Origin of the sequence: Apilactobacillus micheneri (assembly GCF_002993975.1) — a bacterium.
Lineage (GTDB): Bacteria > Bacillota > Bacilli > Lactobacillales > Lactobacillaceae > Apilactobacillus > Apilactobacillus micheneri.
In genome coordinates this window covers 173015-220554 of record NZ_POSO01000004.1, presented here as the reverse complement: position 1 = coordinate 220554, position 47540 = coordinate 173015, and the positions used below count along the sequence as shown (strand labels likewise).

Below are 47540 nucleotides of genomic sequence, written 5' to 3'. Positions count from 1 at the left end.
TGTATGGTTGAGATAAACGCTRRAAGCATCTAAGTGTGAAACCCACCTCAAGATGAAATTTCCCATTCCTTTATGGAAGTAAGACCCCTAAGAGATGATTAGGTAGATAGGCTAGAAGTGGAAGTGCAGCAATGTATGGAGCGGACTAGTACTAATTGGTCGAGGACTTAACCAAGTAAGGTTGTTCTCTAAAGAAATAATAATATCTAGTTTTGAAAGAACGAAGTTCTTTCAGATAAATAGTGTGGTGGCGATAGCTAGAAGGATACACCTGTTCCCATGCCGAACACAGCAGTTAAGCTTCTAAACGCCGAGAGTAGTTAGAGGATCGCCTCTTGCAAGGGTAGGAAGTTGCCGCGCTTATTATTCCGAATTAGCTCAGTTGGTAGAGCACCTGACTGTTAATCAGGTTGTCGTCAGTTCGAGTCTGACATTCGGAGTATATTAGAAAGTGCTAACTTTTGTTAGCACTTTTATAGTATCTAATTAATTTTGCCGGCTTAGCTCAGTTGGTAGAGCATCGGTATCGTAAACCGGCGGTCACAGGTTCAAGTCCTGCAGCCGGCATAAAAAAGCCAAATTGTTTAAAAACTATTTGGCTTTTTTATATTTTTAAAATTAAAAATAATTATGTTAAAAGGGAGTGATTATTACTTGAAAAAAAGTAATGATATTTCTAATAATCAACCGCAAGGATTATCTTCACTTATAACTACGGAAACTTTTGAAAGATTTACATATTATGGTACAAGATCGACATTACTATTTTATATGTATTATTCAATAAGCAGTGGTGGCCTAAATTTATCAACTTCTACTGCTGCTTCTATTTTTTCGATTTTTGGATCGATGGTTTATCTTATTTCTGTATTTGGAGGATATATAAGTGATCGTTTTTTAGGTAATCAATCTACGGTATCTTTAGGTGCTATATTAATTATATTTGGACAAATATTTCTTTCTATTCCATTTTTTAATTTATATTTATTAATTCTTTCATTGATCTTTTTGACATTTGGAACTGGTTTATTAAAACCGACAATATCTTCAATGATAGGTAACTTATATGGTAAAAATGATAAAAGACAGGACTCTGGATTTACATATTTAATGTCTGGCATTAATTTAGGCGCTTTACTTTCACCAATTATTATTGGATTCATAGGAACACATATTAATTTTCATTTGGGTTTCCTATTTGGGGCTATTTCTATGATAGTTGGTTTGCTGATATATCAAAAAGGTAAATTCAAATATATTAATGATGATAATATTTATCCATCTAACCCGATTGAACCTTATGATATCAAGAATATATTAATTAAATCATCAATATGTTTAATTGGAGTATTTTTAATCTCATTATTAATGTTTGAACTTGGTTCTTTTAATATTAATAATCTAATAACTTTTATAAGTATATTAATAATTATTATTCCATTTTTATATTTCTTATTTATATTCTTTAGTAATAAAATTAACGCAAAAGAAAAACATAATTTGTGGATATATTTATTTCTCTTTATATCGGCAACTATGTTTTGGATTATTGAAGAACAAGGATCTACAGTATTTGCTATGATGGCTAATTTTAATACAAATAATAATTTTCATGTTAATTTTTATATATTAGAATTGATATTATTTTTAATATTTTCAATATTTATTTTTAAAAATAAATTGAATATTAAAATGTTATCAACTTGTTTATCTATTTTTGTATTTATTTCTATATGTATGTATATCTTTTTTAATAACTTATACATACATATTCCTTCTTCTTGGTTTCAATCCATTAATCCATTATTTATATTAATTTATACGCCTTTATTTGCTATGATGTGGAAAAAATTTCATTTTTCATCTATTATTAAATTCTCTATGGGAATTGGGTTTGCAGGACTAGGATGTCTATTCATGTTAATACCACTTATCTTTTTGAATAGTATTAGTAATCCTATATGGATATTAATTTCTATAGGAATTGTAAGTATTGGAGAAATGTTAATATCGCCAATTGGGTTATCTGTAACTAACAAATTAGCTCCTAAATACTTTAAATCACAAATGATGGGAATGTCATATTTATCATATGCAAGTGCCCAAGCAATTAATTCTCAAATAATAAAATATTACTATTTAAGTCCGGCAACTTATTTTACAATTCTAGGTATTTTTGGATTATCTATAGGGATATTATTAATTTGTATATATTTTTTTATAAAAAAATAAATTATTTTGTAAAAAGTATTGACTATTTATGTATAATTAGATATTATATTAATTGTTGGTTATGAGAGACCAACGCAATAACTTGATTAATTAATATTAAAAAAAGTTATTGACAAATATTAATTATAAATGTTATTATTAATATTGTTGATTAATTTAATATCTTTCGGAGGGGTAGCGAAGTCTGGCTAAACGCGGCGGACTGTAAATCCGCTCCTTCGGGTTCGGTGGTTCGAATCCACTCCCCTCCATATTATTGGGCTATAGCCAAGCGGTAAGGCATCGGGTTTTGATCCCGTGATGCGCTGGTTCGAATCCAGCTAGCCCAATCTTTGATGACTAACTTGTAAAAGTTAGTCATTTTTTATGTTATAATTATGATATTATCAAATTCGGAGGGAATATATCATGAAAATAGGATTTATTGGTATTGGTTCAATGGCAAAAGCTATGATTAAAGGATTTGTAAATTCAAAAAATATTAATTCTAATGATATTTTGATTCATAGTAAGCATGCGGATAATTACATTAATTTTGCTAAAGAATATGGATTAACAGCCATGAACAGTAATGAAGAGTTAGTTAAAAATAGTGATTGTATTGTTTTGGCTGTAAACCCCAACCAAGTGATAGATGTTTTAAAAGACATCAGAGATCTATTATCAGTAGGTAATAAAATATTATTATCTATTGTATGGAATTATAGCTTAAATCGACTAGAAGAACTAACTGACTATGATTTGCCTATTTTTAGAACGGTTCCTAATGTAAACGTTGAAGTTAATGCTGGTAGTCTGTTATATGCATATAATGAAAATGTTAGTGAAGAAACCTTAAATGATATTTTATCCAATTTTAAACTATTAGGAGAAATGATTAATTTAACGGAAAATAAATTAAATACAGCAGGTGCACTTGTTGGATGTACACCAGCGTATGCTTACTTATTTGCTGATACTTTTAGCAGAATTGCTGTGAAGTACGGCTTAAGTAAGAGTGAATCAAATAAAATGATTGCACAATCCATTAAAGGTTCTATGGATATGATTAGTAAAAGTGATTCTAATCCAACCGACTTAATGGATGAAGTATGTTCACCAGGTGGTAGTACGATTAAGGGACTACTTGCATTGAAAGAAAATGGCTTTGAAAATGCTATTGATAAATGTTTTGATGCCACTCAAGATAATTAACTTGTGAGGAGGCTTAAATATGGCTTTACCAATTTATATCCAAATTCATAATGAAATTAGAAAAAATATTGAAAATGGTACTTGGAAGTTGGGGATTAGAATTCCTTCCGAAAGAGAATTATCTGCACAATTTAATGTTAGTAGAATGACTCTACGTCAAGCAATTCAAACTTTAGTTGATGAAGGAATTTTAGAACAACGTGTAGGTTCTGGGACTTTTGTTGCTAATGAGAAAGTGCAAGAAAAAATGTCTGGGGTTACTAGTTTTACAGATATTATGTTAGCTCAAGGAAAAGAACCTTCTAGTAAAACAATTTCTTACCATTCATTAGAACCATCTTTGAGTGAAATTGAAAAGCTAAAAATAAACCAAAGTGATAAAGTTGTTCGAATGGAAAGAATTAGATATGGTGATGGATTGCCTATATGTTTTGAAATTGCTACGGTTCCAGAAAAAATAGTTCAAAATTTAAGTAAAAATGATGTGACTAATTCATTTTATGCTTCTTTAAAGCATAAACTAGGTTTGATTCCTAAAGTTTCAAAACAAACCGTTTCTGCAACCTTAGCATCTGAAAAAATTGCTGATTATTTGGATATTAAAAAAGGGGACGCAATTTTGTTACTGCGTCAGACCACTTCGTTACAAAATGGTGAACCTTTTGAATATGTTAGAACTCAATATGTTGGCGAACGTTTTGAATTCTATTTAGATAGTAAAAAGAGTACTCTTGAATAAATCTATTCATGAGTACTCTTTTTGTTTTGTTTTTTAACTAAGTAGATGAATTTTGGTAATGCTAGCATTCGCTTAAATCGAGATGGTTGTTTGATTAATCGATATAGCCATTCAATATTATGTTTGATCCAAAACTGTGGTGCTCTATCTGTATGTCCAGATAAAACATCAAAACTGCCACCTAATCCGATCCACAGACTATTTAATTTATTCTTATATTTAAATATAAAATCTTCTTGTTTAGGAAAACCTAATGCTACAAATACCATATCAGGTTTTTTGTTAATAATATCTTTAGCTATTATCTCATCATTTTTAAAATATCCATCTTGTAGACCTTTTATTTCTAAATTTGAATATTTATCCATTAATATTTTTTCTAGGTCTTTAATTACTTCTGGTTTGGCTCCTAAAAAATATGCCGATTTATTATTTTTATTACCCCAAGCTAGTAAGTCTAATAGGACATCATAGCCAGTGATTCTTTCAGGCATATTATCACCTAAAATTTTTGCGCCTTTTAGGATACCAATACCATCAGGTACTAAGTAATTAGCAGCTTTTACTTTTTTACTGTATTCTGGATGATCTAAAGCATAAGTTATAATTTCTGGATTAGCTGTTACTACAAATGTATTTTCTTTATTATTAATTCGATCTTTTATGTTATTTAGGAAATCTTTAAAAGTTGTATTTAAAAAATTAAATCCTAAAATATTAGTTTTGTTATTTTTCATTTTTTTCCTTTCAAAGTGAATTATATATGAATATTTCTTTAATTAATGATAAAATAAAAGACAATAAAAAGCGATAATATTAGGAGGATTTAGTGAAATATGGCAGTTAATTTTGATAATTTAACATTGCACACGGATGCATATGAACTTAGCATGATGCAAACATATTTTCAACAAGGCTTACAAAATCGTCATAGTGTATTTGAAGTTTATTTTAGAAAAATGCCATTTGAAAATGGATTTGCAATTTTTGCAGGTCTAGAACATGTTATTAACTATATTAATAATATCAAATTTACAGATGATGATATTGATTTTTTGAGAAAAGATGGTAATTATAGTGAAGAATTTTTATCATATTTGAAAAATTTTCATTTTACAGGAACCATTCGTTCTGCTGTTGAAGGTGATTTAGTATTTAATAATGAACCTATTATGCAAGTTGAAGGTAATGTTTGTGAATGTCAATTAGTTGAAACTGCAATTTTAAATATTGTTAATTATCAAACATTAATTGCTACAAAAGCTGCTAGAATTAGATTAGCATGTGGTGATGATTCACTTATGGAATTTGGTAGCCGTCGTGCTCAGGAAACTTCTGCTGCATTTTGGGGAGCTCGTGCTACTTATATTGGGGGATTTGATGCTACTTCAAATGTACTTGCAGGTAAGGCATTTGATATTCCTGTTAATGGTACACATGCACACTCATTAGTAGAATTCTTTCAAGATGATTATTTGGCATTTAAAGCGTATGCTGAAAGTCATTATAATTGTGTTTTCTTAGTAGATACTTTTGATACACTTAAGAGTGGAGTTCCTAACGCTATTAAAGTAGCTAAAGAAATGGGTAACAAAATCAACTTTGCCGGAGTTAGAATTGATTCTGGTGATATGGCTTATTTATCCAAAAGAGTTCGTGAAATGTTAGATGAAGCTGGTTTTCCTAATGCTAAGATTGTCGCATCAAACGATTTAGATGAAAAAACTATTACCAGTTTAAAAATGCAAGATGCCAAAATTGATGTATGGGGAATTGGAACTAAATTAATTACAGCTTTTGATCAACCGGCTTTGGGTGCCGTTTATAAGATGGTATCTGTAGAAAACGATGAAGGTAAGATGATTGATACTATCAAATTATCTAATAATGCTGAAAAAGTTTCTACGCCTGGTAAAAAACAAGTTTGGCGTATTACTGAAAAGAAAGATGGAAAATCTGAGGGAGATTATATTACATTTAGTGATGAAGATCCTAGAAAACAAGATAGTTTGTATATGTTCCATCCTCAATTTACTTATATTAATAAAACTCTAAATGATTTTGATGCTAAACCATTATTACAAACCATTTTTAAAGATGGAAAGCTAGTATATAATCAACCTAGTTTGTCAGAAATAAAAGATTTCTCTACTAAGGCTTTATCTTCATTATGGCCTGAATATAAACGTGAATTGAATCCACAAGAATATCCAGTTGATTTATCTTTAAATTGTTGGAATAATAAGATGAATATTATTAAAAATGTACATGAAAAAATTAAGAATAGAAAAGGTGAATTTTAATGCGTTCAATGCAAAAGCAAATTATTGACGACTTAAAAGTAAAGCCATCAATTGATCCAAAACAAGAAATTAGAAATAGAATAGACTTTCTAAAAAATTACATGAAGAAGTTTTCATTTTTAAAATCATTAGTCTTAGGTATTTCTGGTGGTCAAGATTCAACACTAACTGGTAAAATTGCTCAATTGGCTATTAGTGAACTTAGAGAAGAAACTGGGAACAATGACTATAAATTTATTGCGGTTAGATTGCCTTATGGTAAACAAGCTGATGAATCAGATGCTATGGATGCAATTAAATTTATGAATGCTGATAGTGTAATTAGAGTTGATATTAAATCAATGGCTGATTCTGCCGTTGCTGCGGTTGAAGAAGATGGTCCTGAAATTTCAGACTTTAATAAAGGTAACATCAAAGCCCGTGAAAGAATGATTGCGCAATATGCAATTGCAGGACAAGAATCTGGTGCTGTACTTGGCACTGATCATGCTGCGGAAGCCATTTCAGGTTTTTATACTAAATTTGGAGATGGAGCTGCTGATATTACACCAATTTTTGGTTTAAATAAACGTCAAGGCAAGGAGCTTTTAAAACTATTAAACGCCCCTGAACATCTATATGAAAAAGTGCCTACTGCTGATTTAGAAGATAATCGTCCTGCATTACCTGATGAAGTGGCTTTAGGTGTTCGCTATGATGATATTGACGATTATTTAGAAGGTAAGGATGTTTCTGATAAAGTTGCTGCAATCATTGAGAATCGTTACAAAAATACGGCTCATAAGCGTCACTTACCTATTAATATTTATGATGATTTTTGGAAATAGAGAGGAATTTTAATAATGAAAAAAACAAAATGCCAATGTATGCTTCACTATTATCAGACTTGATTTCTGGTACTAATGAAACTGGAGAAAAAATGAGTAAAGATTATGAACCACTTGAAGCAGCAATGAATAAAAATGATTTAAGTAATATTGATTTAAAGTCTACTAAAGATACCTTTCAAAATGGTACTGATACTTATCAAACTTATTTAGATCAATTAAATGATGCTGACGTTCCTGCTAAGGCATTAGGAATGCATTCTAACTTAAAATCTGCATATGCTAACTATGTAAAGGGATGCCAAGACATGGTAGATAGCATCAAAGATGATTCAATTGATGATGATGCTTTTAAAGCCGCTGGTGATTTACAACAAGCAAGTATTGAAAAAGTATTTAAGTATGCACAAAAGATTATGATGACTGCTTAATTTATAATTAAAAGTAGTTGGCAATTTTTTATTGCCAACTACTTTTTTTGATAAAAAATTCAATGATATAATATTCATAGTTAATTTAATTAAAGGGGATTATTCATTTTGAATTCAGAAATTACAAAAGTAGTTGCTAAAAATTTAAATAATTTTACAATAAAACAAATTAATGCAGTTTTATCTATGCTAACTTCTGGTAATACGGTTCCCTTTATTGCTAGGTATCGTAAAGAACGAACTGGAAATTTAGATGAAGTACAAATTCGTTCAATTGAAGACGAAAATACAAGAGTTACTAATTTGTTTAATCGCAAGGACGAAGTAGTCAAGTTAATTAATGAACAAAATAAATTAACTGATCGTTTATATAATGACATTATTAATGCAGAGACTTTACAACAAGTCGAGGATTTATATCTGCCTTATAAAAAGAAACGTATGACTAAAGCTGATATTGCTAAACAACAGGGATTAGAACCTTTAGCTCAAAAGATATTATCATATGATGATTCTTTTGATCAGCAAGCAACATTTTTTATTGATATAAACAAAAAATTAAATAGTAGAGAAGATGTTTTGTCAGGAGTTCATGAAATATTGGCAGAATATTTTGGTAATGTTGCTAAATATCGTGATTGGATTCGTCAATACACTAATAGTACCGGTCTTTTAACTAGTAAAATTAAAAATAATGCTAAAAATAAAGATGATGATCAAGTATATAAAAATTATTATGAATTTGAAATCCCCATTAAAAAAGCTAAAAGTTATCAAATTTTAGCAATCAATCGTGGTGAAAAAGAAAAAATACTAACAGTAAAAATAGATGTTAATAAAGACAAAGTTTTTAAATATCTATCTAACCAAATTAATGGTAATATGCATGGCAAAGCAGCTAATTTTATTGAAAATAGTTATCAAGATGCTTATGATCGATTTATCAAGACCGCAATCAACCGAGAAATTAGGAACCAATTGACAGAATCCGCTGATGAACATGCGATTCAAATCTTTGGTAAAAATTTATATAACTTATTAATGCAATCTCCATTAAAAGGCAAGATAGTCATGGGTTTTGATCCTGCTTATAGAACTGGATGTAAATTAGCAGTTATTGATGGGAATGGGAAATTTTTAGATAAGCTAGTCATTTATCCCCATGCACCAGCTAGTAAAAATGAACGCGAACATGCCTTAAAACAATTCATTGATTTTATCAAAAAAATCATGTTGAAATGATTGCGATTGGAAATGGTACTGCTAGTCGTGAATCAGAACAATTTGTAATCAAAGCCATAAAAAAAATAAGCTGGCCAATTTATTACGTAATTGTAAATGAAGCTGGAGCTTCCGTTTATTCTGCTAGTCAAAACGCTCGTGACGAATTTCCTAATTTTCATGTTGAAGAACGCTCAGCAGTAAGTATCGGGAGAAGACTTCAAGATCCGTTAGCTGAATTAATTAAGATTGATCCTAAATCAGTAGGTATTGGTCAATATCAACATGATCTGCCGGAAAAGCAATTAGATAATAAGCTTGATCGCATCGTTGAAACAGCTGTAAATAAAGTAGGGGTTAATGTTAATACTGCTAGTGTAGAACTTTTAACACATATTTCTGGGATGAATAAAAATGTTGCAAATAAATTAGTGGCTTATCGTAATGAAAATGGTGAATTTAATAATAGAAAATCCTTGGCAAAAGTTCCTAGATTAGGTAAGAAAACTTATGAGCAAGCAATTGGTTTTTTAAGAGTTATTGATGGTGATAATCCTTTAGATAATACTGATATTCATCCTGAAAGTTATTCAATTGCTAAAAAATAATTAATATGACTAATATGGATTTAAATATGATGGGAACAAATCAAATGAAAGAAAAATTAAATTCTATTGATATTGCCCAATTTATTAATGATAATCATTTAGGTTATGAAACGGTAAATGATATTTATCAAGGACTAATTCAACCAGGTAGAGATTTTCGTGATAACATGCCTAAACCAATATTAAAACAGGATGTATTGACAATTGATGATCTATATAAAGGCTTAAAATTACAAGGAACAGTTCGTAATGTTGTTGATTTTGGAGCTTTTGTTGATATTGGTGTAAAGCAGGATGGATTGGTTCATATTTCTAATATGAGTAATAAATTTATTTCAGATCCCAATTCAATTGTTTCAGTTGGTGATATTGTTACAGTTTGGATTAAAGATATTGATATTGATCGCAGTCGAATTCAGTTAACGATGATCAATCCCACACAAAATGGATAAATTATGACAGATAAAGAATTGCAATTATTAGTCGAAAAAATTTCTTTAAGTTATTTTGCTAAAAAATTTAATCATAAGGCTTATTTTAATAATAGATTGAAAACCACTGGTGGTAGATACCACATTCAATCTCATAATATTGATATTAATCCTAAAATTTTAGAAGAACATTCATATCAAACATTATTAGGGGTAGTAAAACATGAGCTGTGTCATTATCATTTGCATTTAGCAGGTTATTCTGGTAAACATAATACAGTTGCATTTAAACAAATGTTAAATGCAGTGGGTGGTTCTAGATATGCACCTGCTCCTAAAAATAAGAATGTATTGAAATATGTATGTAGTAATTGTGGACAAATTTATTTAAGAAAAAGAAGAATTAATACGAATCGCTATGTATGTAGTAAATGTCATGGAAAATTAATTAAACGGGGATGATTTATTTGGATAAGAAGTTAATTGTTAGAGTTCCAGCCACTTCATCTAATTTAGGTGCTGGTTTTAATTCTTTAGGAATTGCTTTTCATTTATACTATACAGTAATTGTTGAAGAAGAAATGGATGAATGGCAAGTTAATCATGCATTGGGTAAAAAGATTCCACATGACGAAAATAATCTAATCGTCAAGACAATTTTGTCAATTGATCCTAATATTCATCCACATCAATTGACCGTTATGTCAGACGTTCCGATGGAAAGAGGAATGGGTTCTAGTACGACTGCATTAGTAGCTGGTATTAAAATTGCTAATGCTTTAGGGCACCTAAATTTATCTCTAGATGAACAAATTGACATAGGGGCAAAATTAGAAGGACATCCTGAAAATGTTACTTCTGCAATTTTAGGTGATTTAACCATTTCAACTTTTGATGGTGATAGATGTACTACTGTAAAAGCATCAATGCCTAAAAATATTTCTGTTTTAATGTTTATTAATAAACATTCTGTAGTATCTAAACAAGATTTACCAAAAACAATTAATTTTGATGATGCTATTCAATCAAGTAGCTTTGCTAATGTATTCGTTGCTTCCGTTATGAGTGGTGAGTGGAGTAAAGCAGCAGAAATGATTGAAAAAGATAAATTTCATGAACATTATCGTGAAAAAGATGTGCCAGAGTTAAGTACAATTAGAAAATATGCACATGATATTGGAATTCGTGGTACTTATATTAGTGGGGATGGTCCTACTATTGCTACATTTGGAACTGAAAATGAGTTATATCAATTAAGGGATATTTTAAATAGTCATCATTTAGATGGCGATTTAAGAGTACTAAAAATTGATTATAACGGAGCTTCAGTTAGAGGAGAATAACTGATGTTTGCTACAAATAAATTTGTCAAATTAATATAAATTGACTATAATATTATTTGTAGTTGATTAAGCGGCCATGGCGGAATTGGCAGACGCGCAAGATTAAGGATCTTGTCGGGAATTATCTCGGTGGAAGTTCGAATCTTCTTGGCCGCATAAATAAAAAAGGTACCTTCGATAACTTCGAAGGTACCTTTTTTATTTATTAATATGATGTAGCAGCAGTATTATTAGTATTATCGCTAGTTGAATTTGCACTATTATCACTAGTAGTATCTTGAGTATTATTTAAAACACTAGAAGTACTTAATCCTAATGTTTTTCTAATATCATTTGAAACATTTAATAACTCTTGTTGTGTTGGTACTTCATAGTCAACACCATTAACCATTGCAGATTCACCTTGAAGAGTTTGTGATTTAATGTGATGAGTTGCATCGCCATATCTTTCACGTAATGCAACCATATCATCAAACTTCATATCGGTTTTAAGTTTACCTGAAATTGAGTTTAATATTTCTTTATATCTTGGTAATGAAGAAATATTCATTCCTTTAATTACTAATTTTTGTAGAACTTGTCTTTGTCTAGTTTGACGACCATAGTCACCTGCAGGATCTTGATGACGCATTCTTGAATAGTCAAGAGCCTGAGCACCATTAAGAGTTACGGTTTGACCCTTAACAACGTTAGCATTTCCATATTTGAAAGTTAAAGGAGGAGTAACAGTAACACCACCAACAGCATTTACCATTTGTTCTAGTCCACCCATGTTAACAATTGCGAAGAAGTCGATTGGAACATTTAATAAGTTTTGAACAGTTTGAACAGCACTGGATGCACCACCAATTGAATATGCAGCATTAATTTTTTCATAAGGCTGTGAGTCACCAGGAACAGTTACTTTAGTATCACGAGGAATACTTGTTAAATGAATGGTTTCTGATTTGGGATTAACTGTTGCTAAAATCATAGTATCAGTTCTTCCTGTATCATTACGTCCTAATGCACCAGTATCAGTTCCCAAAAGTAAAATTGAGACTGGCTTATTTTGAGCAATAACATTAGAAACATTTCTTTCTTTATGTTCAACACCAGGTTCATATGCTTTGTTAGCAGCTGATTTCATATTTGTATAAACATTATAAGCACCAATTAATCCTAGTACCAATACTATTAGGAATATAAAGAATGCAATCCAAGCACCACGATGCTTCTTTTTCTTAAAATGATGTTGATTATTTTGTGTTCTAGAGTATGCTTTATTTTTATCATTATTGTTTTGCATGTTTTAGTCATTACTCCTTTTATTTAAATGTGATCAAAATACTAATAATTTATATTATAAACGCATTTTATCAAAAAAAAATAAATTTCTCGATATTTTTTAGATATATAAAGGTTATGATATAATTTTATCGTTTGATTGATAAACGATTTTTCTAATAAATGCACTTAAGTACGTAGTTTATCAATTTTTATATAATTTGTAAATTTATAAGGAGCGAGATTTGTTTTGAAAAAAACTTTTTTGTATGTTTTGATATCTACATTTATGTTTAGTTCAATGGAAATTGCACTAAAAAGTGTAGGTAATGCTTTTAGTCCTATTCAATTAAATTTAATTCGTTTTTTTGTTGGAGGATTAGTTTTACTACCAATTGTTTTAAAAAATAAAAATACTGTTAATAACAGTAAATGGAAAAGTCTAGGGATATTTGCCCTGACTGGTTTTTTATGTGTTGTATTTAGTATGACGCTATATCAATTGGCAATTGTTTATGATCAGGCTGCAACGGTAGCAGTTTTATTTAGTTGTAATCCAGTTTTTGCAATATTATTTGCTTTTATTATTTTACGAGAAAAAATTAATCGATTAGGTTTAATATCATTAGTTATTTCGATAATTGGTTTATTGATTATTGTTAATCCAGCCAATCTAACTAATCCTTTAGGTTTAACTTTAGCTTTAGGTTCAGCTTTGACTTTTGGTCTATATAGTATTGTATCTCGTTGGGGCTCATTTGTGAGCGGATATGGTGGATTAGCTTTAACTTGTTATACTTTTTTGGCAGGATCTATAGAACTATTTGTGTTGATTTTAATTACCCACATTCCATTTGTTGCTAATTTTATGAATTCAGTTTCATGGTTGAAGTCATTTGCTAATACACCAGTACTACAAAATGTTAACCTTCACTATTTTTGGATGTTATTATTCATTTGTGTATGTGTTACTGGTGGTGGATTTGCCTTTTACTTTTTAGCAATGGATCGAGCAGGGGTTTCAATTGCCTCATTAGTGTTCTTTATTAAACCTGGGCTAGCACCTATACTTGCAATGATGTTAATCGGTGAGAAAATTAGTTTAAACACTTGGATTGGAATTATTGTAATTTTAATTGGTTCTGTAATAACATTTATTGGTAGTCAGCTTGAACAAAAGGAATCTGACTTAAAAGAATAAATAAAAGAGATGATAATATGTCATATTTAGTAATTATGCGACATGGTGAAAGTGAGGCCAATCGAGATAAAATATTTACTGGCTGGAATGATGTTCCTTTAACTGCAAAGGGAATTGAACAAGCACATTATGCTGGTAAATTAATTGAAGAATTGAATATTGATTTCGATGATGTTCACACATCATTTTTAATGCGTGCAATCGATACTGCACATATTGTCTTAAAAGAGATTCATCAAGAATATATTAATGAACATAAAACATGGCGACTTAATGAACGTCATTATGGTGCTTTGAGAGGTAAGAAAAAAAGTTATATTAAAGAAAAATATGGTGAAAAACAATTTAAGTTATGGCGCCGTAGTTTTTCAGCAGTACCTCCACTACTTAAAAAGTCAGATAACGAATTACGTTATGCAAAAATTGGTATCAAAGAACCACGTGGTGAAAGTTTAAAAATGGCTTATAAAAGAATATTAAGCTATTGGATCGATGGTATTGCACCAAAACTATTAGATAATCATAATCAATTAATTGTTGCTCATGGATCTACTTTAAGGGCTTTAATTAAATACCTAGATAAAATATCAGATAAAGATATTGATAAAGTAGAAGTACCTAATGGTAAACCAATTGTTTATGAATTTGATAGTCGTTTAAATATAATTAGTAAAAAAATGATGAAATAAAAAAGCAATGATAAAGATCATTGCTTTTTTATTTCATCATTTTTATTTTTCATAGAAGGCAAGTGTACCCATTGGATCCCATGGATCTAGTACAACTGGGTCTTTTGCTTGAGCATCTTTTAATTCATCTGATAAGTATTTCTTATTAATAACAACTTGGTATGCAAAACGTCTGAACCATGATTCGCTCATTACAAAGTAACCTTTTGTACCAACTTTGTTACCCCATGAGTTTTCAACTTTCCATTTAGTAGGTTGACCATCAACAATATCAACACCAGTTAATACCATTGCATGATCCATAACACTTTCTTTGTAGTCTAATTGTTCAGCTTTTGAAAGTGATAAGTCAGTATCAAATAATTCATCTTTTGAGTATAATCCATCATCCATAATACCCATTTTTCTATCTGAATTTTGAACAACATCACTACCAAACCAAACACTTTCACCATTTTGAATTTGTTTAATTGCTAATTTTTCAAAAGTATCAATATCAATATTCAAATGTTTAACTTGGCGGCCACCAACAACATTACCTAACATATCAATTGTGTATGTTTTATTATATGGCTTATCGTCAGTAGGGGAATTAATGAATGATACGTAATCTTCTAAGTTTAGGTTTACATATTTATCAAAGAATTTATTTGGTGTTAAATTCTTATCAATATGATAATTTTTATCATGATCACGATATTCAAAATTAAATTCTTTAGTAGGTTCACCTAATGTGTAAACTAAAATGCGGTAAATATCATTTAACATTTCATCCTTAGCGCTTTCAACATCTGAACCATCTTGAGCTAGTTTACGTAGTTTAATAGCATCTTTTCTTAACTTAAGATTTAAAACTGAATTTAAGTCAGTAGTATCATTACTATTAAATGTTTCAGGCATTGCTGATTGAGGAACAACTCCGTATTTTTCAATAACAGCACATAGCATGTCCCATTGACCACCATCTTGTTGAGGAGTTTCAAGTAACCATGCTACCCTTCTTGAAGTTAGTGGTTGATCTGCGGTTTTAATAATATTTTCTAAGAACCAATTTGATTTTTCAAATTTATCCCAGAAAGTAGTGTAAATTTGAGATAATTCAAAATCACCATTTAAATTAAAGTTTTTAGCTAAATTATGTCTCATAGTGTTTAATGCAGCGAAAATCCAGCAACGACCACTATGTTTTTGATTAGCAACTTCACCAGTATCTAATTCTAATGAAAATACAGGATCCATTTTACTTACAGAACTATAATTAGAAGATGTTTTGGCAACACCGTCGTGACTTATAGCACGTTGTAAGATTTTTGCTTCTTTACGATTATCTAAATCTTTTTGGTACTTTTTAACATTGTCTAAACTAATACTCTTTCCCATGATAATTCCTCCTTATATACTTTAATATTATAGACCTTTTTTCTAATTTTATAAATGCAATTTCCAATAAAAAGACCCAATTACTTTTTTGTAATTGGGTCTTTTTATTAAAATTAAATTAGAAACTATCTTGCTTGATAAGTTTTAGAACCATTTTCGTTACCAACAATAACAGTATTTACCATGTCTAAAAATAATCCATGTTCTACAATTCCAGTTAAATTATTTAAAATTTGTTCTAGTTCATGTGGGTGTTCTATTGAATGCATTTTTAAATCAATAATATAATTGTCGGCATGAGTAAGAACGTGTCCACCTTTAGCATTAGTGCGAAATTGTGGTTGGTATCCCATGTCATCTAATCTTTTGAATAGATGGGTACTTCCATAGGGTGTAACTTCAAGTGGCAAAGGAAATGATCCCAAGTTTTTGGCCATTTTAGTTTTATCAACAATCCAAATATTCTTCTTAGAATTGATGGCAACAATTTTTTCTCTTAAGTGCGCAACACCGCCACCTTTAATTCCTTGAAAATTTTCATCAATTTGATCAGCTCCGTCAACTGTCAAATCAATATGATCAACATCATCGATGCTTTTTACATCAATACCTAAGTCACGAGCTCTTTTGGCGGATCGATTAGAAGTAGGGACACCAATTATGCGAAGTCCTTCTTTAGCAACTCTTTTTCCTAATGCATCTAAAAGATATTTAACTGTAGAACCAGTTCCTAGTCCAACTGTCATACCATCTTTAATATACTTAACAGCTTCTTGACCAGCTACTTGTTTCATTAATTCTTTATCCATAATCTTTGCCCCTCTAAAATATTGGTAAATGAATGTGGGATAAGATAATACATTATCCAATTTAATTTTCGATTTAAGACTAATTTAACCTAATATGATTAAACTATTAGTTACTATAATTTTCTATTTTAATAGCATGTTTGTCAAATAAAATATTATGTTTATTATACTTAATATTTGCTATAAAATAGGTACTATAATTATAATATAAATAATAGGATGTGTATGTATGAAACGTGGATTTCAAGTTATATCAAAATATAAAAATGATGATATTCATTTACCATATCGTGCCACTAAACAAGCTGCAGGTTATGATATTGAAAGTGCATGTGATTTTAAACTACCCTCAATTTGGAAAATAGGTTTTCTAAAGGTCTTGTGGGCAATTAAACATGAAAAGTCTGTATCAGAAAAAGACATGCAAAAAGCTAAAGAAATTTTGAAACCATATTTAGTACCTACTGGGATTAAAGTTTATATGCAAAGCAATGAAGTTTTTATTATTGCTAATCGTTCTAGTGGCCCATTAAAGCGCAATATGGTATTGCCTAATGGAATTGGCGTGATTGATGCTGATTACTATAACAATGATAATAATGAAGGTGAATTATTCGTTCAATTAACTAATTTTGGTCTTACTGATCGTAAGATTAAAAAAGGTGAAAGAATTGGACAAGGAATCTTTATGCCATTTTTAACTGTTGATAATGAAGAAAACACAGGTGAAACTAGAACTGGTGGTTTTGGTTCATCTGGTAAATGATTTTTTAATGAAAGGTAATTATATTGGCTAAACCAAAAACTCAATTTGTTTGTCAAGAATGTGGATATATTTCACCTAAATATTTGGGGCATTGTCCTAATTGTGGCAAATGGAATACATTTGAAGAACAAACAGCGCAAAAAGAAAATAATAGCTTGAAGTCCACTCGTAGAATGGATTTTAATGGGAAACAAGCTAAACCAGAATTAATTAGTGAGGTTTCTTATGATAAAGAAAATCGTTTTGAAACTGATTCTGATGAATTCAATCGTGTCTTAGGTGGTGGAGTAGTTCCAGGTTCATTAATATTAATTGGTGGAGATCCTGGAATTGGTAAATCTACATTACTTTTACAAATTTCTGGTCAATTAGGTAAAAAAGACCAAACCATTTTATATGTTTCTGGAGAAGAAAGTGCCAGTCAAATTAAAATTAGAGCTGAGCGATTAGGTGTTGAAGGTAAAAACCTTTATTTATATCCAGAAACAGATATGGGAGCTATTAAAAGTGCAATCGATGAATTAAAACCTGATGCAGTAGTAGTTGATTCAGTTCAAACCATTTCTGAACCGGAAGTGGATTCAAGCATTGGCTCAGTTTCACAAGTACGTGCAATTACTTCTGATTTAATGTCGATTGCAAAAACTAATGGCATTACAATCTTCTTAGTTGGTCATGTGACTAAGGGTGGAGCAATTGCCGGCCCTAAGACTTTGGAACATATGGTTGATACAGTTCTTTATTTTGAAGGTGACATGCATCATTCATATCGAATCTTACGAGCAGTGAAAAATCGTTTTGGATCAACTGATGAGTTGGGAATCTTTGATATGCAAGAATCTGGATTAGAAGAAGTTGCTAATCCATCAGAAGTATTTTTAGAAGAAAGACTAAAAGATGCAACTGGATCTGCAATTGTAGTTTCAATTGAGGGAACCAGACCTATTTTAGTCGAAATTCAAGCTTTAATTACACCTTCGGTTTTTGGAAATGCACAAAGAACTGCAACCGGTATTGATCGTAATCGAGTAGCAGTTTTAATGGCAGTTTTAGAAAAAAGAGCTGGTTTGATGTTACAGAATCAAGATGCATTTTTAAAAGCAGCCGGTGGCGTTAAATTAAACGAACCTGCTATTGATTTGGCTGTCGCAATTGGGATTGCTTCAAGTTATCGTGATGTTGGGACCAATGCATCAGAATGTTATATCGGTGAAATTGGCTTAACTGGCGAGATTAGACGAGTAAATCGAATTGAACAACGAGTTGCAGAAGCTAAAAAATTAGGATTTAGTCGTGTGATAGTACCTAAAAATAATTTACAAGGTTGGAAAGTTCCTAATGGTATCGATGTTGTTGGAGTTTCAACTTTATCTGAGGCAATTAAGATAGCCTTGAGATAAGTGTTTTGAAAGGGGATGAATAAGTAAAATGAAAGCTTTTGATAGATATACAGTTGTACAACTAATATTTATTATTGTTGGTGGCACATTAGGTATAATTTATTTGCCAGTCCTATGGTTAGCTATTTCTGTGGAAAACGTTAGTTTACTAAATAATGGTTTTGTTAATTCAATTTTAGGAGCCATTATTTTCTTCATATTATCTCTAATCTTTGGAAGAAGAATTGTTAAAACATTAAGTAAACTGGAAAAATATTTATCTAGTAAAAATCCATTTTATATTTTAATGGGCACAATTGGCATGATTATTGGCTTAGTTTTAGCTATTTTAATATCAATTGTATTATTCAGAACGCCATATTTCATAACCAATACTCTAATCCCAGCTTTACTAATGATTGTTTTTGGTTATTTGGGATTTGTTTTAGGAACTACTAGACTGAATGATTGGAATAAAATATTTCATTTTAGTTTAAAAAAAGCTACTAATACTTTTAGCAACAGTACGAAAAAAGATAAAAGTTATAAGATTTTAGATACTAACATTTTGATTGATGGTCGTATCTATGAATTAATTAAAACTGGATTCTTAGAAGGAACATTATTAGTACCTAAGTTTGTATTGTATGAGTTACAATATATTGCTGATTCCAGTGATAGCGCTAAAAGGGTTCGTGGACGTCGCGGCTTAGATATTTTAAATAAGTTACAGACTGAAAAAATAATGCCAATTGAGATTACAGATAAAGACTATAAAGAAATTCCAGAGGTAGACAGTAAATTAATTCAACTAGCTAAAAATGTTGATGGTGAAATTGTTACTAATGATTATAACTTGAACAAAGTAATTAAATTTCAAAGGGTTAAGGTATTAAATATTAATGAACTAGCAAGTGCATTGAAGCCCAGTTATATTCCAGGAGAACATCTTGAAGTTATGATCCTAAAGAAAGGGACCGAAAGAAGTCAGGGTGTAGCATATTTAGACGATGGAACAATGGTAGTTGTGGAAGAAGGTAAAAATTATCTTAATAAACGACTAACAGTTGAAGTGACAAGTTCCATTCAAACTGATGCTGGTAAAATGATTTTTGCTAAGATAATCAATAAGTAAACCGTTCATAAGAATTTTTTGAACTCTTTATTTTTACTAATAATAATTGTAAAATTAAAATGATGCTATTTTACAAGAAGAGGAGAAATATCATTGGCTAATAAAAATATTCGTGTTAGATATGCACCAAGTCCTACTGGTCATCTACACATTGGTAATGCAAGAACAGCAATTTTTAACTACTTATTTGCTAGACATAATAAGGGTAAGTTTATTATTCGTATCGAAGATACCGATACTAAACGTAATGTAGCTGATGGTGAAAAAAGTCAGTTAGATAATTTAAAATGGTTAGGTTTAGACTGGGATGAAGGTCCTGATAAGCCTGGTAAATTTGGACCATATCGTCAATCAGAACGTCGTTCAATTTACGACCCATTAATTCAACAATTATTGGATGAAGATAAGGCATACTATTCATACAGAACAGAAGAAGAACTTACTGCCGATCGTGAAGAACAACGTGCTCGTGGTGTTATGCCTCATTATGAATATGAATATGAAGGCATGACAGAAGAAGAAATTCAAAAATCAATGGCTGAATCAGAAGCAAAAGGTTTAAAACCAGTTATTCGTTTCAGAGTTCCTAAAAACCATACTTATGCTTGGGATGATATTGTTAAGGGACATGTTGAATTTAATTCAGATACTATTGGTGGAGATTTTGTCATTGTAAAACGTGATGGAATGCCTACTTATAACCTTGCCGTTATTATTGATGACCATATGATGAAAATTTCACATGTATTTAGAGGTGATGACCACGTTGCTAATACACCAAAACAATTAATGATGTATGAAGCATTTGGTTGGGATGCCCCTAAATTTGGTCACATGAGTTTAATTACCAGTGCCGGTACCGGTAAGAAATTAAGTAAACGTGATGAATCTATTATTCAATTTATTGAACAATATCGTGACCGCGGATACCTTCCAGATGCAATGTTCAACTTTATTACATTGTTAGGTTGGTCACCAAAGGGTGAAGATGAAATCTTTAATAAGCAACAGTTTATTAAGATGTATGATGAAAATCGTTTAAGTAAATCACCAGCTAATTTTGATAATAAGAAGTTAGAATGGATTAATAATCAATATGTAAAATCTGCGGATGAAGACGTTGTTGTTGATCTTGCTTTACGTCAATTAATTGATAAGGGCAATATTGAAAAAAATCCTGATTCTAAAACTGTTGAATGGGCACGTAAATTAATTGTTACTTATAAACAACAAATGAGTTTTATGGCTCAAATTAATTCAATGGCTTCAGTATTCTTTAATGAACCAGAAGAAATTTCTGGAGAAGCATTGGAAGAAATCAGCAATGATACTGCTCCAGTAGTATTGAAAGAATTTTCATCAAGAATTAAAGATGTTGCTATTTTTGATAAAGTTGAAATTCTTAAGACTATTAAATCAATTCAAAAAGATACTAAAATTAAAGGTCGTCAATTATGGATGCCAATTAGAATTGCGGTTACTCACGAAATGCACGGACCTGAACTTCCAGAATCTATTGAATTAATTGGTCGCAAAAAAGCATTAAAACATATTGATGAAACTTTAAAGCAAATTAATCAATAATAATATTTTATTAAAATATAAATTGGTCTTGTTAGATGATATTCTAATAAGACCTTTTTTGTTTGATAATGAAACTGAAAAAATGGCTCAAATTATGATAAAATAAACTAAAAGTATAAATAAGAAATAGGGGTGCCAAAATTGTTAAGGATCTATAATACATTAAGTCAACAAAAAGAAACATTTGAACCAATTAAGCCAAGAGTGGTTAATATGTATGTGTGTGGTCCTACAGTTTACAACTATATTCATATTGGAAATGCTAGAAGTGTAGTTGCATTTGATACTATTCGTAGATACTTTGAATATTGTGGATATCATGTTAACTATATTTCTAATTTTACTGATGTTGATGATAAGTTGATAAAGGCAGCTAATGATCAAAATATGTCAGTTATGGATTTGGCTGATAAATATATTGAAGCTTATAAAGAAGATGTAAAAGCTTTAAATGTAGAACCTGCTACCAACAATCCCCGCGCTACTGATAATATTAATGGAATTATTGATTTTATAAAAACATTAGTTGATAAGGGATATGCTTATGAATCTGATGGGGATGTTTATTATCGTGCACGTAAGTTTAATGGATATGGAAAATTAGCTCATCAAAGTATTGATGATTTAGAGTCTGGAGCTAGTCAGCATGTAAATGATGAAGAATTATCTAAAAAAGACGATCCAATTGACTTTGCATTATGGAAAAAAGCAAAAAATGATGAAATTGCTTGGGATTCACCATGGGGAAAAGGTCGTCCAGGTTGGCATATTGAGTGTTCAGTTATGTCCACCAAATATTTAGGTGATACGATTGATATTCATGGTGGGGGAGAAGATTTAGAATTTCCTCATCATGAAAATGAACGTGCTCAGAGTGAGGCCAAAACCGGTAAAAAATTTGTTAATTATTGGATGCACAATGGCTTTGTTACCGTTGGAGATGAAAATGAAAAAATGAGTAAGTCTCTAGGTAATTTTGTAACTGTCCATGACATTATTAAGAATGTAGATCCACAAGTTGTGCGTTTCTTAATGTCTACTACCCAATACAGAAGACCTATTCAGTATAATCAAGCTAATTTAGATGCTGCAGCCAACAACTTGAAAAAAATAAAAAATGCTTATAATAATCTAAATTATCGTTTAAAAGATGCTGATTCTTTTAATGATCCTAAAGTAGATCAAGAAGTTAGACAGATTCAAGCAGATTTTCAAGATGCAATGGATGATGATTTTAATGCACAAAATGGTATTGATTGTGTTTATGAATTAGCTAAATTGGGTAATGTATATGCAGAAAGACCAATTGTTTTTGAACAAACAGTTAAATTAATATTGAAAAAATTAATCAAGATGGCATCAATTTTTGGTGTTAAGTTTGAAACTGATGAAGAAATCAATGATGACAAAATTAACAATTTGATTAAGGAAAGAGATCAAGCAAGAGCAAATAAGAATTTTGCCAGAAGTGATGAAATAAGAGCAATCTTGAAATCTAAGGGCATTATTCTAGAAGATACTGCCCAAGGAACAAGATTTAGAAGGGAATAATTTAATTAATGGAAGAACAAGTACCTAATTACAAACAATTGAATGGTATTGCTTTAGCTTATTTGGGTGATTCTGTATATGAAGTTTACATTAGAAAACATCTTTTAGCATTGGGCATTACTAAGCCTAATCGTTTACAAAAGATTGCTAGAAAATATGTTTCTGCTAAGGCTCAAGCTGCTTTAATTGATTTAATGAACCAAGAACATATTCTTAGTGAAGAAGAGGAATCTGTTTTTAAACGTGGTCGTAACTGTAAAAGTTATACCCATGCTAAAAATACTAGTGTATTAACTTATCGTTACTCCACAGGTTTTGAGGCAATGATGGGTTATTTGTCATTAAGTGATAATAATGAACGTTTGCAAGAATTATCTAAGTGGTGTATTGAAAAAGTTGATGCAGGGAGGCTAGAATATGAAAAATAATGATGAACAAAATCAAAGTGAGTTTATTATTGGTCGTCATCCAGTAGTATCTGCATTAAGAGGTAAACAAGAAATTAATAAAGTTTTCTTACAAAATGGTATTCATAAAGATGAAAAAAGTGTAGAAGAAATTATTAAACTAGCTAAGAAAAAACATTTAGTAATTTCAATGGTGCCTAAGCAAAAGTTAGACTTATTATCTGATCATCAAAATCATCAAGGAGTGGTGTTATCAATATCTCCATACAAATATGCAAGTATTGATGAATTATTTGAACATTCAAAAAGTAAAGACACAGAGCCCTTCTTTTTAATTTTAGATAATATTGAAGATCCACATAATTTAGGATCTATTATTAGAACTGCTGATGCCGCTGGGGTTACTGGTATTATTATTCCCAAACATCGTGCTGTTGGTTTAACTGCAACTGTTGCTAAAACCTCTGCTGGAGCGATTGAAAGAGTACCAGTTGCAAGGGTTACTAACCTAATTAATACTGTTAATGAACTAAAAGACCGTGGAGTCTGGATTTTTGGAACTGATATTAAGGGAACTGATTATCGTCATTGGGATGCTAAGGGATCATCGGCTGTAGTAATTGGGAATGAAGGAAAAGGAATTTCTCCATTACTTAAGAAAAATGTTGATGAAATGTTAACCATTCCTATGATAGGTAATCTTCAAAGCTTAAACGCTAGTGTAGCTGCTGGACTTTTAATGTATCAAGGATATAGTTCTAGACATCCACTATAGGATATTTTAAAAATGAAAAAACAATTATTGTTATTAGACGGATATAATATTATTGGTAATTGGCCAGAATTAAATCAGTTAAAGCTTGCTGATCGTCTAGCAGATGCAAGAGATGAATTAATATCAATCATTGCGGAATATAAAAAATATCGTGATTTAGATATTTCTATAATTTTTGATGCAATGTATGTTCCAGGGTTATCTAAGAAGGACACCAGACATAACTTAAATATTATTTGGACCAATAAAGATGAAACAGCTGATAGTTATATTGAGGCTTATGCTCGTCGTAAACAATCAAGGTTTGTTCAAGTGGTTGTGGTTACCAGTGATCAAGCAGAACAATGGACCGTTTTTTCAGCAGGTGCATTAAGAATTTCTGCAAGAGAATTGCTAAGGGACGTTAAGAGATCCAAGCAAGAAATTCAAAGTCAGGTCAACACTTATGCTAATAATGCATATGTTAGAAATAATCCTTGGTCTGGTAATCAACTAATGGAACTAGAAAAGTTAAGAGATAATCTTTCTAAATAATATTAAAATATTAATATTAATATTTTGGTATATGTATCAAATCTGATTATGAGAACTTAAGTTCGCTTGTACTTTTATTTTTATATGTGTAAATTAATTTTTATAAATTTTCGTAGGGAGAAATTATGAATAATTGTTTAATTGATTTACAACTTATTAAAAATTTTAAGAACGGACATGATGAATACTTTGATGAACTTTTTATAAAATATAAACCGATTGTTAAAAAGCTATGGCATCAATATTATTTTAATGACATTGATGAAGATGATTGGTTCCAAGAAGCAAGAATAACGATGCTAAAAATTATTGATAAATTTGATATAAATCGTGGGACATCCTTTGGAATGCTTTATAAAAGAAGTCTTAAAAATCGATTGTTTGACATATTAAGAAAAAGTAAAGCAAAAAAAAGAATGCCCATCGATAAGAAAGTATCATTTAATGTTAATGAGGAATACTATAGTAACTGTGTTGAAGATTGTAGAAGATTACATCCAGAATTTTCTTTAAAAATGGATGCAGTTAGGAAAAAATTAGTTACCCGGTGTTCTATGTTTGAAAAAGAATTATTATTTAAAATGTCGAGTTCTAAATTAGAATCTGATGATTATCAATTAGTTAAGTTTAAACAAATTAATAAGATTAATGATGAACAATTTAGAAATTGTTGTTCTAGAATAAAAAATAAACTTAAAATTATTTTGGTAGAAGAAGGTATTTTAAAGGATGATCGTAAAATTGACGATTAAAATTTAAAATGATATTATTTATCTATCAGTTTAGGAGGGTATGCCTTGCCACAAAAGAAGGTTTCATTAGCATGTGAAGTTTGTGGTTCAAGAAACTATACAACTAATGTTAAGAAAGATCATACTAAGCGTTTAGAAATTAAAAAGTATTGTAAAAACTGCAATAAATCAACAATTCATAAAGAAACATTTTAATACGGGGGAAATTACAAATGAAGTTAATTAACTTTTTTAAAAGTGTTGGCACAGAAATGAAATTAGTTGTATGGCCAAATAAACATCAAACAAGAATTGATACTTCAACTGTTGTGGGAATGTCAGTTGTTTTCGCAATTTTCTTTGCAATTATTGATTGGGCTATTCAATCAGGTTTAACATTTATTTAATTAAATATTTAATTAAAATAAAATAAATGATATTATGTAATTAATGTGGAACTTCGTTTAGGCGAAGTTTTTTTGTTTGGAAAAAATTAAAAGGAGCTAAATTTCAATGGAATCAACACAAAAACAATGGTATGTAATTCATACTTATTCTGGATATGAAAACAAAGTAAAAACTAATTTGGATTCTCGTAAAGAATCAATGGGAATGGAAGACTATATTTTTCAAGTAGTAGTTCCTGAAACTGAAGAACACGAAGTAAAAGATGGTGTTGATAAAGTTAAAATGGATAAAACATTCCCTGGATATGTTTTAGTTGAAATGGTTATGACAGATAAAGCTTGGTATATCGTAAGAAATACCCCAGGTGTTACTGGATTTATCGGTTCACATGGACAAGGTAGTAAACCAACTCCATTACTTCCAGATGAAGTAGATTACATTTTGAGTCAATTAGGTGTAGAAAAGAAACATCAAGATTTAGATGCTGAAGTTGGCGATACTATTACAATCATTGATGGTGCCTTTGCTAACTTGACTGGTAAAATTGTTGAAAAAGATGAAGAAAAAGGTAAATTGAAAGTTGATATTGATATGTTTGGTAGAGAAACAACTGCTGAACTTGATTTCAACCAAGTAAAACCAATCAGATAATTTAGGGTTGTACAAATTATCTAAACATGATATATTATATTTTGTATGTTTATGCATACTTGTTGTGGGAGGAGAAATCTAATCTCCAATTTTTACCACACACGGACTTAAGGAGGTATGTCTCGTGGCTAAAAAAGTAGCTAACGTAGTTAAATTACAAATTCCTGCGGGTAAAGCAACACCTGCTCCTCCAGTTGGACCTGCATTGGGTCAAGCTGGAATCAACATTATGGGATTCACTAAGGAATTCAATGCACGTACTGCTGATCAAGCAGGCATGTTAATTCCTGTTGTTATTTCTGTATATGAAGATCGTTCATTTGATTTCATTACTAAAACCCCACCTGCTTCAGTATTATTGAAGAAGGCTGCTGGTGTTGAACATGGTTCTGGTGAACCAAATTCTAACAAGGTTGCTAGTGTAACTAGTGATCAAGTTAAGGAAATCGCCGAAACTAAGATGAAAGATCTAAACGCAGCTGATGTTGAAGCCGCAATGCGTATGATCGAAGGTACTGCTCGTAGTATGGGATTCACTGTTGAAGGTTAATTTCATATTCAACATGTAAGTACCATAACACCTGACTAATTCAGATGTTATGTGGGAGGTTTATCCGTTACAACCACAATTGCAAGGAGGAAAACACAGATGGCTCAAAATAGAAGAGGTAAAAAGTATCAAGATGCTTTAAAACAAGTAGATCGTAATAAATCTTACTCAGTTGAAGAAGCAGTTGAACTTGTTAAAAAAATTGATTTTGCTAAATTTGACGCAACTGTTGAAGTTGTATTTAATTTAGACGTTGACACAAAACAAGCAGATCAACAATTACGTGGTGCTGTTGTCTTACCAAACGGTACAGGTAAAGACCAAAAAGTTGTTGTATTTGCTAAGGGTGAAAAGGCTAAAGAAGCTGAAGAAGCTGGCGCAGACGTTGTTGGTGAAGCTGACTTAGCTGAAAAAATCCAAAATGGTTGGCTAGACTTTGATGTTGCTATTGCAACACCAGACATGATGGCTCAAGTTGGTCGTTTAGGCCGTGTTCTTGGACCAAAAGGTTTAATGCCTAACCCTAAGACTGGTACAGTTACTATGGACGTTAAGAAAGCTGTTTCTGATTCAAAATCAGGTAAAGTTACTTACCGTACTGACCGTGATGGTAACGTTGCAGTTATTATTGGTAAGTCATCATTTGATGCTGACAAATTAGTTGGTAACTTCAAGACAATTGAAGATTTAATTGTTAAGAATCGTCCAGCTTCTGTAAAAGGTTCATACATTACTAACTTATCAATTTCAACTACATTTGGCCCTGGTGTCAAAGTTGATCTTGACTCATTCTAAAGTTAAGTAATTAATTTGGAATTTAAAAATCCCTATTGACCATATTTTTATTATGTGGTAAATTATTATTGCTAATTAAATATGACTTCTACCTAAGACTCGGGTGGTATTTAATACCTTAATATCCTGACGAGGACTTTAAAACGGTTTCTCTATGTCTGGGTAGGCATGGGGATTTTTTATTAAATCCCAAAAAAATTTGGGAGGTGAAATAATGCCAAAGAAAGCAGTTATTGATGCTAAAGCTAAACGAGTAGAAGCTGTTACTGAAAAATTTAACAATGCTACTTCTGCTATCATTATTAACTATCGTGGTTTAAACGTTGAAGAAGTTACTGATTTACGTAAACAATTACGTGACTCAAACGTTGCTTTCAATGTTATTAAGAATAACATCGCTGTTCGTGCTTCTAAAGAAGCCGGATACGAAGAATTAGGTGATTTATTTAAGGGACCTACAGCCGTAGCATTCTCTGATGAAGATCCTATTGCTCCAGCTAAAATTTTAAAGAATTTTGCTGATAATACTGATGCTGTTGAACTTAAGGGTGGAATTCTTGAAAATAAGGTTGCTAGTCTTGACGAAATTGAAGAATTTGCTTCATTACCAAGTCGAGAAGAATCTATTTCTACTCTTGCCAACATCTTACAAGCACCTGTTCGTAAATTTGCTATTGCAGTTAAAGCAGTTGCCGAAAAAGATGATGGAGACGCAGCTTAGTTTCTAAATAAAAATTATAACTATCCAAATTGGAGGAAAATAAAATGGCTTTTGATAAAGACAATATTATTGAACAAATTAAAGAAGCTTCAATCACAGACCTAAACGACTTAGTTAAGGCAATTGAAGAAGAATTCGACGTTACAGCTGCTGCTGCTGCACCAGCTGCAGGTGCTGCTGATGGTGGCGCTGCTAAAGATTCATTCGACGTTGAACTAACTGAACCAGGTAACCAAAAGGTTAAGGCTATCAAGGTAGTTCGTGAAATCACTGGTAAGGGTCTAAAAGACTCAAAAGACCTAGTTGATGGTGCTCCTTCAGTAATTAAAGAAGGCGCTAAAGAAGACGAAGCTAACGACATCAAGTCAAAACTTGAAGAAGTTGGCGCAAGTGTTACTCTTAAGTAATAACTTTCTTTTAAAAAGACGTACAACATTTGTTGTGCGTCTTTTTTGTTAAAACTTGTTAACTTGTTTATAAATTGAGATAATAATATTAATAATATTATTATGGGGGAAATATATTTGAAAACTTTTTTTCGAAGATGTGCTGATTGGATAAATCGACACATGACAATAGTCAAAGTACTATTCGTTATATTTGTTTTAGGTGTTGTTATTCATGTTGGAATTTCTGAAGGATCAGAAATTAGTGGACATAAGATGGCACAAAGTTTTGCTACACAAACACCAATGTCGCTATTTATAATGATGATATTAGGGTTTATTGCAGTCTTACCAATGTTAATTTATGATTTTACAATTGTTGATTTTTTACCAGGAAAATTTAAGAAAACATATATTGCTAAAACCGGTTGGATTACCAATACACTTACTAATATCGCTGGCTTTGGTGGTGTTTTAGGTGCAAGTTTAAGAGCCAATTTTTATAGTAAAAACGCTACCAAAAAACAAATTTTATATGCCATTTCTAAAATAGTTATATTTTTATTGGCAGGTCTTTCAACTTATTGTTGGATAGCTTTAATAATGATGTTTTCTTTTGGATTTGGCACTAATTCTTTTGATTGGTGGTGGTGGATAGTATTGATCTTAGGTGGTTTATACTTTCCATTATTACTTTTAATTACTAGAAAAACAAATTTGGATTACTTTAAAGATTTAAATCTAAAGTTAGAATTAAGATTAGTTATTGGTTCATTATTAGAATGGTTTGGTTGTGCATCTTTCTTCATGATTATTGGATTGTTTATGCATCAATCTATTAATATTATGGCAGTTTTCCCTGTATTCATTGTTGCCAATGTAATCGGGGTTGCTTCTTTAATACCGGGAGGAATAGGTAGCTTTGATAGTACAATGATGGCTGGATTATTGTTTTTAGGAGTTTCTCCTAGCAGTGCAGTAGTTTGGCTATTATTATATAGAGCGTTTTATTATATTCTGCCGGTTGCTTTAGGGATTATTTTCTTTATCGCAGATTTGTTGCAAAGGTTCAACGAATTTTTGGATGATATTCCCAAAGTAATTTTACAAAGAATTGCACATATATTTATAACTATTTTTATGTATTTTTCTGGAATAATGATGTTGTTAGTAGCAGTTATTCCTAATTTAGTTTTAGTAAATAAATTTTATCTATCTTTAGAACCTTATACATTTTACTTTTTAGATCAATTAACAACTATTATCGTATCCTTCTTGTTAATTGGTTTTGCTAGAGGTTTTGGATCTAAAGTCAAAAAAGCTTTTTGGCCTACAACCATTTTATTAGCTATTTCTATTGGAAATACTCTTTGGAAAGAAGATTTTCCTACTAATATGGTAATTTTATCATTGTTATTAGTATTTGCACTATGGTTAAGCTATGGCGTCTTATATCGGGAAAAATTTACTTATTCATGGGGACATATCATAATAGATTTTGTTATTTTTGGTCTTGCTTTTATCTTCTATGGTTTAATTGGTTTATTTACTAATTTTCAATTTACTAAATTTCCATTTCATTTTGCTAATTCGTATCTATTTCCATCACCTCAGGTTTGGTTTGCTGGATTCTTAGGACTAATTTTAGCTTGTTTAATTCTAATTTTGACTTATCGTTACTTATCTTATACTAAAACCCAATGGTTAGATCAACCTTTTGATTCTAATCGGGTCTTTAATGTAATTAAAGCGTATGGAGGTAATGAGGTTAGCCATTTGGCATATGTTAGAGATAAAGATATTTATTTCTATCAAGAAGATGGTAAAGATCAGTTATTCTTTATGTACAAGCGTCGTGCAAATAAAATTATCATTATGGGTGAACCTATTGGTAATATGGATAAATTAGACGATGCAGTTGATCAATTTATAAATGATAGTGATAATTTAGGATATTCATTAGTATTTTATGAAATTGGTGAAGAACTAACGATGTTGTTGCATGAAAAAGGTTTTAGTTTTACTAAGGCTGGAGAAGAGGGGCATGTTGTATTAAAAGACTTCTCCATTTCAGGTAAAAAGCATCGTGGTGAAAGAGCTCTAATGAACAAATTTGATCGTGACGAATATAAATTTGAAATCATTCGACCACCATTTTCAAATGAGTTTATTAAAGAATTAAAAGTAGTATCTGATCAATGGTTAAAAGGAAATCCTGAGAAAGGTTTTTCATTAGGTTATTTTGATAAATATTATTTAAGTCAGGCACCGATTGCTATTATGAAAGACAAAAATAATAAAATTGTTGCTTTTGCTAATATTATGCCAACTGGTGATCATGAGATGACATCAATTGATTTAATGAGATCAAGTAATGATGCACCTTCAGGTATAATGGATGGTATTTTCATTAACTTATTTAATCACGTTAAAGATCAAGGATATAAATCTTTTAATTTAGGAATGGCTCCACTATCTAATGTTGGGGAATCTAAATATAGCTTCATTGATGAAAAAATTTCTAATTTGATTTATAAATATGGAACTGCTTTCTATAGTTTCCAAGGTCTTCGTTCTTATAAAGAAAAATATGTACAAGAGTGGGCACCTAAATATATTTCTTATCGTCGAGGTAATTCATTAGTATTTACAATGCTTCAATTACTTATATTAGTAAATGAACATATTGATACCAATAAGAAGCCAAGTTTCTTTAAGAAATATTTTAAATAATATAAAATAAATGCTCTAAATGATTGAATAGATCGTTTAGAGCATTTTTTTGTAACAAAAAATGATGTATTCATTTTAATCTGAATACATCATTTTAATTTAGTCATTTTAATGTTTAGGGTACCAAATCTTATAATCGTCTTTTTTCATTGCTTCAACTTTACCTAAACGATAACCATTACCAACTTGTGAGAAGAAGTCATGATTAGCAGTAGAAGTTGAAATTCCGTTCATAACAATTGGGTCAACATCTTCACTAGTATCAGGGAACAATGGATCTTGACCTAAATTCATTAATGCCTTGTTAGCATTGTAACGAATGAATGCTAATACATCGTCTGTCCAGCCAACTTGATCATATAACAAGTGAGTGTATTTTTCTTCATTTTCATATAAGTCGTATAAGAAATTATACATCCAATCTTTTAAATCTTGTTGTTCATTTTTACCTAATTTGTTAAAACCAATTTGGAATTTGTATCCAATATAAGTTCCATGAACAGATTCATCACGAAGAATTAATTTAATAATTTCAGCAACATTAGGTAGCTTATTATGACCTAGATACCATAATGGTGTATAGAATCCGGAATAGAATAAGAATGTTTCTAGAAATACACTAGAGATTTTTTTCTTTAGTGTATTACCATCATCATGGTATAAATTATAGATTTTCTTGGCTTTATTTTGTAAGAATTCTTCAGAGTCACTCCAGTCAAAAATTTCATTAATTTCTTCGGGAGTATTTAATGTTGAAAAAATTGAAGAATAACTTTTAGCATGGACAGATTCCATAAATTGAATATTATTTAAAACAGCAGTTTCGTGAGGAGTCACAATATCCTTTCTCAGAGCTGCCATTCCATCTTGTGATTGAAGGGTATCCAACAAAGTTAAACCACCAAATACGTGTCCAACTAACCATTTGTGGTCATCATCTAAAGTACGCCAGTCAGCTAAATCATTTGATAAAGGAATACGGGTATCTAACCAAAATTGTTCAGTTAATTTTTCCCAAGTTGCTTTATCAATTTGATCACTAACAGCATTCCAATTGATTGCTTTATAATTATCCATCTTACTTAGCTCCTTACTTAATTAGATTGAGCAACTTTCACACTCATTAACACCAACTTCTTGGTTATCATCAGTGTATGTTCTTACATAATACAATGATTTTATACCCATTGCATGTGCATAATTTCTTAAAATATTTAAATCACGAGTTGTCATCTTATCAGTACGGCCATCTTTCCATTCATATAGTCCTTCAGGAATAGTTGAGCGCATAAATAGAGTAAGACTTAAACTTTGATCGACATGTTCTTGTGCAGCTGCGTAAATATTGATTACTTTACGCATATCAATATCATATGCTGATTTGTAATATTTTAATGTTTCATTAGATAAGTATGGAGCAGGGTAATAGATTTTACCAGTCTTAGATTCATATCTTTCTTCAACCTTACTAATAATAGGGTGAAGACTAGCTGTTGAATCATTAATGTATGAAATAGAACCATTAGGAGCAACTGCTAATCTATTTTGATGATAGATACCATCTTTCATAACATCTTGTTTTAATTCATTCCAATCATCTTCATTTGGAACAAAGACATTTTTAAAGATAGATTTAATTTTATCTGATTTTGGACCCCAATATTTATTAGTGTATTTATTGAAGTATGATCCATCAGCATATTTACTATTTTCAAAATTGCTGAAAGTTTCTTTTCTTTCTCTAGCAATTTTATTAGAAGCAACTAAAGTCCAATAGTTAAGTAACATAAAGTAAACATTAGTAAATTCAACAGATTCATCTGAACCATATTCAATTTGATTTTTAGCTAAGAAACTGTGTAGCCCCATACCACCTAGACCAATACTATGTGACAATTCATTTCCACGTTGAATAGAAGGTACAACATCAATATCTGAATGATCAGTTACAAATGTTAATGCTCTAACCATAGAATCAACTGATTTACCAAAATCAGGACTATCCATTAAATTGACAATATTTGTTGATCCTAAATTACATGAAACATCGGTACCTTTTTCAATATAATCTTGTTTATTATCAACAGTTGATGGTTGTTGTACTTGCATAATTTCTGAACATAAATTACTCATCACAATTTTTCCATCGATTGGATTAGCGCGATTAGCGGTATCAATATTCATGATGTAAGGGTAACCTGATTCTTGTTGTAATTTACTAATTTCAGTTTCAATATCACGAGCTTCAACTTTTGTCTTTTTGATTTCATCATTTGCGACCATATTGTCATATTCTTTTGTAATATCGACGTATGAGAAAGGTTCGCCATATATTCTTTCCACATCATATGGGCTAAATAGGTACATATCTTCATCATTTTTAGCCAATTCATAAAATTTATCTGGAACTGTAATTCCTAATGATAAAGTTTTAACACGAATTTTTTCATCAGCATTTTCTTTCTTAGCAGATAAGAAAGAAATAATATCGGGATGAAATACACTTAGATAAACAGCACCAGCACCTTGTCTTTGTCCTAATTGATTAGAATATGAAAAACTATCTTCTAATAGTTTCATAACAGGTACTACACCAGAAGCAGCGCCTTCGATATGTTTAATCGGATCACCAGCGGCACGTAGATTTGAAAGATTAATTCCAACTCCACCACCAATTCTAGACAATTGTAGGGCAGAGTTAATAGTTCTTCCTATTGTGTTCATGTTATCAGTAGGTTGAATTAAGAAACATGATACAAATTCACCACGACGTTTTCTACCAGCATTTAAAAATGAAGGAGTGGCTGGTTGGTATCTTTGATGGACAATTTCATTTGCTAAATCTAAAGCTAATTCTTCATTTCCATCAGCAAATAGGAGTGCATTCATTGCTACACGATCAATAAATTGTTCAAGATAATATTCACCATCATTAGTTTTTAAAGCATATTGAGCGTAAAATTTATATGCAGCCATAAAAGATTTAAAGTGGAAGTTTTGTTCTTTTAAGTATTGATATATTTTTTCAATAAATTTGAAATCATATTTATCTACGAAATCTTTTTCAATATATTGGTTTTTAATTAAATAATCAAAACGTTCTTTTAATGAAGAAAACTTTTTTAAGTTAGGTTCTACATTTTCTTTAAGAAAAGCATCCAAAGCTTCTTTATCTTTATTCAATTGGATCTTACCATCTTTAGGGATGTTAATTTCGTTATTTAAATCATAATAAGTAACATCTTTTAGGTCCTTTAATGACATTTACAACCACTCTTTCATAATTTTTTGATTATTAGATAAAATATGGCGAGACCATTAGCGGTTTCGCCAAAAATTAAATTTTATAATATAATGTATTTATTAACAACTATGCTAATTGACTTAATTGATCTGGTCTAAAGCCTGAAATAGCATTCATACCTTCAGCTTCAACTACAGGTAATGACATAAAACCTTTTTCTTTTAGGTAGTCAACATATTCTGGTTGTTCATTGATATTTTTTTCAACAAATTCAATATTATGTTCTCCTAAGAAACGTTTAGTCATTTTGCATTGCATACAGTTATTTTTTGAATATACGGTAACTTTTTCCATGATATAATGATCCTTTCTAGTTGTTAATTTATTTTTTTATTTCCGTCCATCGGATTAATTTATATATAAATTCTACACCAGAAAATTAAAAAATCAAACATAAAAACACCATATTTAGTATTGAAAAATTTCTAAACATACCAAGTATAGTGCTTTATTGATTTTAAAAAATTTTATAAATATTTTTTTAGAAGTGAGTGATATAAAAATGAACGAGTACTATTATACACCTAACCCAGATGTTGTCCATGAACTCCACACATGGAAATATGAATTGTTGGGAAATGATTTGAAATTTACTACTGATAATGGTGTTTTTTCAAAAAGAACAGTTGATTATGGATCATCAACCTTAGTTAAAAATATAAATATGGATAAAATACCAGCTGGTAATATTCTAGATTTAGGTTGCGGATATGGACCAATGGGGATTGCGTTAGCTAAAAACTATCCAAATCGTATTTTTGAAATGGTAGATGTGAATAATTTAGCTTTATCTTTAGCTCAAAAAAATGCCGAACAAAATTCAGTTAAAAATGTTAAAATTCATAATTCAGATATTTATGAGGATGTTAAAGATAGATTTGCTGCTATTTTAACTAATCCGCCCGTTAGAGCCGGTAAAAAGGTTGTAAATGATATGATTTCAGGTTCTTTAGAGCATTTAGTGAAAAATGGTACGCTAACAGTGGTTTTGCAAAAAAAACAAGGGGCACCATCGGCTAAAAAATTAATGAATTCATTGTTTGGAAATTGTAAAATCATTCGTAAAGACAAGGGATATTACATTTTAGAAAGTACTTTTGAAGGTTAATTTATTATGAATGAATATTTTATGAAAGAAGCTTTATATGAAGCTAAAAAAGCTAGCTTGATTAATGAAGTTCCCATAGGTGCAGTTGTCGTTAAAGATAATAATATTATTGGTCGTGGTCATAATTTAAGGGAACATAGCAATAATGCTCTTGATCATGCTGAAATTATTGCAATTGATGATGCCTGTCGTTATTTAAAAAGTTGGCGATTAGAAAATTGTGATTTATATGTAACAATTGAACCATGTTTAATGTGCGCAGGAGCGATAATAAATTCTAGAATTAAAAATTTATACTATGGAGCACCTGATTATAAAGCTGGAGTATCTGAAAGCCTTTATCATATATTTGATGATCAAAGATTTAATCATCATGTGAATGTAGAAAAAGGTATTTTAGCTGATCAAGCTAGTTATGCAATGAAAACTTTTTTTAAGAAAGCTAGAAAGCGTAAAAAGTTATTAAAAAAATTAAACAATAGTCTTGATAAATAATAATAAATCAGTTAGTATTATTTATGTCGAAAGACCTTGAAGCAAAGTTGTGTTTACGAACCGTGTCAGATCCGAGAGGAAGCAGCACTAAGTATTCTACGCTTGTGCTTCTTGTTTTTTATGTAATTAAACTCTTAGTCAATTGATGGCTAGGAGCTTTTTTTTACTCCAAATAATTTTTTAGTTTATGTATGCAATAGCATAATTGTTAAATAGCATATATAATATAATTAATATTTAACATTTGAAAGGGAGTTTTTCATGAGCTATCAAGCTTTATACCGTGTTTGGCGTCCGCAACGTTTTGATGACGTAATTGGTCAGGATGTTATTACTACTACTTTAAAAAATGCAATCATTACTAATCAATTAAGTCATGCTTATTTATTTGCGGGACCTCGTGGAACTGGAAAAACTTCGGCTGCTAAAATTTTAGCTAAAGCTATTAATTGTCCCAATAAACAAAATGGTGAGCCTTGCAATGAATGTGATATTTGTAAAAGCATTACTAATGGAACTTTAAACGATGTAATCGAAATTGATGCTGCCTCAAATAATGGGGTTGAAGAGATTAGAGAAGTACGTGATAAGGCTAAATATGCACCAACAGAAGCTGAATATAAAGTTTATATTATTGATGAAGTTCATATGCTATCAACAGGTGCTTTCAATGCTTTACTGAAAACATTAGAAGAACCACCTGCACATGTTATCTTTATTTTAGCTACAACTGAACCACAAAAGATTCCAGCTACCATTATTTCAAGAGTTCAAAGATTTGATTTTAGAAGGATTACTTCTAAAGATATTTTAGATAGAATGGAATTTATTTTAAAACAAAAAAATATGGACTATGATGATAAGGCTTTAAAGGTAATCGCTAAGTCAGCTGAGGGTGGTATGCGTGATGCTTTAAGTATTTTAGACCAGGTTTTATCATTTGGTTCTGATCATGTGACTTATGAAAATGCATTACAGGTTACTGGAAGTGTGACTAAAACAGTCATGACTAAATATTTGTATTGTGTTATTCAACATGATGTCAAATCAGCATTAATGAATGTTCAAGACATTTTAAAAGAGGGCAAAGATGCTAGCAGATTTATCGAAGACTTAATCAATTATTGTCAAGATATTCTATTGTATCAACAATCTCCTGAAATGGTTGAATCCGCTGAGTTAGGAATTATTGATGATGATTTTAAAAGTTTATCTAAACAAATTAATGATCAAATAGTTTATAAAATGATAAACCAGTTAAATGATGTTCAATCACAGATGCGCTATACAATGCATCCGGATGTATATTTAGATGTTTTAACTGTTAAATTATCTAATAATTATGATGTTAAAAATGAATCTAGTGATGATAATTCAAAATTAAAGCAACAAATTCAACATTTAAATGAGCAAGTTTCTTCATTAAATGATCAGATCAATCAATTAAACAGTGGAAGAAGTAAGCAACCAATAAGTGAGCAACAAACGGTATCTAATCAAAGTGCTGAAACAATTAATAAACCTAAAGCAAAAACTTCTAATAAGGGAGCAAGAGTCAACTTAAGTAAAGTTTATCCAGTGTTGGATAATGCTACTCGTGAAAACTTAAATAATTTGCAAAATATTTGGGATGAATTATTACAATCATTGGATGTTACGCAACGTGCGATGATGCATGTTTCTAAGCCAGTTGCTGCAAGTAGCAATGGTGTAATTGTTTCTTTTGAATATCCTTTCTTATTCCAAAAAGCTAATTCAGACACTGAACTTAGTGATGCATTAGAAAATGGAATGGATCGTATTTTAGGTTATGTTCCTAAAATTGTATTTGTGCCAAGTGATAGATGGCCAGAAATTAGAAAAGATTATTTAGTTAATCGAAAAAATAATCATGAAGAATCCGAAAATAATAATGATTCAGAACATTCTACTATTGAAAAAAATGAAGAAAAACATGATAATAATGTTGAGAACAATCCAGATGATTCAGAGATTGTGAAAAAAGCCAAAGATATGTTTGGTGATGATATTATCAATTTAAAAAATGATTAAGGAGATATAAGACTTATGATGAATGGTATGAACATGGGAAAGATGATGAAACAAGTTAAACAAATGCAAAAACAAATGGGTGCTGAACAAGAACAAATCAATAGTAAAGAATTTACTGGTAAGGCTCCTGAAGATATGGTTAAGGTAGTTTTTTCTGGTGATCGTAAAATGAAAGATATGCAAATTAAGCCAGAAGCTATTGATCCAGATGATCCAGACATGATGTCTGATTTAGTAATTAGTGCGGTTAATGATGCACTATCACAAATTGATAAAGAAACTCAAGATTCATTAGGTAAATACACTAAGGGAATTCCTGGGATGTAATTTTATAAAGAAGGTATATTATGCAATATCCTGAACCAGTTGCTAAGCTAATCGATAGTTTTATGCGCTTACCTGGAATTGGGCATAAAACAGCGATTAGATTAGCTTATTTTGTAGTAGATATGAATGCTGATGATGTTTCCAAGTTTTCATCTGCTTTGAAAGAAACTAAAGATAAATTAAGATATTGTTCTATATGTGGAAATCTAACTGAAGAAGATCCATGTGTTATTTGTAAGGATAAAAGTCGTGACCAAAATATTGTATTGGTTGTAGAACAGCCTAAAGATATTATGGTTATGGAAAAAATGAAAAGCTATCATGGCTTATACCATGTACTTGGTGGAGTTCTTTCTCCAATTGAAGGTACTGGGCCAGAAGATTTGAACATTAAATCTTTAATTAAACGATTACAGACTAATTCCAATATTAAAGAAGTAATCATTGCAACTAATGCTACGCCTGAGGGTGAAGCTACAGCTATGTATCTTTCCAGGTTAATCAAGCCAGCTGGAATTAAAGTTACTAGATTAGCACATGGACTATCGGTTGGCAGTGATATTGAGTATGCTGATGAAATGACTTTGTCTAGAGCGGTTTCTGGTAGAACTGAAATATAGAGGTGTTAAAAATGTTAGGTTTTAGAAAAAATTTTAAAAATGTGGGTGCACAATATGATGAATTTCTATTAGATTCTATTGATCGAGCAAAAGATCAATGGGATAAGGCTCAAGAAACTGAAAGAGCAGTTTCAGAAATTGATGAAGAAATTATCGCTCAAACTCAATTATCTAAAGCCAAGTATTTATTTTTATACCGAGAAGCAAGAGAACGTAATGTTCATAACAATAGAATTCAATCTTCAGTAATAGATTATTAAATAAAAAAGTGTTAAAGTCTTTTTCAGATTTTGACACTTTTTTTCATTTGTTGAAAAGTAAAAATTAAAGTACAATTGTTACATAAATAAAAAAAGTGAGTGAATTAATATGGCAGGTAAATTTGTTACTTTTGAGGGTCCTGATGGTGCAGGTAAAACGACTGTACTAAATAAATTATTAGATAATTTACAACTTAAATTGGGATCTAAATTAGTTACCAGTCGTGAACCTGGTGGTAATCACATTGCTGAAAGTATTAGAAATGTGATTTTAGATCGTGAAAATACTAAAATGGACTCTAGAACTGAAGCATTATTATATGCAGCCTCTAGAAGACAAAATATTGTCCAAACAGTCAAACCTGCTTTGAGCGAAAATAAGTTAGTAATATGTGATCGCTTTTTAGATAGTTCGATTGCTTATCAAGGCGGTGGTCGTAAAATTGGTGAACAACTAGTTTATGATATGAATCAATTTGCTACTGAAGGATTCTTACCGGACTTAACAATTTATTTTGATATTCCAGTTGAAGTTGGATTAAAAAGAATTGCTAAGAATCGCAATGCTAATGATATTGATCGATTGGATGTTGAGACAGTCGATTTTCATAAGCGTGTTCATAAAGCTTATCAAGACATTGTTCATGATAATCCTGGTCGGGTAAAAGTTGTTGATGCTACTAAGCCAATAGCAGATGTTTATAGTGATGTTTTAAGTATTATGAAAAAACATGTTAATGAATTTATGTAACAACAATTTTAAGGAGTGAACTATAATGAAATTATTAATTGTAATTATTCAAAATAAAGATGCTAATAAACTTCAATCTCAATTCGTAAAAAATAATATTCAACAAACTAAGTTATCCACCACTGGTGGTTTTTTAAAGTCTGGTAATACTACTTTTATGATTGGAATAAAAGATGAAAGAGTACAAGAAGTTCTGGATTTGATTAAGAAAGTTTCTAGAAAGCGCGAACAATATATGACCCCTCCAGTTAATTTAGACGGTGGAGTATCTGATGCTTCTTACCCCGTTAAAATTGAAGTTGGTGGATCTATTGTTATGGAAATGCCAATGGATAATCTTTATCATTTCTAATTGAGGTAATTTAATGAATGAAAACAACGTAATTAATGAAGTAACTAGTAAACAACCTCGTCTATCTGAAAACTTTATTAAGGTTATTACAAGAAATGAATTATCTCATTCATATCTATTTAATGGCGAATCTGGAGTTGGTAAGTTAGCTCTTGCTTTGTTTATTACGATGGGAATTTTTTGCCCTAATCGTAAAAATGGCTATCCTTGTGGACAATGTAATGAATGTCGGCGTATTACTGAACAGCAACATCCAGACGTTGTTATTATAAAGCCTGATGGTCAAAGTATAAAAGTTGATCAGGTTAGATATTTAAAAGATGAATTTTCTAAAAGTGGTCTTGAAGGAAACAAAAAGGTATTCATTATTCAAGATGCAGAAAAAATGACTAGTGGAGCTGCTAATAGTCTTTTGAAATTTATTGAAGAACCTGGTAACAATATTTTTTCATTTCTACTAACTACTAATATGAATTTGATTTTACCTACAATTATTTCTAGAACTCAAGTTATTGAGTTACAACATTTGGATACCGATTCTTTTGAAGACAAGTTAAGTAAGATGGGTATTCTCAAAAGCCAATTGCATTTAGTTAATAAATTAACTAACAGTACTGAAATGGTAAAAGTTTGGCAAGAGGATGATTGGCTAAGTAAAATGCAAAATTCAGTTGGAAATTGGTTTGATTTAATCGTAAATAATGATGCAGAAGCATTTGTTACCATTCAATCTAATTTCATGCCATTAGTAATTGACAAAGATCATAGAGCACCGGTTATTAATATGATGATTGCCATTTTTGAAGATGTATTAAACTATAAATATTTAAAACTGGGTCAATTTAGCTTTCCAAATAACGAAAAAAATATAGAATTACTTGCTAATAAAATTTCATCTAAAACCTTAGTTCAAATTTTAAAAATCATTTTAGGGTGTAACAAACAAATATCAATTAATGTTAGTTTTCAAAATATATTAGAATCGATAACACTGAAGATTATGAACATTTTAAACCGATAATTAATTTAAAAAATGGAGTGGATTTTAATTGGATAAACGTGAATTATATGATGGATTCAAAAATATGGAAGCACAAACTCAATTAATGCTAACTAAATTTTCTGAATTAAGAGAGGGTTTAGCTGAAGTGTTAGAAGAAAACGCGGAATTAAAAATTGAAAATCAACATCTCCATGAATTTATAGAAGAACAAAAAATTGATGATAAAAACGTTGAAAGTATTAAAGAACCCCGCTTGTCTAAATCACGTAAAAATTTAGAAAAACTTTACAATGAAGGCTTTCATGTATGTAATCAATTTTATGGGACTCATCGTGAAGATAATGAAAGCTGTATCTTCTGCAACGAAATTTTAAATAGATAGTTTTATGGAGGATTAAATTGAATATTCAACATAGTTTTACTGGAAACAATGATAAAGGTAAACTTTATTTAGTTCCGACACCAATTGGAAACTTGGATGATATGACATTTAGGGCGATTAAGATATTGAAATCAGTTGATATTATTGCAGCTGAAAATCCTAGTCATACACAACAGTTATTAAATCATTTTGAAATTGAAAGCAAAAAAATTAGCTTTAGAGAAGATAACAAAGAACGTCGTATTCCTGAATTAATTGAAGAACTAAATTCTGGTATTTCAATTGCTCAAGTTAGCGATGCTGGAATGCCATCAATTAGTGATCCAGGACATGAATTAGTTTCTGCTTGTGTGGAAAATGATATTAGTGTTGTACCATTGCCTGGTGCTAATGCTGGAATTACTGCATTAATAGCTTCTGGATTAAACCCACAACCATTTTATTTTTATGGATTTTTAAAACGAAAAAATAGTGATCAAATTAGTGAATTAGAAAATTTAAATAATCATAAAGAGTCGTTAATAATTTATGAAGCACCCCATCGTTTACTTAAAACGCTAAAAAATATTAAAAAGGTTATGGGTGTTGATAGAAAAGTAGTTCTTTGCCGTGAATTAACTAAAAAATTTGAAGAATTTACTCGTGGAAGTATTGAAGAATTAATTAATTGGGCAAGTAATAATCAAATACGCGGTGAATTTGTTATTATTATTGATGGTAATAATAATCCTGATAACGTTGAGGAAGATGCTTTATCAGTATTATCTATTTCGGAACAAGTTGACCATTTTATTAATCATGATATGAAACCTAATGCTGCAATTAAAAAAGTTGCTAAAATCCACGAAGTTAGAAAGCAAGAAGTTTATAATATATATCATGAAATTAAGAATTGAGGTTTAACTATGGAGCCTACAGAATATAGTGAAAAACATCGAGTTACTTATTATGAAGCTGATTTTACTAAAAGAATGACTTTAGCAATGATGTTAGACGTTATTATATTAGCTTCTGAAGACCACAGTGATTATCTTGGAGTTGGTGCTGATTTTGTTAGAAAATTCGGTGTTACTTGGATTGTTATTCAATATAATGTTGATATTAATCGGATGCCAACTGTGGATGAAGAAATCACTGTAACTACTAAATCCAAATCATATAATAAATATTTTGCCTATCGTGAATTCAAAATTAAAGATGAAAATGGTGATCTTTTGGTTCACATGACAGGACTATGGGCAGTTATGAATTATGAAGCTAGAAGAATTGCCTCAATTCCTAGTGAGATAGTTACTCCATTTGGTGCTGAAAAAGTGAACAAAGTGCCAAAATTAATGAAACCACTTAAAGTGGACTTAGATAATTCTAATCATCGTCGATTTAGTGTCAGATATACTGATATTGATTCAAATAAGCATGTCAATAATGCTCATTATATGGACTGGATGATTAATGTATTACCTTCAGAGTTTTTAACTACCCATTCACCCGTTCATTTTGACTTAAGATATGAAAATGAAGTTAAATATGGTACTGATATTGAAAGTCATTACAATATGGAAAAGTTAGAAAGTGGTAATATTTTAACTAAACATGAAATTATGAGTGGGGATAAGCATTGTACAGTTGCCGATATCATTTGGCAAAATGACTGATTAAATTAATAGACGTTTTCATTTTTTTATGGAGATGTCTATTTTTTTGTTATAATTTAGTTTGTAATTTTAAAATAATATAAAATCAAGGGGATCGAAGATTAAATGAAAGTATTGGCTTTGGACACATCTAATCGACCATTAACGGTTGCTATTTTAGATTATGATCGTGTTTTAGCAACAGAATCAACTACAGTTCATCAAAAACATGCTGAATATTTATTACCAATTATTGACGAATTGTTTCAAAAAGTTGGAATGAAACCTAAAGATTTACAGAGAGTGGTTGTTGCTAATGGTCCTGGTTCTTATACAGGAATTCGTATCGCAACAGCAACTGCTAAAACTTTAGCATATACTTTAGGAATTGATTTAGTAAGCGTTTCTAGTTTGTTAACTTTAGCTCTTAATGTACAACTAGAAGGTAGCTTAGTTATGCCAATCTTCGATGCCAGAAATAACAATGTCTTTACAGGACTATATAAAATTGAAAATGGGATGCCTAAAGCAATTATTAATGATCAACATACTGATTTTGATAAGTGGTTATCACTGGTTGGAAGTGTTGATTCCAATATTTATGCGGTTGGGGAGACCGAAAACTTTTTAGATAAACTTAGCGAAAATTATGGTGATAATCTCAAATTGTTAGATCAATTTGATAATTTACCTCAAGCAGCTAAATTAGGTATTTATGGACAAAAACAAGCTCCAATTAAAGATATCCATAGTTTTGTACCTAATTACTTACGATTGACTAAAGCAGAAGCAGATTGGAAGAAAAATAATCCTGAGGAAGAAGAAACATCATATGTTGAAAAATTTGATTAATTGGTATCGAAAAACTTTTCTTAACACTAATAAATCCTTTAAAAGGGAATGTTTAAAAGTTAAAAATCATAATGTTGAGATCAATGATCATAAATATTATGTTGCAAAAGCAATGGTTACAGACATTCCTGATATCATAAAAGTAGAGAAATCAGTTTATAATGGAGCAACGCCTTGGACAGCAGATGTATTTGAGACCGAATTACGTCCACGTGATGATCGATTCTATTTATTAGTAAGATATCGCGATCAACTTGTTGCTTTTATCGGTAGTTCCTTGAATGATAAAGCAAAAGATTGCCATATATCTAATGTTGCTGTTTTATCTGAATTTCAAGATCGTGGATTAGGGTACTTTTTAATCGCTAAGGTTATCCAAAAAGCACGTCAATTAGAATATGAAACCGTTTCTTTAGAAGTACGTTTAAGCAATGTTAGAGCGCAAAGATTATATTCTGATTTGGGATTTAAGAAAAATGGTTTAAAGAAAAATTATTATGACGATGATAACGAAGATGCATTGGATATGGTTTTAGACTTAAATTTGTATGAAACCATTCCTAATAATTTTGGAATTTAATATAGAAATGAAGGTATTTTTTTGGAACCACATATAGTAATGTCTTTTGAATCTAGTTGTGATGAAACTAGTGTGGCTATTATTGAAGATGGTCATAAAATTTTATCAAATATTGTTGCTACACAAATAAAAAGTCATCAACGTTTTGGCGGAGTGGTACCAGAAGTGGCTAGTCGTCATCATATTGAAGAAATTACTATTTGTGTTGATGATGCAATGAGAGAAGCAAATGTAACTTATGATGATATTGATGCAATTGCAGTCACTTATGGTCCTGGATTAGTAGGTGCCTTATTAATTGGGGTTACTGCTGCTAAAACAATTGCTTGGGCTCATGATATTCCATTAATCCCAGTCAATCATATTGCGGGTCATATTTTAGCTGGTCGTTATGTAGAAAAAATTGAATATCCTGCATTAGCATTAGTTGTTTCTGGTGGACATACAGAATTAGTTTTAATGCCTGAAGAAGGTGAATTTAAAATTATTGGTGAAACTAGAGATGATGCCGCTGGTGAGGCTTATGATAAGGTTGGCCGAGTCTTAGGAATTAATTATCCTGCTGGACCTAAAGTTGATGAAATGGCATCAAAGGGAAAAGATACTTTTGATTTTCCACGTGCTATGGAAAAAGACGATAACTTTGACTTTAGTTTTAGTGGATTAAAAAGTGCATTTTTAAATACAACACATCATGCTGATCAGATAAAAGAAAAATTAAATAAGGATGATTTAGCAACTAGTTTTCAAGATGCAGTTGTTGATGTATTAGTGTATAAAACTAAGCGAGCATTAGCTAAATATCCGGTTCATCAACTTATATTAGCAGGCGGAGTGGCTGCTAATCATGGACTAAGATCTGCTTTAGATAAAGCAATTAATGATGTTCCAAACACCCAATTGGTAAAAGTGCCATTAAAATTATGTGGTGATAATGCTGCGATGATTGGTGCAGCAGGTTATGTTTTAGCTAAAAAGAATATTTTTGCAGGTGTTAACTTAAACGCAGATCCTAGCTTGGACTTTGATTTGTTAGAAGATAAATAAAAAAGGCATTATCGTAAATTCGATAAATGCCTTTTTTATTCAATCTTAAGACTATATTCTTCCCATTTATTTTCTTTTTCTGTAATTTGTTTATTGATATCATCTAATTTTGCTTGTAAATCATTTAATTTATCAATATTTTGCAAGTTTTCTGGTTTAACCATTGATTGCTCAAGATCTGTTTTATTTTGATTTAAATTATCTAAATCGGTTTCTATCTTTTCAATGATTCTTTTAATTTTACGCTCTTCTTTTTGTTGATTTTTGTTGATTATGAATTGTTTTTGATTATCAGATTGAACATTAGCTTCTTTATTATTATCTTCTTTTGCTTCTTCACGCTGTTTAATGGCTAATTGTTCTTCTTTTTTCTCTACATAATAATCATAGTTACCTAAATATTCTTCAGAACCATTATTTGTTAGTTCAATAATTGAAGTTGCAATTTTATTAATAAAGTAACGGTCATGAGAAACAAATAGAATAGTACCGTCAAATAAATTCAAAGCATTTTCTAAAACCTCTCGGCTATCAATATCGAGATGATTAGTAGGTTCATCCAAAATAAGAAAATTATCGTGGTGCATTGCTAGTTTAGTTAATAACAAGCGAGCCTTTTCTCCACCAGAAAGGGTACTTACAACTTTATCAACATCATTACCTGAAAATAAAAAGCTACCTAAAATTGATCTAATATGTTGTTCAGTTTGGGTAGGGTAATCGTCCCATATTTCATCTAAAACAGTTTTTTTGTAATGTAGTTTTTCTTGGTGCTGATCATAATAACCAATTTGTACACCAGTACCAATATTAATTTTTCCAGTTATTTTTGGTATTTGTTTAATTATAGTTTTTAATAAAGTGGATTTTCCAACACCATTAGGTCCAATTAATGCAACTGCCTGATGTTTTTTTATATCCAAATTTATATTATTGCTTATTTTTTGATTATTATATCCAATTGTAAGATCACTAACTTTTAAAACTACATTT

At 30.5% G+C, this 47540-nt stretch carries 50 protein-coding genes, 5 tRNA genes, 2 rRNA genes, 1 other RNA gene, 1 pseudogene and 1 other annotated feature (1 of these 60 cut by a window edge); of the genes and pseudogenes, 51 read left to right on the top strand and 8 right to left on the bottom strand.

The window, feature by feature from the left end; translation table 11 throughout:
- From C7N41_RS07135 to C7N41_RS07095, 9 genes are all read left to right on the top strand, one after another.
- Nucleotides 1-175: ribosomal RNA gene (locus C7N41_RS07135) — 23S ribosomal RNA — on the top strand; the annotation flags it as partial.
- A gap of 68 nt (nucleotides 176-243) precedes the next feature.
- Nucleotides 244-360 (top strand): 5S ribosomal RNA (rrf, locus tag C7N41_RS07130).
- A gap of 7 nt (nucleotides 361-367) precedes the next feature.
- Nucleotides 368-440, top strand: a tRNA-Asn gene (locus tag C7N41_RS07125).
- Nucleotides 441-494: 54 nt separating this feature from the next.
- Nucleotides 495-567, top strand: a tRNA-Thr gene (locus C7N41_RS07120).
- 87 nt (nucleotides 568-654) lie between these two features.
- Nucleotides 655-2232 carry a peptide MFS transporter gene (locus tag C7N41_RS07115; protein WP_157944987.1) on the top strand — a complete coding sequence of 526 codons (1578 nt, stop codon included), beginning with the start codon at nucleotides 655-657 and terminating at the stop codon, nucleotides 2230-2232.
- A 168-nt stretch (nucleotides 2233-2400) separates the two neighbouring features.
- Nucleotides 2401-2483, top strand: a tRNA-Tyr gene (locus C7N41_RS07110).
- Between the two features lie 6 nt (nucleotides 2484-2489).
- Nucleotides 2490-2561: transfer RNA gene (locus tag C7N41_RS07105), tRNA-Gln, on the top strand.
- Between the two features lie 79 nt (nucleotides 2562-2640).
- Nucleotides 2641-3426, top strand: a complete 786-nt coding sequence (gene proC / locus C7N41_RS07100; RefSeq protein WP_105964987.1) for a pyrroline-5-carboxylate reductase — start codon at nucleotides 2641-2643, stop codon at nucleotides 3424-3426.
- A 19-nt stretch (nucleotides 3427-3445) separates the two neighbouring features.
- Entirely contained in the window at nucleotides 3446-4165 is a 720-nt protein-coding gene (locus tag C7N41_RS07095; RefSeq protein WP_105964986.1) for a GntR family transcriptional regulator, read from the top strand.
- A 2-nt stretch (nucleotides 4166-4167) separates the two neighbouring features.
- Here the strand turns inward: C7N41_RS07095 and C7N41_RS07090 are convergent, their stop codons facing one another.
- A complete protein-coding gene (locus tag C7N41_RS07090; RefSeq protein ID WP_105964985.1) occupies nucleotides 4168-4902 on the bottom strand; it encodes a WecB/TagA/CpsF family glycosyltransferase in 735 nt (244 codons plus the stop codon).
- Nucleotides 4903-5001: 99 nt separating this feature from the next.
- Here C7N41_RS07090 and C7N41_RS07085 point away from each other — a divergent pair, with 99 nt between their 5' ends.
- The 7 genes and pseudogenes from C7N41_RS07085 (at nucleotide 5002) to C7N41_RS07055 (ending at nucleotide 11485) form a co-directional block, all read left to right on the top strand.
- Nucleotides 5002-6468 (top strand): nicotinate phosphoribosyltransferase, encoded by a 1467-nt coding sequence (locus C7N41_RS07085; RefSeq protein ID WP_105964984.1) that lies wholly within the window; start codon nucleotides 5002-5004, stop codon nucleotides 6466-6468.
- Entirely contained in the window at nucleotides 6468-7295 is an 828-nt protein-coding gene (gene nadE / locus C7N41_RS07080) for an ammonia-dependent NAD(+) synthetase (RefSeq protein ID WP_105964983.1), read from the top strand. Before C7N41_RS07085 ends, nadE begins: the two co-directional genes overlap by 1 nt.
- Before the next feature lie 29 nt (nucleotides 7296-7324).
- Nucleotides 7325-7726, top strand: a complete 402-nt coding sequence (locus C7N41_RS07075) for a hypothetical protein (RefSeq protein WP_105964982.1) — start codon at nucleotides 7325-7327, stop codon at nucleotides 7724-7726.
- A 108-nt stretch (nucleotides 7727-7834) separates the two neighbouring features.
- Nucleotides 7835-10007, top strand: a pseudogene (locus C7N41_RS07070) (Tex family protein).
- A 3-nt stretch (nucleotides 10008-10010) separates the two neighbouring features.
- Nucleotides 10011-10448, top strand: coding sequence for a SprT family protein (locus tag C7N41_RS07065; protein ID WP_105964981.1), 438 nt, complete (start codon nucleotides 10011-10013; stop codon nucleotides 10446-10448).
- A gap of 5 nt (nucleotides 10449-10453) precedes the next feature.
- Nucleotides 10454-11329 carry a homoserine kinase gene (gene thrB, locus C7N41_RS07060; RefSeq protein ID WP_225362888.1) on the top strand — a complete coding sequence of 292 codons (876 nt, stop codon included), beginning with the start codon at nucleotides 10454-10456 and terminating at the stop codon, nucleotides 11327-11329.
- 70 nt (nucleotides 11330-11399) lie between these two features.
- Nucleotides 11400-11485, top strand: a tRNA-Leu gene (locus tag C7N41_RS07055).
- A gap of 49 nt (nucleotides 11486-11534) precedes the next feature.
- Here the strand turns inward: C7N41_RS07055 and C7N41_RS07050 are convergent.
- Nucleotides 11535-12617, bottom strand: coding sequence for an LCP family protein (locus tag C7N41_RS07050; protein WP_105964979.1), 1083 nt, complete (start codon nucleotides 12615-12617; stop codon nucleotides 11535-11537).
- Between the two features lie 228 nt (nucleotides 12618-12845).
- Between C7N41_RS07050 and C7N41_RS07045 the strand changes: the two genes are divergently transcribed.
- Both C7N41_RS07045 and C7N41_RS07040 read left to right on the top strand, forming a co-directional pair.
- A complete protein-coding gene (locus C7N41_RS07045) occupies nucleotides 12846-13796 on the top strand; it encodes a DMT family transporter (RefSeq protein WP_105964978.1) in 951 nt (316 codons plus the stop codon).
- A 17-nt stretch (nucleotides 13797-13813) separates the two neighbouring features.
- On the top strand, nucleotides 13814-14485 hold the full coding sequence (locus C7N41_RS07040; RefSeq protein ID WP_105964977.1) for a 2,3-bisphosphoglycerate-dependent phosphoglycerate mutase: 672 nt from the start codon (nucleotides 13814-13816) through the stop codon (nucleotides 14483-14485).
- Between the two features lie 42 nt (nucleotides 14486-14527).
- Here C7N41_RS07040 and C7N41_RS07035 read toward each other — a convergent pair whose 3' ends face one another.
- Both C7N41_RS07035 and rpiA read right to left on the bottom strand, forming a co-directional pair.
- Nucleotides 14528-15865, bottom strand: coding sequence for a C1 family peptidase (locus tag C7N41_RS07035; protein WP_105964976.1), 1338 nt, complete (start codon nucleotides 15863-15865; stop codon nucleotides 14528-14530).
- Nucleotides 15866-15990: 125 nt separating this feature from the next.
- Complete coding sequence (rpiA, locus tag C7N41_RS07030) at nucleotides 15991-16674, bottom strand: ribose-5-phosphate isomerase RpiA (RefSeq protein ID WP_105964975.1); 684 nt, start codon at nucleotides 16672-16674, stop codon at nucleotides 15991-15993.
- A gap of 229 nt (nucleotides 16675-16903) precedes the next feature.
- Between rpiA and C7N41_RS07025 the strand changes: the two genes are divergently transcribed.
- The 17 genes from C7N41_RS07025 to mprF all read left to right on the top strand — a co-directional run bounded on the left by C7N41_RS07025 (nucleotide 16904) and on the right by mprF (nucleotide 31780).
- Nucleotides 16904-17440 (top strand): dCTP deaminase/dUTPase family protein, encoded by a 537-nt coding sequence (locus tag C7N41_RS07025; protein WP_105964974.1) that lies wholly within the window; start codon nucleotides 16904-16906, stop codon nucleotides 17438-17440.
- A gap of 23 nt (nucleotides 17441-17463) precedes the next feature.
- Nucleotides 17464-18840: a DNA repair protein RadA gene (gene radA / locus C7N41_RS07020; protein ID WP_105964973.1), complete on the top strand. Its 1377-nt coding sequence runs from the start codon at nucleotides 17464-17466 to the stop codon at nucleotides 18838-18840.
- 28 nt (nucleotides 18841-18868) lie between these two features.
- On the top strand, nucleotides 18869-19954 hold the full coding sequence (locus C7N41_RS07015; protein ID WP_105964972.1) for a PIN/TRAM domain-containing protein: 1086 nt from the start codon (nucleotides 18869-18871) through the stop codon (nucleotides 19952-19954).
- Nucleotides 19955-20047: 93 nt separating this feature from the next.
- Entirely contained in the window at nucleotides 20048-21538 is a 1491-nt protein-coding gene (gene gltX, locus C7N41_RS07010; protein WP_105964971.1) for a glutamate--tRNA ligase, read from the top strand.
- A 141-nt stretch (nucleotides 21539-21679) separates the two neighbouring features.
- The gene (cysS, locus tag C7N41_RS07005) at nucleotides 21680-23089 is read left to right on the top strand and encodes a cysteine--tRNA ligase (RefSeq protein WP_105964970.1); all 1410 of its coding nucleotides are present in this window, start codon (nucleotides 21680-21682) and stop codon (nucleotides 23087-23089) included.
- An 8-nt stretch (nucleotides 23090-23097) separates the two neighbouring features.
- Nucleotides 23098-23517, top strand: coding sequence for a Mini-ribonuclease 3 (locus tag C7N41_RS07000; RefSeq protein WP_105964969.1), 420 nt, complete (start codon nucleotides 23098-23100; stop codon nucleotides 23515-23517).
- Entirely contained in the window at nucleotides 23507-24271 is a 765-nt protein-coding gene (rlmB, locus tag C7N41_RS06995) for a 23S rRNA (guanosine(2251)-2'-O)-methyltransferase RlmB (protein WP_105964968.1), read from the top strand. The genes C7N41_RS07000 and rlmB overlap by 11 nt, the downstream gene beginning before the upstream one ends.
- Before the next feature lie 12 nt (nucleotides 24272-24283).
- A complete protein-coding gene (locus C7N41_RS06990) occupies nucleotides 24284-24805 on the top strand; it encodes an NYN domain-containing protein (RefSeq protein WP_105964967.1) in 522 nt (173 codons plus the stop codon).
- A gap of 125 nt (nucleotides 24806-24930) precedes the next feature.
- Entirely contained in the window at nucleotides 24931-25557 is a 627-nt protein-coding gene (locus tag C7N41_RS06985; RefSeq protein WP_105964966.1) for a sigma factor, read from the top strand.
- Nucleotides 25558-25602: 45 nt separating this feature from the next.
- The gene (rpmG, locus tag C7N41_RS06980; RefSeq protein ID WP_105964965.1) at nucleotides 25603-25752 is read left to right on the top strand and encodes a 50S ribosomal protein L33; all 150 of its coding nucleotides are present in this window, start codon (nucleotides 25603-25605) and stop codon (nucleotides 25750-25752) included.
- A 17-nt stretch (nucleotides 25753-25769) separates the two neighbouring features.
- A complete protein-coding gene (gene secE / locus C7N41_RS06975) occupies nucleotides 25770-25943 on the top strand; it encodes a preprotein translocase subunit SecE (RefSeq protein ID WP_105964964.1) in 174 nt (57 codons plus the stop codon).
- Between the two features lie 106 nt (nucleotides 25944-26049).
- A complete protein-coding gene (nusG, locus tag C7N41_RS06970; protein WP_105964963.1) occupies nucleotides 26050-26595 on the top strand; it encodes a transcription termination/antitermination protein NusG in 546 nt (181 codons plus the stop codon).
- A gap of 124 nt (nucleotides 26596-26719) precedes the next feature.
- Nucleotides 26720-27145, top strand: coding sequence for a 50S ribosomal protein L11 (gene rplK / locus C7N41_RS06965; RefSeq protein ID WP_105964962.1), 426 nt, complete (start codon nucleotides 26720-26722; stop codon nucleotides 27143-27145).
- A 99-nt stretch (nucleotides 27146-27244) separates the two neighbouring features.
- On the top strand, nucleotides 27245-27940 hold the full coding sequence (gene rplA / locus C7N41_RS06960; RefSeq protein ID WP_105964961.1) for a 50S ribosomal protein L1: 696 nt from the start codon (nucleotides 27245-27247) through the stop codon (nucleotides 27938-27940).
- A 73-nt stretch (nucleotides 27941-28013) separates the two neighbouring features.
- Nucleotides 28014-28130: a sequence feature (ribosomal protein L10 leader region), on the top strand.
- A 24-nt stretch (nucleotides 28131-28154) separates the two neighbouring features.
- Nucleotides 28155-28661, top strand: a complete 507-nt coding sequence (rplJ, locus tag C7N41_RS06955; protein ID WP_105964960.1) for a 50S ribosomal protein L10 — start codon at nucleotides 28155-28157, stop codon at nucleotides 28659-28661.
- A gap of 44 nt (nucleotides 28662-28705) precedes the next feature.
- Complete coding sequence (rplL, locus tag C7N41_RS06950; RefSeq protein ID WP_105964959.1) at nucleotides 28706-29068, top strand: 50S ribosomal protein L7/L12; 363 nt, start codon at nucleotides 28706-28708, stop codon at nucleotides 29066-29068.
- 117 nt (nucleotides 29069-29185) lie between these two features.
- Nucleotides 29186-31780, top strand: coding sequence for a bifunctional lysylphosphatidylglycerol flippase/synthetase MprF (mprF, locus tag C7N41_RS06945; RefSeq protein WP_318530577.1), 2595 nt, complete (start codon nucleotides 29186-29188; stop codon nucleotides 31778-31780).
- Nucleotides 31781-31888: 108 nt separating this feature from the next.
- Here the strand turns inward: mprF and nrdF are convergent, their stop codons facing one another.
- The 3 genes from nrdF to C7N41_RS06930 form a co-directional block, all read right to left on the bottom strand.
- Nucleotides 31889-32857, bottom strand: coding sequence for a class 1b ribonucleoside-diphosphate reductase subunit beta (nrdF, locus tag C7N41_RS06940; RefSeq protein ID WP_105964957.1), 969 nt, complete (start codon nucleotides 32855-32857; stop codon nucleotides 31889-31891).
- A gap of 21 nt (nucleotides 32858-32878) precedes the next feature.
- Complete coding sequence (gene nrdE / locus C7N41_RS06935; RefSeq protein ID WP_105964956.1) at nucleotides 32879-35044, bottom strand: class 1b ribonucleoside-diphosphate reductase subunit alpha; 2166 nt, start codon at nucleotides 35042-35044, stop codon at nucleotides 32879-32881.
- Nucleotides 35045-35150: 106 nt separating this feature from the next.
- Entirely contained in the window at nucleotides 35151-35378 is a 228-nt protein-coding gene (locus C7N41_RS06930; RefSeq protein ID WP_105964955.1) for a redoxin NrdH, read from the bottom strand.
- Nucleotides 35379-35586: 208 nt separating this feature from the next.
- Between C7N41_RS06930 and C7N41_RS06925 the strand changes: the two genes are divergently transcribed.
- The 16 genes from C7N41_RS06925 to tsaD all read left to right on the top strand — a co-directional run bounded on the left by C7N41_RS06925 (nucleotide 35587) and on the right by tsaD (nucleotide 46547).
- A complete protein-coding gene (locus C7N41_RS06925; RefSeq protein ID WP_105964954.1) occupies nucleotides 35587-36192 on the top strand; it encodes a class I SAM-dependent methyltransferase in 606 nt (201 codons plus the stop codon).
- A 6-nt stretch (nucleotides 36193-36198) separates the two neighbouring features.
- Nucleotides 36199-36687, top strand: a complete 489-nt coding sequence (tadA, locus tag C7N41_RS06920; RefSeq protein ID WP_105964953.1) for a tRNA adenosine(34) deaminase TadA — start codon at nucleotides 36199-36201, stop codon at nucleotides 36685-36687.
- Nucleotides 36688-36715: 28 nt separating this feature from the next.
- An RNA gene (ffs, locus tag C7N41_RS06915) (signal recognition particle sRNA small type) lies at nucleotides 36716-36811 on the top strand.
- 137 nt (nucleotides 36812-36948) lie between these two features.
- Nucleotides 36949-38739, top strand: a complete 1791-nt coding sequence (gene dnaX / locus C7N41_RS06910; protein WP_105964952.1) for a DNA polymerase III subunit gamma/tau — start codon at nucleotides 36949-36951, stop codon at nucleotides 38737-38739.
- A gap of 15 nt (nucleotides 38740-38754) precedes the next feature.
- Nucleotides 38755-39066: a YbaB/EbfC family nucleoid-associated protein gene (locus C7N41_RS06905; protein ID WP_105957047.1), complete on the top strand. Its 312-nt coding sequence runs from the start codon at nucleotides 38755-38757 to the stop codon at nucleotides 39064-39066.
- 20 nt (nucleotides 39067-39086) lie between these two features.
- Nucleotides 39087-39686 carry a recombination mediator RecR gene (gene recR / locus C7N41_RS06900; RefSeq protein ID WP_105964951.1) on the top strand — a complete coding sequence of 200 codons (600 nt, stop codon included), beginning with the start codon at nucleotides 39087-39089 and terminating at the stop codon, nucleotides 39684-39686.
- Nucleotides 39687-39697: 11 nt separating this feature from the next.
- Nucleotides 39698-39946 (top strand): YaaL family protein, encoded by a 249-nt coding sequence (locus tag C7N41_RS06895; protein WP_105964950.1) that lies wholly within the window; start codon nucleotides 39698-39700, stop codon nucleotides 39944-39946.
- A gap of 109 nt (nucleotides 39947-40055) precedes the next feature.
- Nucleotides 40056-40697: a dTMP kinase gene (tmk, locus tag C7N41_RS06890; RefSeq protein ID WP_105964949.1), complete on the top strand. Its 642-nt coding sequence runs from the start codon at nucleotides 40056-40058 to the stop codon at nucleotides 40695-40697.
- A gap of 25 nt (nucleotides 40698-40722) precedes the next feature.
- Nucleotides 40723-41049 (top strand): cyclic-di-AMP receptor, encoded by a 327-nt coding sequence (locus C7N41_RS06885; protein ID WP_105957051.1) that lies wholly within the window; start codon nucleotides 40723-40725, stop codon nucleotides 41047-41049.
- Nucleotides 41050-41062: 13 nt separating this feature from the next.
- Nucleotides 41063-42070, top strand: coding sequence for a DNA polymerase III subunit delta' (gene holB / locus C7N41_RS06880; protein ID WP_105964948.1), 1008 nt, complete (start codon nucleotides 41063-41065; stop codon nucleotides 42068-42070).
- Between the two features lie 28 nt (nucleotides 42071-42098).
- The gene (locus C7N41_RS06875; protein ID WP_105964947.1) at nucleotides 42099-42434 is read left to right on the top strand and encodes a DNA replication initiation control protein YabA; all 336 of its coding nucleotides are present in this window, start codon (nucleotides 42099-42101) and stop codon (nucleotides 42432-42434) included.
- An 11-nt stretch (nucleotides 42435-42445) separates the two neighbouring features.
- Nucleotides 42446-43330, top strand: a complete 885-nt coding sequence (rsmI, locus tag C7N41_RS06870; RefSeq protein ID WP_167390239.1) for a 16S rRNA (cytidine(1402)-2'-O)-methyltransferase — start codon at nucleotides 42446-42448, stop codon at nucleotides 43328-43330.
- Nucleotides 43331-43339: 9 nt separating this feature from the next.
- On the top strand, nucleotides 43340-44089 hold the full coding sequence (locus C7N41_RS06865) for an acyl-[acyl-carrier-protein] thioesterase (protein ID WP_105964946.1): 750 nt from the start codon (nucleotides 43340-43342) through the stop codon (nucleotides 44087-44089).
- A 105-nt stretch (nucleotides 44090-44194) separates the two neighbouring features.
- The gene (tsaB, locus tag C7N41_RS06860; RefSeq protein ID WP_105964945.1) at nucleotides 44195-44920 is read left to right on the top strand and encodes a tRNA (adenosine(37)-N6)-threonylcarbamoyltransferase complex dimerization subunit type 1 TsaB; all 726 of its coding nucleotides are present in this window, start codon (nucleotides 44195-44197) and stop codon (nucleotides 44918-44920) included.
- Complete coding sequence (rimI, locus tag C7N41_RS06855; protein WP_105964944.1) at nucleotides 44901-45500, top strand: ribosomal protein S18-alanine N-acetyltransferase; 600 nt, start codon at nucleotides 44901-44903, stop codon at nucleotides 45498-45500. Before tsaB ends, rimI begins: the two co-directional genes overlap by 20 nt.
- Nucleotides 45501-45539: 39 nt before the next feature.
- Complete coding sequence (tsaD, locus tag C7N41_RS06850; RefSeq protein ID WP_105964998.1) at nucleotides 45540-46547, top strand: tRNA (adenosine(37)-N6)-threonylcarbamoyltransferase complex transferase subunit TsaD; 1008 nt, start codon at nucleotides 45540-45542, stop codon at nucleotides 46545-46547.
- A 35-nt stretch (nucleotides 46548-46582) separates the two neighbouring features.
- On the opposite strand, the gene C7N41_RS06845 is transcribed toward tsaD, so the two are convergent.
- Nucleotides 46583-47540: the final stretch of an ABC transporter ATP-binding protein gene (locus C7N41_RS06845; RefSeq protein WP_225362886.1), read on the bottom strand. 980 nt of this gene lie beyond the right edge of the window; 958 of the gene's 1938 nt are visible here — the last part of the coding sequence; its start codon lies off the right edge, out of view; its stop codon occupies nucleotides 46583-46585.

Bases quoted from the DNA above. Each gene is read 5' to 3' on its own strand.
- dnaX (WP_105964952.1), top strand. From the start codon at position 36,949: ATGAGCTATCAAGCTTTATACCGTGTTTGGCGTCCGCAACGTTTTGAT.
- tmk (WP_105964949.1), top strand. From the start codon at position 40,056: ATGGCAGGTAAATTTGTTACTTTTGAGGGTCCTGATGGTGCAGGTAAA.
- rplL (WP_105964959.1), top strand. From the start codon at position 28,706: ATGGCTTTTGATAAAGACAATATTATTGAACAAATTAAAGAAGCTTCA.
- C7N41_RS06865 (WP_105964946.1), top strand. From the start codon at position 43,340: ATGGAGCCTACAGAATATAGTGAAAAACATCGAGTTACTTATTATGAA.
- secE (WP_105964964.1), top strand. From the start codon at position 25,770: ATGAAGTTAATTAACTTTTTTAAAAGTGTTGGCACAGAAATGAAATTA.
- recR (WP_105964951.1), top strand. From the start codon at position 39,087: ATGCAATATCCTGAACCAGTTGCTAAGCTAATCGATAGTTTTATGCGC.
- C7N41_RS06925 (WP_105964954.1), top strand. From the start codon at position 35,587: ATGAACGAGTACTATTATACACCTAACCCAGATGTTGTCCATGAACTC.
- C7N41_RS06930 (WP_105964955.1), bottom strand. From the start codon at position 35,378: ATGGAAAAAGTTACCGTATATTCAAAAAATAACTGTATGCAATGCAAA.
- C7N41_RS06985 (WP_105964966.1), top strand. From the start codon at position 24,931: ATGAATAATTGTTTAATTGATTTACAACTTATTAAAAATTTTAAGAAC.
- C7N41_RS06990 (WP_105964967.1), top strand. From the start codon at position 24,284: ATGAAAAAACAATTATTGTTATTAGACGGATATAATATTATTGGTAAT.
- C7N41_RS07050 (WP_105964979.1), bottom strand. From the start codon at position 12,617: ATGCAAAACAATAATGATAAAAATAAAGCATACTCTAGAACACAAAAT.
- tadA (WP_105964953.1), top strand. From the start codon at position 36,199: ATGAATGAATATTTTATGAAAGAAGCTTTATATGAAGCTAAAAAAGCT.
- nadE (WP_105964983.1), top strand. From the start codon at position 6,468: ATGCGTTCAATGCAAAAGCAAATTATTGACGACTTAAAAGTAAAGCCA.
- C7N41_RS07085 (WP_105964984.1), top strand. From the start codon at position 5,002: ATGGCAGTTAATTTTGATAATTTAACATTGCACACGGATGCATATGAA.
- nusG (WP_105964963.1), top strand. From the start codon at position 26,050: ATGGAATCAACACAAAAACAATGGTATGTAATTCATACTTATTCTGGA.
- C7N41_RS07015 (WP_105964972.1), top strand. From the start codon at position 18,869: ATGAAAGCTTTTGATAGATATACAGTTGTACAACTAATATTTATTATT.
- rplJ (WP_105964960.1), top strand. From the start codon at position 28,155: ATGCCAAAGAAAGCAGTTATTGATGCTAAAGCTAAACGAGTAGAAGCT.
- C7N41_RS06885 (WP_105957051.1), top strand. From the start codon at position 40,723: ATGAAATTATTAATTGTAATTATTCAAAATAAAGATGCTAATAAACTT.
- nrdE (WP_105964956.1), bottom strand. From the start codon at position 35,044: ATGTCATTAAAGGACCTAAAAGATGTTACTTATTATGATTTAAATAAC.
- C7N41_RS07065 (WP_105964981.1), top strand. From the start codon at position 10,011: ATGACAGATAAAGAATTGCAATTATTAGTCGAAAAAATTTCTTTAAGT.
- C7N41_RS06895 (WP_105964950.1), top strand. From the start codon at position 39,698: ATGTTAGGTTTTAGAAAAAATTTTAAAAATGTGGGTGCACAATATGAT.
- tsaD (WP_105964998.1), top strand. From the start codon at position 45,540: ATGTCTTTTGAATCTAGTTGTGATGAAACTAGTGTGGCTATTATTGAA.
- C7N41_RS07035 (WP_105964976.1), bottom strand. From the start codon at position 15,865: ATGGGAAAGAGTATTAGTTTAGACAATGTTAAAAAGTACCAAAAAGAT.
- C7N41_RS07025 (WP_105964974.1), top strand. From the start codon at position 16,904: ATGAAACGTGGATTTCAAGTTATATCAAAATATAAAAATGATGATATT.
- proC (WP_105964987.1), top strand. From the start codon at position 2,641: ATGAAAATAGGATTTATTGGTATTGGTTCAATGGCAAAAGCTATGATT.
- tsaB (WP_105964945.1), top strand. From the start codon at position 44,195: ATGAAAGTATTGGCTTTGGACACATCTAATCGACCATTAACGGTTGCT.
- C7N41_RS07075 (WP_105964982.1), top strand. From the start codon at position 7,325: ATGCCAATGTATGCTTCACTATTATCAGACTTGATTTCTGGTACTAAT.
- rimI (WP_105964944.1), top strand. From the start codon at position 44,901: ATGTTGAAAAATTTGATTAATTGGTATCGAAAAACTTTTCTTAACACT.
- nrdF (WP_105964957.1), bottom strand. From the start codon at position 32,857: ATGGATAATTATAAAGCAATCAATTGGAATGCTGTTAGTGATCAAATT.
- C7N41_RS07090 (WP_105964985.1), bottom strand. From the start codon at position 4,902: ATGAAAAATAACAAAACTAATATTTTAGGATTTAATTTTTTAAATACA.
- rlmB (WP_105964968.1), top strand. From the start codon at position 23,507: ATGAAAAATAATGATGAACAAAATCAAAGTGAGTTTATTATTGGTCGT.
- C7N41_RS07000 (WP_105964969.1), top strand. From the start codon at position 23,098: ATGGAAGAACAAGTACCTAATTACAAACAATTGAATGGTATTGCTTTA.
- rpiA (WP_105964975.1), bottom strand. From the start codon at position 16,674: ATGGATAAAGAATTAATGAAACAAGTAGCTGGTCAAGAAGCTGTTAAG.
- C7N41_RS07040 (WP_105964977.1), top strand. From the start codon at position 13,814: ATGTCATATTTAGTAATTATGCGACATGGTGAAAGTGAGGCCAATCGA.
- rplA (WP_105964961.1), top strand. From the start codon at position 27,245: ATGGCTCAAAATAGAAGAGGTAAAAAGTATCAAGATGCTTTAAAACAA.
- C7N41_RS07095 (WP_105964986.1), top strand. From the start codon at position 3,446: ATGGCTTTACCAATTTATATCCAAATTCATAATGAAATTAGAAAAAAT.
- holB (WP_105964948.1), top strand. From the start codon at position 41,063: ATGAATGAAAACAACGTAATTAATGAAGTAACTAGTAAACAACCTCGT.
- C7N41_RS06905 (WP_105957047.1), top strand. From the start codon at position 38,755: ATGATGAATGGTATGAACATGGGAAAGATGATGAAACAAGTTAAACAA.